The following is a 45,276-nucleotide window of genomic DNA, read 5'->3' on the forward strand; positions in this document are numbered from 1 at the left end:
TTCTTGACTCAAGCATTAATGCAGTACGATCTTCAAAGTTAAGATGATGGTATGACAATTTTATATACTCCATAAACCCTTTAAATTAATTAGGTGGTTTATGTCGCACTTCAAGTTTTACTCTGCCAAGATTTAATAGTCCAATAAAAGCGTTATTTTAAGAGATAGAGATATTCAATAATCATTTTGTTGGGTAGCTGGAAGATAAGATGAAAACGATAAACTTGAAAAATAAAAATTAAAGAGTATTAGCGATGTATGTAATTATTATTTTTAACTAAATAAAGTACTCCGAAGATGCCGCTGCATGTGTCGTTACCCTGAACCCGATGAGTTCTGAGGGAAATCTTGTTTTTGGCGATCGGAGACAATATTAAACAGAGCTTAAATATATGTAAAATTAAAATAAATATTTGTATTTAAACAATAAAATCTATGAAAAAATACCACATTGCTCAGAAGTATAAATAATTTGCCTACCATATGCCTACTTTTTAATGTTTTCAGCCTACCATTTGCCTACTAAATTTACTTGTAAAATTTAATAAAAAAGGCGAAATAAACCGATTTTTGAGATGTAGAGCTTATTCGTTGGCATTTAATTTAGGCAGAAGCATCTGCTTTTTATCAACAGTTTTCGATATTTGAAATTGCAGAAAGTACATCAGGGTAGTTACTTCGATATTAGAAAATTACGTATCAAAACAGCTGAATAGTTTTTTCTTTAAATTATTTATTTACAATAAATAATTTAAAGTTATTTGATAAAAAAATTGACTGGAAAGTAAACAAGAATTATTTTGATAAAAATTCTTATTACTATTTGCAAATTATGAAAAAGCCCTCTTCAATATCTATGTCTAAAAAACTTTTCCCAATATTAGCAACAACAGGTGTAATTTTCATTTCTAATTCGAGTTTTGCAGAAAACTCAGAAAAGGTTTCTCCATCAGAAAATACTGTACAACAGTTAGAAACAATGACATTCACTGCCTCACGTGCTGATGAAGTCCAAGAAAAATCAAAACAAGTGACAAAGTTAGATGAAAAACAAATTGAACTTTTAAAAAATTGTTCTTCATGGAATATTGCAACTGTTTTAGCAAAAGCTGTGCCTGGCTTATCTGATTCAAGTCGTACAATTACAGATTATGGACAAACATTACGTGGGCGAAATGCACTTATCTTAGTTGATGGTGTTCCGATGAATTTAACGCGTGATACTTCTAGAGGTCTTTCTTCTATTGATCCGGAAAGTATTCAAAATATTGAAGTTATTCGAGGAAGCAACGCCATTTACGGTAGTGGTGCAGCAGGCGGGATTATATCTATAACAACTAAAGCTGCTGGTGGAGAACCTACAGCTAAAACTGTTATTGGCTTACAAAGCCCTTTAACTAATTTCCGTACAGATGCATTAAGTGGGGATATTCACCAATATTTTACGGGAAGCTTGGATAATTTTGACTATGCATTGGACTTTGGCTATCAACGTATTGGTAGTCCATATGATGCCAGTGGTGATAGAGTTGCTCCAGAACCCAGTCAAGGTGATCTTTATGATGCTGATGCCTATAGCATAGGGGGTAAAATTGGCTATCATATTGATGACAATCAATACCTACAGCTTGCGGCGAATTACTATAATGCAGAACAAGATTCTGATTATGCAGCTGATACGAGCACAAAAAAATATCCTCTTGGTAGTGTACCTGCTCAAGCAATTAAAGGTTTAAAATTAAAAGATCAAAATAAAAATGAAAATCAAATCTATAATTTGACCTATATCAATAAAGATTTATTAGGAAATAAAGTTGATGCACAACTTTACTATCGAGACTTCTTTACTCGCTTCTCACCATTTGATGCGCGTGGTAATGCAAATCGTGGAAAACAAGTCGATCAAATTTACCAAGAAAATAATGTCCTAGGTAGTCGCTTAACAGTCTCGACTCCACTTGAATTCTTGGGTGATACAACTGTAGTTTGGGGCGGTGACTTTAGTCGTGAAAAGAGCGAGATGCCCTTGGATATTTTTGACCCTCAAATTTATGATCAGTCTGGTGGTCTAGAGTTTGTTAAAATTGGGAATCTTATTTATTTGCCTGAGCTCACAACTCAAAGTCTTGGCGGATTTGTTCAATTTAAGCATCAATTTAATGACCAATGGGCTGCTGAGATTGGAACTCGTTATGAAGATAGTTACGCTGAAATCGATAGTTTCATCCCATTATCTCAGTTAGGTAAACCAAACCCTTATACAGTCCAAGGGGGTAAAGTTAAAGCTGATGCATGGTTATATAATGCAAATCTTACTTTCTCTCCAACTGATCAACACTCGATATACGGCTCTTTTAATCAAGGCTTTCAACTTCCTGATGTTGGTGTAGTTATACGTAATGCTGGAGTCGGTTTTAACCTTGCTTCATCATTTTTAGAACCTGTAAAAGTTGATAATTATGAGCTTGGTTGGAAGGGTGATTTTAAAAATATCTCATCTAGTTTTGCCGTATTCCATTCAACCTCTGACCTTGGAGGTGTCCAATCTTTTAACAATGGATTGGTTCTTGCTAGAACAAAAGAGAAAGTTTCTGGTGTTGAAGCAACTATTGACTACATTGATGATGTTAATGTTTGGGGGACTGGGGGGAGTGTAACGTGGATGAAAGGTCGTGAAACTCCACAAAACACGAATAAAGAACAAGTTATGACGGGCTTCAGAATCCCACCATTAAAATTGACTGGTTACATCTCTTATAGTCCAACTGATACTTGGACGAATAGACTACAGGCAACTTACTTTGGTGCGAAGGACTACAGGTTGAATGGCGTAAACGGTTTTGGTCGTTATGATGTGAAATCTTATACAACGGCCGACTTAATCAGTAGTTTTGCGCTTAACAAAAAAGATATTGTAACTATTGGTTTAGAAAATATGTTTAACCGAAAATATTACCCACTTTATAGCCAATTGCTAAGATCTGGTGACAATACAAGTCACTTAGTAGCGAATGGAGCAACGTTAAAAGTTTCTTATAGTCATAAGTGGTAGTACTTATCTTTATTTGTGGTTAAAAAAACATGGGTCATTAAAGAATGGCCCAAGTTTTAACGTATAACATTCGTTAGCTTTTAAGGCCCTCTACATAGGGCTTTTTTTACTTTATAGCTATTTATGGATTTGCTTTTGGCAATGCAGAAATTAATTTAGACTCATAATCATCAAGTACCCCATCAATGTTTTCTACCCATTTCGTACCATTGGCAATTTGAGCTGATTTTGTCACCTTGCTATAAATGTGGAGAGGGGCTGTATTCAAGTCTTTCGCATTCACGACATTTGTATCTATTTCTGAGTGAATTTTGATTGACGCAAATCCAGGCTGGAACCATGACCAAAATTTATTAATTTTAATGGTGAGGATTAGATCGGCATTTGCTCGATTGGTTTCATTGTCTGTAATGACTTCATAACCTGATTGTTTAAGTGCATGAGTTGTGCGTTTTTGTAATAACTCAGACACGGTCTCTTTTTCTAAAAGAATATCGCCTAACGCTTTTCCGTAGCCATTTCTTTTACGCGCAACAGCTTTTGCTTTTTCTTCAGTAGTTGCTTTGGCTAAACCATCCTTTAAAGACGGAATATCAGGTGTGGTTGGTTTGTCTTGGAATGTTCTATTATCTTCGACCAGCGCGATAATTGCTTTCTTAGAACTCGGCACTTCTTGAGAGGATGCGGAAGTATTAGGCGTTGGAACTTGAATCAATCCGCGTGATGTCGCACAGCCTGAAAGAGTGGTTATTAAGAGCCCCATAGCAAGTAACATGGAAGAGCGTTTCATTTAAGATCCCCGAGATTGGTGGTTATTGTAAAAAAGTGCATAAAGTTAATAAGATACGTTATAAAAAAGCTTAACTATTTCATTTTTAGCAGTAATTCAAAAGATTGGTTTGTAGAAGGCTGGGGGATTTTGATTGAATTTTACCAAAAAGTAAATAATAACCATTGTCAAATGAGAATAAAGACGTTAGATTGCGTTACAAATTTGATGGTTAATATTGATAATTGTAAAAAATGAAAAAGCGTTTCGAAAGTGAGTAAATTTATATTGATGCTTAAATGTCATCGGATTTAAATATCCGAAGTGTATGGTTCAGCCATCTTTAGATGGGTTGATGCAATGCTCGGTTTTCTTGAAAAATTCCAATTAAAAACAATCAGTGTGGCATATATAAGTTTGAATGCTTTATTTCTCTCCGCTTGTCAAAGTAGTGATTTAATGCAAGCTCAACCAACTCATGCAGTACAACTACTCAAACAACAAAAAGTCCAACAACCGAAACGTGTAGTGTTTTTCTTGGGTGATGGAATGGGCATGACTACACTTACCGCTTCCCGCATTTATGCTGTCGGTGAAGATGGTCAGTTAGCAATTGATCGGTTACCTGAGTCTGCCTTTGTTCGTACCTTTTCTGAAGATGCGCAAGTCACTGACAGTGCACCTTCGATGGGTGCGTACATGACCGGTGTGAAGATGAAAAATGAGGTGATCTCGATGCAGACAGGGACAATTGCAGTTGAACCTGATTCAGTAGGGAATAACCAGTGCGGGACTAACCCACAAAACAAAAATAAGCAAAACACACAGACTTTACTCGAATTAGCCAAAGCAAAGGGTTGGGGGACAGGGGTTGTGACCACGACGCGAATCACGCATGCCACACCAGCATCGACTTATGCGCATATTTGCCACCGTGATGCTGAAAATGATATTGCATCACAGCTGGTGCCGAATTCAAAAGGCGATGATTATCAACGCTATAACCTCAAACTTAAAGATGGAGTCGATGTGGTTTTAGGTGGAGGTAAGCGTCAATTTTTGCCTAAAGATGCAGGTGGAGAACGTACTGATGGGCGCAATCTAATTACCGAGATGCAAAAGGCAGGCTACCGCGTGGTTTTTGATGAAAACCAACTGTCCCAAGTGCAACTGGCGAAAAATGAAAAATTATTGGGTTTATTTAATCACAGCCATTTAAATTACGACTTGGATCGCACCAAGAAAAACTTGGCAGAGCCGAGTCTCAAGCAAATGACGCTGTCTGCTTTAGACATCCTGACGCAAAATAAAAAAGGTTTTTTCCTGATGGTGGAGGGCGGGCGTATAGATCATGCGCTGCATGACACCAATGCCAAACGTGCTTTACAAGACACGATTGCCTTAAATGATGCTTTAGAAGCAACCATTCAAAAGCTTAAACAAAGTGATCCTGAACTTAAAAATACACTGATTGTAATCACAGCCGACCATGATCACACCTTGGTTTTAAATGGTTATGCCAAGCGTACAGGAAAATACGTCGAAGGTAAGGAAACCAGTGTGCTTGGATTGGTAAAAAACTATGATCAAGCGGGCTTTGCTCAAGATATTCATGGTCAACCTTATCCGATTATCGGTTTTGGTACGGGCAAAAAACGCCCCACTCAAAACCGTATGGATGACTTGGTACTGAACTTAAAAGACACTGATGTCTGTCATCCTGTACAAGGGCCAAAGGCACCACAAGGTGAAAAATATAGTTTCACCTATCCTTTGGCTGAAACGGGTTGGTGTACGGGCACTGCTGCGGATGATTTCCAACAAGAAGCTGTGATTCAAACGGGCTATAAAGATAAAGAAACGCATGGCGGTGCAGATGTGTTTTTAGGTGCGATTGGTCAGGGAGCCGATCAGTTCTCAGGTAGCCTTGAAAATATTGAGGTCAATCACCTCATTCGTAAGATCACAGGCTTATAGCAGAGGGATATCACATGAAACATACTTTAAAAACCATCCCATACATGATGCTTCTGCTTACAGCGTCGATTTCTTCAAGTGCTTTGTATGCTGCGGACACCACAGTTACACCGACGAAAAGCGTTATATTCTTTTTAGGCGATGGCATGGGACCAACCACAGTGACGGCAAGTCGTATTTATGCTGTGGGGGAAAATGGCAAACTGGCCATGGACAGCATGAAGCACGCAGCAAGGATTAAAACCTATTCTGAGGATGGTCAAACCACAGATAGCGCTCCCTCTATGGGCGCCTATATGACTGGGCAGAAAAATAAAAATGAAGTGATTGCCATGACAACAGGAACGGTTGCGGTCGAACCTGAAGAAGGAAAATTGCCGAATGGCAAAAGCTTAGCGAAAGCCATCAACCGTTGTCCAGAACAGGGCAGTAGTATGGTCGCAGGGATGCCTGCGTTAAGTATTTTAGAACTGGCAAAAAAGCAGGGTAAAGCGGTTGGCGTAGTGACGACGACCGAACTCACCCATGCCACACCTGCGGCAACCTATGCACATATCTGTCACCGTGATGCGCAATACGATATCGCGCTTCAAGCTGTTCCAAAAGGTAAAGCTTATAATCCAAACTTATTGGATGGCATTAATGTCCTTATGGGAGGCGGCTTAAATCATTGGACGCCTTATGATGCAGTCTCTAACCCCAAAGGGCGCTTGGATGGTCGTGATTTATTGGCAGAGTTTAAACAGCAGGGTTATCAAACCGTTTTAAGCCAAAGTGATTTGGCACAGACGGTCAATACTCAGAAAATTTTCGGCGTATTCTCCACACAATCGCATTTAAATTTTGATTTGGACCGACTCAAGAAGAATATAGAGACTGAACCGAGTCTGGCGGCGATGACCAGTAAAGCGATTGATGCACTGCAAGCACAGAGTCATGGGCAAGGCTATTTCTTGATGGTTGAGGGTGGGCGTATTGACCATGCGCTACATGCCAATAATGCCAAAAGGGCATTGCAGGAAACCAAGGCATTTAATGATGCAATTCAAACTGCACTGGATAAAGTGGATTTGAGCAATACCTTGATTGTGGTGACGGCAGACCATGACCATGTGATGACCTTTAATGGTTATGCCGCACGAACGGGCCAAACGACGGAAACTAATCCGGGTATTTTGGGACTGAGCTATGACTATAATATTGCAAAAGAGCAAAATGCTTACAGCAAAGTGCTGGCTGATGGCCAAGTACATAATCCATACCGCGATGTAAATGGGGCAACAGGAACGACGCTTGTTTTTGGAAATGGTACGGGTAAACGTTTAGATATTCGTGACAGTATTAGCAACGAGCAAGCCTTTGCTGACGACTATAAACAAGAAGTCGGGGTACAACTGGCGAAAAGTGAAACGCATGGTGGCGGAGATGTGATGCTGTTTGCTGAAGGAAAGAATTCAAATCTATTCAAAGGCACACAAGAAAATACATGGGTATTTGAGCAATTGAAAAAGGCGTTTGGATTCTAATGGATAAAAGATTTATACGGCCGTTCAAATTCAAAATGAAATTCTTAGCATTGTCTTTCAGTTTGCTCAGTCCATGGGTATGGTCGGCCGATGAATATCGTATTGATTATCAGATTGAACGGTTGAATGCCAATGGGGTCACGACCATTCAAAAATACAGTGAGAAAATAATTCGAGATGAGCAAAATATTTGGATTGAACGTTTAAACACACAAACGCATGCTGACGAAGCCCAGACACATAGCAACACTCATGTGTCTGCCAAAACAGATACCCATGAGCATGTGAGTTTTGACAGTGCAATTCAGTGGATGCAGCGCAAAGATGCAGTCGAGCAAGCAAACGTAAACGTAGCAAGTCCTTTTCAGCGTTTTTATATTTTGCCAGATGAAAAAATGCGGGTGCAATTGCAGGATGTTGATCAAGAAATGCTAGGGCTGAAAAACTGTTGGCGCTGTGAATATAGTTTGATTCATCCTGATATTTTAAAGCGAGCACAATTGATTCAACGTGATTCGAAGTTAGCGCATTATCAAATACGCAGTGCTGAGCAAACGTTGAATATTATATGGAATGAACAGGATCAACTGGTTCAAAAATATGAATTGCTCAAACCAACTTCGGGCTACGCCAAAACCTTTACCGTGCGCAAAATTGGCCAACATGTTGCTACACCTTGGACACAAACAGAAAAATACAGCGAACGTGACTATGCGGACTTTAGTGATTAGCCGATGAGTTTTTGACTTTTAATTTCGACGTTACAATAGAAATACCCGTGATTTTTTTGGGAAAAATAAGCGCTTAGGACTGTGCCGCTTGTACGGTTAAACCACTCCACCGCTTAAACGCACGTCGAAAATTAGTGGCATCGTTAATTTGTAAATATTGAGAAATCTGTTCAGTTTTAAAACCATGTACACGATATAAAATGATGGCAGTATGCAAACGACTTTGATCGAGTTGCGCCTGAAAATGGGTCTGATGCTTTTTCAGTTTACGTTTTAAGGTGGCAGAACTCATTTGAAAATAGTCAGCGGTTTGTTCAAGTTGAATATTATTTTGAATATTCTGCATTAAATATTGGTGCAAACTGAGCAAAAAACTCTGTTGAATATTTTGAGCTGTCATTTCTTTCAGCGCATATTGATAACTGATTGCAGCTAAGGTCGAAGAGGCATTGGGAAGTTTTTCATAAATCAAATCGCGAGGTAGGCTCATCATGTTGATCGGGCGATTAAACTCTAAAGCACTGCCTAAATGTGTCCAATATTGTTCAATATAGTCAGGTTCAGAAAAATTAAACTCGAATTTCCACGCTAACTTGGCTTGGTTCAGTTGACGGCTAAACGCTTGTACTGCACTCATTGCGCTTTCGATTAAAAAGCGATTTTCAAGCTTGTTTTCATCTAACCAATAAATATGAATATGGCTTTGACTGTACATGAGTCGAGGGCATAACCATGGTGAAACGGACGCGGAAAATGTTAAATAACGGCTAAGTGCCTCATCGAAGGTCGATGCATAAAGCATAGATTTAATGGCGTCATTAAAGGGGGTGGTTAGGCTGCGTTGACCAAATAAAAAACTGATGTCCTGATTGCGAAAACACTGTTCAGCATTTTTTAAAACCTGTTGTAACTGTTGTTGACTAATTAGTTTTTGCCCCGAAAAGATATCTTCTAAGAAAATACTGCTGCCACTGAGCAGGACGTGATGTTCGACTTCATGACTCGCTGCCAAATCAATTAAAATAGACAATTGATGATGCGCAGGAATGTAGCTGTAGTCGCATTCAAAGCTCATACCATGACTCGCTTCGGTGAGTAGTACTGCTTCACTTGGAGCAATTGCTGATTTAAGGCACTCAAGAGTTGTTGGGCAGTTTGGTATTGTCCGACTGAACAGCAGGTTGTGAGCGCTTTTAAAGGAATGTGCACGGACAGATCACGTTGATAATAAGCACTGACCATAAGCATGCGCTCAAGCTGAGCTGCCATTTTTTCAGCCTGTTGTAGCTTCGTCTCTGGTAACAACATAATAAAACGATCTCCTGCGAAGCGGCAGAGCAGGTCTTGTGGTCGTAAGTTTAAGCTAATCAATTGTGAAACATGCTGTAAAATAGATGTGCCTTCATCAAAACCATGTGTTTGATTAATCTGATTAAAATTATGCATATCTAACAATATGACGGACATGTTGCTGGGTTCATACAAGTTTTGTTCAATTGCGGCTTTGAGCTGTGTTTTAAAGTAATGAGCATCGGCCAAAGGGGTGAGCGCATCGAATAAACGGTGATCCCGATAAATACGTTCTCGTTTTTGCATGTGTTTAGAAATCGCCAATTCTTCTTGATGCCAAAAATAAATCCCGATGGTAAATAGACACAGTCCAATTGGAAAAGGAATGGATTCAAGCCATGCATCCCACATGATTTCTTTAGGCAGGCGAATAAACTCATCTAAGCTGTCCATCCACATATGGAAAAAAATAAAACACAGTCCATAAAAGATATAGTTGGTTACACGGCCCAAAGGACGGCTTTTAATAATAAAGAAAATCCAAATACCAATAAAAACAGTTGCTCCCCCTTCACCTAAAATATCGACCCAGTTCCATTCAGCAAATGACTTGATCTGCCCAAGTAAGATAAATAACCAAAGGAATAAGCTACAGGCAGTCGCTACACATAACAAAGGCCAGCGGTAGTAAGCAAAGTATTTAGGCATAGCATTTTTTGAAATGATTTATTTTCGCCCAAGCTAAACAGATTTAGATGACAGTTTGATGGCAAAGACTGGAGTCAAAATAGATCAGTGTATTTTTGATTTTTGAGAATAAAAATGCTGAAAAACCCTATCTTTGTGGTGAATATGCATCATTCTGTATGCTCAGTATTTTCTCTATACAGATCAAATTAGCTCACTTTTTGCTGAAAAAGGCCAAAAACAAATAAAAAGGGCAGATCGTAAAAGGCACTGTCACATCATGTTCACATTCAATTTCTATTGTGCGTTCAAACCATGCCACTTTGGCTTGAGGGGAAGAACATAATGCAAAATAATCAGAGCCGTTTCATGAAACATAAGCGTGCGGGTTTTCAGCTCAGTACACTGGTCCTATCAATGCTGAGCATGACGCATCTACATGCCGAAGATAACACGGTGGAATATGTACAGGTCATTGGTCAAGCTGCAAGTATGGATAAAGCACTCAAAGAACAAAAACGTGCTGACCAAATCAGTAGTGTGGTACATGCCGATGGCATCGGACAATTACCCGATGACAATGCCGCAGAAGCTTTGCAACGGATACCGGGTGTATCTACAGAGCGTGACCAAGGCGAAGGACGTTTTGTTTCGGTTCGTGGTTTAGGCGCTGACTTAAATGCAGTGACCATCAATGGTACTTTGGTTCCCGCGCCTGAAAGCGATCGCCGTGGTGTGGCATTGGATGTCTTACCATCAGAGCTGGTGCAGTCTTTGGCTGTGGTGAAAACGCTGACACCAGATATGGATGCCAACTCATTAGGCGGTACGGTGCAAGTCGAAAGTTTATCGGCCTTTGACCATGACGGTTTGTTTTATACGGGAACGGTTGAAGGTGGTTATGATGAAAAACGGGAAAAATATAGCCCTAAAGCATCAGGTGCCATCAGTAACCGTTTCAGTGTTGGTGAGGGGCAAGACAACCTTGGGGTGGCACTGGCACTGAGTTATCAAAACCGAAAATTTGGCTCGGACAATGTTGAAACGGGTGGGGCTTGGGATGGTGACGCACTTGAAGAAACCGCAATGCGTCAATATGACATCGAGCGTGAGCGCATTGGTGCGGGTTTAAACTTTGACTACCGTCCGAATGACACAGGCGAATACTATTTAAGAACTTTATATAGTCGCTTTAAAGACACTGAATCACGTCAGGAAGTGGCGGCTGAATTTTCTGATCCACAACTTGCAGGCCAGCGCGGTGATGCAGAAGTGACTCGTTCATTGAAGAGCCGTGAAGAAACACAAGAAATACAGTCTTTTGTCCTCGGTGGTAAGCAAGGCTTTGGCACGTGGACGGTGGAAGGTCAGCTCGGTTATAGCGAAGCATCGGAGGAAAACCCTGGCGGAATTTCGGGGGCAAAATACCAAGGTGATTTTAGTAACGTTGGATTTAATAGTACGCAAAAACCGGTGATTACGGCAGACCAAGATTTTTATGATACTGCTAACTATGAGCTGGATTCAGTTTCTTGGGAAAAATCCAAAACCACAGATAAAGAATACAACGGTAAATTAGACTTTTTGAAAGACTATATGCTGGGGAATTATGCTGCTGCATTAAAGTTCGGTGGCAAAATCAGTCAACGTGAAAAAAACAACAATACCGATGAGTGGGAGTATGAAGATCTCAGTACTTCAAGCTCAGACTTCAACTCTAATAGTCACTATGAACTGGGTCATTTTGGTCCAAGCATTAATGAAAGTGCCATTAAGGACAAAATTAGTGGACTAAACGCTGCTGACTATGTAGTTGCTGATGGTTCAATCATTAATGACTTTAAGTCGAATGAAGACATACAAGCGGCTTATGTCATGAATACCGTTGATTTGGATCAACTGCGAGTGATTGCAGGCTTACGTTATGAAAATACCAACTTTGAAGCACGTGGTTTTGAGTTCAACGATGATGTGATCACTGCGACTAAATATAAAAATGACTATGATCATTGGTTGCCGAGTTTACATTTACGTTATCAATTGGCCGATAACGCTTACCTCCGTGCCGCTTGGACCAATACTGTGGTTCGTCCAAACTTTGCGCAAAGTGCACCGGGTGTTTATATTGATGGTGATGAAGCTGAATTTGGTAATCCAATGCTGAAACCGTTGGAGTCCTCAAACTTTGACTTAGGCGTAGAAAAATATTTTGGCAAAGCCAGTATGGTGGGCTTCTACGCATTTTATAAAGATATCGACAATTTTATTTACAACACCAATATTGCAGGAACGGGCCAGTGGGCTGACTTTGATGAAGCCATTACTTATAAAAATGGCAATGAAGCGAAACTGTACGGAATGGAATTTGCTTATTCACAAAAGTTTGACCATCTAGGAGCACCTTGGAATGGTTTCTTATTGGGTTTGAATACCACCTTTAGTAAGTCAGAAGCAGATATTGATTCGATGAAAGATGGCGAGCTTCTGAGCCGTCGTATTCATTTACCAAACCAGTCGGATGTGGTAGGCAATGCCATGATTGGTTGGGAAAATGAGCGTTTCGGCGTACGTTTGTCTGCAAACTATAAGTCTAGCTATTTATATGAGTTAGGTGATATTGATACGCCTGAAAAAGATACTTATACCGATGAGCAAGTCTTTCTCGACTTTAGTAGTCATCTGAATTTGTCAAAAAATTTACAATTAAAGTTTGATGTGCAAAACATCACCGATGAGCACTATTACAACTACGCAGGTGCGAAGGCTTACAACGCGCAGTATGAAGAATATGGCCCAGCCTATAAGCTTGCTCTGACTTACACCCATTTTTAAATTTCACTAAATAAACGCTCAGGTTTTCTTTGTTGAGAAGAAAACCTCGAGATATGGTTGCCCAAATTTGAGTAATTTTATGAATTTTTCAAGCTTTAAATTGTCTGTTTTAACAAGTTGCATAGTGTTACTGACAGCATGTAGTCAGCATGGTGTTTCTCCATCTCCTGTAAGCTCACAACCATTAACGGTGGATCAGCCAACAGCAGAAAAGCTCCAATTACGCGAAGTTGATACAAATGAAGCTAAAACTGAAGATGTGCAATGGTTGAGCTTAAGTACATGGCCAGAAGTGACAGCTCTATTGAGCAGTAAGAATAAAGGTCTTCAGTTTTTAGATGATGAACAAAATGTATTGCATCACATTCAAGGGCAGTTTGGACGTTTTGATTACCGGATTGGTTCGGAGCGTTTATTGATTGCTGCATCGAATTTGCAACAACAGCAAATTCAACTGATGAGCATGAACTTAAAAAATAAAGTATGGGACAAAGCCAGCTTTATTCCAAAGCGTTCATTTAAGTCCGAAGATGTTTGTCTATACACCGATGCTCAAGGCTTGAGTTTTGCCTTTTTAGTCGGTGAAGAAGGGATAGGTGAGCAGTGGCTTGTGGCGAATCGTGAAAAAGCATTGGCCCTGCCGCAGTTGGTACGTCGTTTAAGTTTTCCACCTGCCAGCAGTGTATGCAAAGTGAATGATAGCACCGCAGAGCTGTTCATTAATGAAGAGAATGTTGGGGTCTGGGCATATCCAGCTCATTCTGAAGCTGACATGGTGCGTCAACCGGTGGATCTCGTGCAACCTTTTGGTTCGATTCAAGGTTCACCCTCTGCAATTGCGATTGTAGATGATCATGTCGCTGTACTCGATGCAGAAAAACCTTTGCTTTATCGTTATCAAAAGCAAGATAAGCAATGGAAAGCACTGCCATCCTTACAATTAGACACGGTGAAAGAAGCAGAGGCTTTGAGTGTTCAAGGTAATTTAACTGATAAATCCTTGCTGATTTTAGATGATAAAACCGTAAAAGTGACAGATGTGGAATGGGAAACTCAGACCCAGACCAAAGCTCAAAATATCATCACCATTCCAGCAGAAGTGCAGACCGAGGGTGTGCCAAGTACAGGTGACGCGGCTGATGATCCTGCTATTTGGCACAATGCCACACAGCCGAGTCAATCCCGTATTTTAGCGACAGATAAACAAGGCGGCTTACAAGTCAATGACCTACAAGGTAAAGCTGTACAGTATTTGCCAGTCGGGAGACTCAATAATGTCGATGTACGCCATGGCTTTAAGTGGGGTAATCAAACGGTTGATTTGGCTGTGGCATCGAACCGAGACCACAACAGCTTACATGTATTTGCGATTCAACCAAAAACAGGCAGGGTTTCTGTGCTTGGCGAGCTAGCAACTACATTGGATGATATTTATGGCATTTGTATGTACCGCGATGCTCAAGGGGAAATCTATGCCATTCCTAACGATAAAAACGGGACTTTCGTTCAATACCATATTACGGCTGCACAGCAAAAATTACGGGCTGAAGAAGTACAACGTTTTTCAGTTCAAACCCAACCTGAAGGCTGTGTCGTAGACGACGCCACAGGACGTATTTTCTTGGGTGAAGAAGATGTCGCGGTGTGGGTAAAAGATCTCAACCCAAAAACTCAGCTTCCTATGCAGCAGGTGATTGGCGTAGGAGAGGTGATGCATGATGACATTGAGGGAATGGGACTTTATCACGGCAGAAACCAAAGTTATTTGGTGGTTTCAAGCCAAGGCAATGACAGCTTTGTGGTGCTTGATGCCGCAGCACCTTATACGGTTCGTGGCGCATTTCGTGTAGGCATCAATATCGACAAAGGCATTGACGCTGTGTCTGAAACAGATGGACTAGATGTGAGTTCCCTAAATTTTGGTGGCAAATGGAAGCAAGGCATGTTGGTGGTGCAAGATGGACGTAAACGTATGCCTGAAACCAATCAGAACTTTAAATATGTGCCGTGGGAAAAAATCGCTCAAGCCCTGCATTTGGACTAAATAGCGCTTTAGTACCTGAGTGAGTACATGAGCTGCTAAAGAATCACAGCCCATTTTAAAAATATATATGTACTGCACCATGCAGTAAAAAAATTGGAGTGCGTTATGCAAGCAACAATGGATCAAATGTCGGTTTGGATGTTGATTAGCCATGCCAGTGTGTTGGTAAAAGTAGTGATGTTGATTTTGGTTTTATCCTCAGTCGTAAGTTGGTATTTAATCGTGCGTCACGGCATGTTACTTCGTGGACAAGAGCAGCTTTGGAATCGTTTTTTAAAGAATTTTAGACAGCAAAAAGATCTCAATCTTTTACAGCAAGATTACCAACAGCCTGAACAACAAAAAGGCGTTGTCAGCATTTTTCAACATGGGGTGGATGAATACCATCAATTGATAAAAGATGAGCAACTCACTACAAGTGATGTGATTGATGGGGTAGAACGTCGTTTACTCAGCAGCATCAGTGAAGAAGAAGAAAAGCTTCAGCAAAATCTCACCTTTCTTGCAACAGTCGGTTCAGTCAGCCCTTATATAGGCTTATTTGGAACGGTCTGGGGCATTATGAATGCGTTTATTGGACTGTCTGCCGTTGAACAGGCAACCCTCAATACAGTTGCACCTGGGATTGCAGAAGCGCTGATTGCAACAGCTATTGGTTTATTTGCCGCTATTCCTGCGGTAGTGGCGTATAACCGCTTTTCGGCACGTGCTGACAAGCTTTCCAGTCGTTATTACGGTTTTGCCAATGAGTTGCAAACGCGTATTTATCGGTTGTTGGGGCACACTGAGCGCGCTTCGCGTTAAGGAGCAACAGCCATGATTAAGCGTCCTCAAAAATTAAAACTCAATGCTGAAATGAATGTGGTTCCTTATATTGATGTCATGTTGGTGTTATTGGTGATTTTTATGGTGACTGCACCAATGTTGACGCAAGGCATTCAAATTGATTTGCCTAAAGTGGATGCCAATGTCATGCCCGCGTCACAACAGCAGCGTATTGTCACTCTATCTATTCAAGCCAATGGTCAGTATTACTGGAATATTGGTTCGGACGTGAATACCGAGAAAGTCACGGATCAGGCCATTGATTTAGCCACTATGCAACAAAAGCTCGTTCCGATTATTCAAAAAGATAAAAGCCTACAGTTTTATGTGCGTGCCGATCAGGATGCTGATTATCAACTGGTTGCACAGGCCATAGCATCCTTGCAAAAAAGTGGGGTAACGAACTTGGGGCTAGTGACAGAGGAACCACAATCATGATGACAACCGTTTCCAAAATTAGGTTTCGTGATCAAGGCCTAGCACTTTCGGTCACGGCTGGATTGCATATTGCGCTAATTGCATGGTTCTGTACGGTTGAGATGCATGAAACATTGGCGGAACCCAAGCCGAAAACCATTCAATTACAATTTGTGCAAATACCCCCTCCAGCCAAACAACAACCAGAACCTAAAAAGCCTGAACCGATAGTCGAAGAAAAGCCGCTACATGAGCCTGTCAAAAAACAGGTTGAGAAACCTGCTGAAGCCCAACCGAAAACCACCAAGAAGTTTGTAGAGTCGCAGAGCAACAAAATTGTACCTACAGTGGTTAAACCGACCCAGCAAGTCGTGAAGGAAAAGCAAACGGCAACAGAGGAATCTCAGAAAACAGTAGATACGCAGTCTAAGGCGGATATACCAACTCAGACGAAGACCCAGAAATCAGTAGAACCTAAAGCACAAACTCATCCTGAAACATTTGATGTTAAAAATTATCAACCTGTTGCAAAAATAGCACCAGCCTATCCTGAACAAGCTTTGGATCGTAAACTTGAGGGGGATTGCACAGTGATGTATAGCGTAAATGAAAAAGGACGGGTAGAAAATCCTAAAGCACAAGGCGATTGTCATCCGATGTTTGTACGACCTTCGATACAGGCTGCACTCACTTTTAAATATCAGCCTCGTCTCGTCGATGGCAAACCGACCAGTGTGTCGAATGTTAAAAATACCTTCCAATATCGTATTGAAAGTTAATTTTATGTACTAACTCAAACCAGAGCTGGCAGTCCATTCTTTCATATGTCTGTCTAGTTAAATTTGAACTAAATTCTTTTTAGCCTAAATCTTCTTTCTATCAAGAAACGTTTCAAATAGTGTCAGTCTACAGCACATTTTTCCTTGAAACGTTTTATGGAAACGTTCACAACCTACATATATTTAAGGGTTACTGCTTTTGTTTTTATGTGATTAATATTCTTAATGGCTAAATATAGGTCTTCATCATGTTGTTCTACTTGACTGAAAAACTTCGTGTCGATATCTATCAGAAGTCGGAGTATAGGTACGTTTTACGATTGATAGAACCGGTTTATTCAACTTAATGTCATCTCGTGCCATTTTAGCTTCCAAGCATTTAGTTGCTTCTTAAATAAAGTTCTTAAGATCATGTCGAGGTGATATGAAGTGAACAACACTTTTTGAATCAACTACACTATTCTTGCAAAATTCATTACTGATACGATGTTGACCTACTGGATTACAAAATCGTTGATGACCTTTGATGAGTAGTGAGGAATATTTTTTGGGTTATAAGCGTCATCTAAACTCGGGATTAATTCATCTATTTTCTTTGCTTGTATGAAATTAGGTTTCAATGGCTCTTTTTGAGTAACAGGTCCAATATCTTGATCGAAATAATAAATGTTTAGCATTTGTATGTGCTTGTTCTAGGGTGGTACACACCATGGTTACCAATAGTTTTCCTTTTATTTTGGCCATTCGGCATGAGTGTTTCAATAAAGTAGATTTTAGATTGGGTAACAACAACACCAAAGCCAATGGTTAGAGAGTCACGATAAAAAACTTTTTCCCTGATATCTCTAGAGGGAGACTATCAATAAATGGTTTTATTAGCTTATGTCTTTGCCCCATTGCACTTTTTAACTGATTGAAACAATACATAGAAATATAGCACAATAATTTTAGAGCCTACCGTAATGCCTACTTTTGATGATTTATGCGGATTGAAGTGAACAGAGCGAGGGAGGAGTTCAGTTATAAGCTTATTGTTATTAAAATAAATAAAGTACTCCGAAGATGCCGCTGCATGTGTCGTTACCCTGAACCCGATGAGTTCAAGGTGGACGCGACGTATACTTGCTGGGTTTCCCACATGAAAGTGGGCATACACTCTAAATATACAGAACACATCCATAAGTTTAAGTATCGGCAGGGGAATAGACCCGCTGGCGAACACCTCAGAGTTGCCTTAAGTATAACGAATCTCACGCTGATGGCAACTCATACACCGCTACGAACTGTAAACAACTGGAGTAAGTGTTGATACTTTATTCAATTAAGTCGAGTTTAAACAAGTTCCGCAACGTCATCGATAATATTTGCCAGTAATCGTTCTGCGTGCGCATACTCTTGTAGTGTTTTATTCATCGACAACACTTCTTGCATTAACTCTAGTGCCACCATAATGATAATTTTACTGGGTTCTACACGCGGTGCTTTACGACGAAACTCATCATATTTATCATTTAAAAGCAGAGCTGCACGTTCAAGGTCGGCTTTTTCTTTTTCCGTTGTGACTAAACGAAAGCTATGACCTAAGACACGTAATTCAACGGTAATTGGTTCGCTCATGATTAAACTTCCTCGCTAGCTTCAGTAGGGTGGGCAAGTTGTTGAATTTCTTGCGCGTGATGATCTTGCTCTGTACCTAAAATAGCCAAACGTTGGATGATGGCTTCGACTTTAGCTTTGGCATGCTCATTTTTTTGTAACAATCTTTCACGTTCTTGCTGAAGTGCTTGGATTTCTTGCTGAGCTTGACGCTGATCATTGTTCATTTTTTCTTTAATTGCACGTAATTCATTACGTTCAGCCAAGATTTCCTGAAAGCGATTTTTTAAATCCGTACAACTTTTTTCCAAACGACTATACCGATCGGCCAAAGCAGTCGCATCAGTGTTCAAGTGTTGATATTGGGTCTGAGCGCTGCTTAATTGCTCAGTTAAATCATCAATTTGTTCTTGCTTCTGGGTAATTAAGCCATTTTTTTGCACAACTTGAGAACGGTGCTGTTCTTCAGCATCCAGTTTAGCTGCATTTAAAGTGCTATTTTCACTTTCAAAATGAGCAAGTCGCGTTTTTAAAACGCCAATATGCGCCTGTAGACGCTGTAATTCTTCTAACATATCGTGGTCGCACAGTGCTGCAAACAAAGGTAATATATAAGAAGTATAGAGATTGGATAAACGAATGCAAGACGATATTTCAGGTTGGTCAGAATGGCAGCCAAATTTTTCTAAAATTGAAGAGATTTCTAGCCCAAGTGAGTTACATGGTTTACTCACAGGTATCATTTGTGTAACTCAGGCACCGAGCCGTGAAGAGTGGCAACACATCCTCACGACTTTGGAAATTCCAGAGTTAAGCGAAGAAGCTTTGGCGTTGTTAGCCGATGAAGCAGAAGATGTCGCACATGCACTTTCTGACGATGAATTGGACTATTTACCATTACTTCCCGATGACACTCATACGCTGGCAGACCGTGTACAAGCTTTGGCGGATTGGTGCGCAGGCGTAGTGCTGGGCTTTGGTTTGGCGTCGGGTCATATTCGTCCAGATGAAATGGAACTGATCGAACATTTACAAGATGTGGCGGCAGTTGAGTTTGAAGAAACCGATGATGATGAAGAGGGTGAGGAGAGCTATCAAGAGTTATACGAGTTTGTACGTTTAATTCCTGTGAGCTTATCTGTAGGCCGTAAAAAGATTGCGGTTGAGGAAAGTTCTCTGCTTAAACACTTTCATAACAAGCAACAAATCGATCGTTCTGTAACAGAAGCGAACAATGTTGTAGAAATGTTTACGCCGCATCACCCAAGCTGATTGGCATAAGACTTGCTACGCGTACATGATAGGGTGCGCGTGGCACTTATATTCTCTGGTATAGAAAAGACAGATCAAACATGAAACTAACGCAAGTGGATTTTCAGGAACGCCGTGACCGTTTGGCTGCACAAATGGGTCCGAACAGTATTGCCATTATTGCAACCAGTCCAGTGGCGATGCGTAATCGTGATGCAGACTATAAATACCGTACCGATAGCAGCTTCTTTTATCTGACTGGTTTTGCTGAGCCCGAAGCCGTAGCGGTTATTGAAACCTTTGCCGAAGACGATGAAGACGGGTACAGCTACAGTTTGTTCTGCCGTGAACGTGACCGCGAGATGGAAATCTGGAATGGTTACCGCGCAGGTGTGGATGGTGCGGTAGACGACTATGAAGCTGACGAAGCCTATGCGATAGATTTGTTAGATGAAGAAATCATTGAAAAACTCTTAAGCAAAGAAAAATTATTTTATCGTATTGGGCAACAGCCCGAATTTGATGCGCGTGTAGCAAAATGGATCACGACGGCCAATGGTGAGTCACGTCGTGGGACTGCTGCACCTGCACAAGTGATACAGCTCGATCGTATTTTAGATGAAATGCGTTTGTTTAAGTCAGAACAAGAAATTGCATTGATGCAAACAGCTTCAGATATTTCCGCACAAGCTCATACTCGTGCTATGCAAACCGTTAAGCCGGGCATGATGGAATATGCTCTAGAAGCAGAGCTTAATTATGTATTTGGTCAAAATGGTTGTGTGCCGTCGTATAACAGCATTGTCGGTGGTGGTGAAAATGCCTGCATTTTGCACTATGTAGAGAACAACAAAGAACTGAAAGATGGCGATTTGGTGCTGATCGATGCAGCGTGTGAATATGAATACTATGCTTCCGACATCACCCGTACTTTCCCCGTCAATGGAAAGTTCAGCCCTGAGCAAAAAGCACTTTATAATGTCGTTCTCGATGCACAAATTGCTGCAATTGACGCAGTGCGTATAGGGAACTCGTATAAAGAACCACATAATGTTGCTGTGCGTATTTTAGTCCAAGGCCTACTTGATCTGGGGATTATGCAAGGTGATATTGAGGAGATTATCCAAAAGGAAAGTTTCCGTCAGTTTTATATGCATGGTACAGGGCACTGGCTCGGTATGGATGTGCACGATGTCGGTTCATATAAGCAAGAAGGTGTGTGGCGTATCTATGAAGAAGGCATGGTGGTGACGGTTGAACCAGGCTTGTACATTGCACCTCATGATGAAACGGTCGATGCGAAATGGCGTGGTATTGGTATTCGTATTGAAGATGACATCGTAGCAACCAAAAACGGTCCACTGAATTTGACTGCGAAAGTGGTGAAGTCGGTAGAAGAGATTGAAGCGTTAATGGCGCGATAAATATAATTTACTGTATAAAAGCCGATCATGAGATCGGCTTTTATTTTTTATAAGGTGTTTATGTTGAATAGAGACTTATTATATTTATGAATAAAAAACCTTAATTATTTCATCATTATTTTTATTAACAACAGAAATTGGGCAGTATGAAAGATTTATTTGATTTAAAGCGTAGGATTCAGGCAAAGACGTTAGATTTAGTTACACAGAGAAATGGGGCTTCAGTGTATCAAGGGCAATCCTCTCAAGGAGAAGTCTTTATCAAAATAGCAAATATTCAAACGGCTAATGATCGTTACTGTGAAATCTTAGAAGCTCTCAAAGAATTTCCACTAACACCAAAGGTATTAAATAAGTTTGAATGGGAAGGTTCTTCTATCCTTGTCATGAGTGCCATAGAAGGTAGGCAAGTCGATCAAGTATTAAAAAATTGTACGCGGGTACAGAAAATCTCTTTGCTTGGGAATGCAGGACGAGCTTTGGGCGAACTTCATCGTGCGCTTCCACAAACGCGCATATTGAATATGAGGTTCTGGCAAGATCGTGATGGCTTATCAACACATTGGGTATTGTGGAAGCAACAATTAGAATTAATGATCTCAAAATGGATGTCACGTATAAATCCATTGTCATCTGATTATCATGAGTTTTGCGACCAATTGAATGAGTTACGAAAATACGCTAAAGCGATATGTGAGCCGACACAGCTTCATTTACTGCATTGTGACTATATAGGTCGAAATATCCTTGTAGACAGTGAAAATCGAATTTCGGGTATTATAGACTTCGACGCTGCTCGTATTGGAGATGCGGTCTATGATTTAGCTAAAATTATTTGGGTGGATATAGATTTCTCTGATTTAGAATTACGAAATGCTTTTTTAGAGGGTTGGGTATGTACGTATAAGCAGACTGTGCCTAAAATGAAATTTCTATTCTATGTTGGCATTCAATGTCTTGCAGCAATCGCTTGGACAGATAAAAATCCTTCTGCTGATGGGACAAATGCTGTTTTTCGTGCTTCCGCAATTCGAACGTTGAGAATTGTGCTAAAGGAGCTAGAAGCACTTTGATTGAATTCTAATACTGTTTGTTATTCCCAAGTAGAAATGTCCTACCTAATAACCAAATAGAAATGTCCTATATGGACATTTCCAAGTCAAGCACAGGATTTAGATTTCGTTCTTGAATTGCTGTTTTCTGTGCACGTCTGCTTGGCATCTTTTGAGAACGATTACGTTTGTTTTGCTGTTCCAGTTCTTCATGCTGTTGTTGAATATGATTCAGAACAGCACCCAACCGTTTATTCTCAACAATCTCTCGCTGATTCAGCTGACTTAATTTATCGAAGAGGCTGTAATTGATCTTTCGGCTATTATGCATGATGGCTACAGTACCATCCGGGTATTCAAGGAACTCAAGATACTTACCGATCAACCTTTGATTTTCTTCGGTGTTTTCCAGGAGATATACGCATTTATCATAAGTAATCGTCAGGCTATTCGTGACTCTGCGGGGTTCACGCCAAGTAAAAATATCATCTAATTCTTCGGCTGTTTCAGTGATAGACCGATGTAGATTCTTAGGATTAAAAGCCATCTTGGCGAACTTCTGATTGAACTGCTCAATGAAGCAGGGTAGCCAGACATTCGCTTGCTCAATCGAACAGATGCCTTTCAGGCGCATCTCCTTGATCAGACGGTCCTGAAGGGTTCTGTTGGCCCGTTCCACACGGCCTTTGGCCTGCGGTGAATTAGCGAAGATGATATCGATATTCAGGGTGCTGAGTACACGTCCAAACTGGGTAATCTTGGTGTCTTTCTTGCTGCTTTGATTCACTCTAAAGACTGAATGTTTGTCGCTGTAAAACGCTAAAGGCTTACCGTGCTGTTCGACATATAAGCGTGTTGAAATCATATAGTCAAAGGTTGATTCTGACTCACAGAAGCGTAAATGCTGCAATTTTCCTGTAGCATCATCGATAAACACCAGCAGACAGCATTTAGCAGCGCGTCCTTCAAACCAGTCATGGTGTGAGCCATCAATTTGGATCAGTTCACCAAAGCAATCCCGGTTGTAACGAGGCTGATACGGGCGTTTCAGGCGCTTGGATCGAGGCATCCATAAGTCAGCTGCAATCATTCAAGAACGCAGGGTTTCTACTGAAAGATCGAATCCATGTACGGTGGTGAGCTTTTCATGCGCTAAAGTGGGTCCGAAACCATGCAGTTGGTCAGAAACAATATTGAGGCACTTGAGTCTGAGTTCTTCAGGAAGTTTAGAATTGCTGATTTGGCCACGACCGGCATGGGCTAATGCAGATGGACCTTGAGCTTTGTATTTCTGCAGTAAGCGTCTGATCTGACGTTCTGAAATATGAAGTAGCTGAGCAGCCTGGGATTGAGTTATGCGTTGATCGCAGATTTCCTGCAAGACCGACAATCGTTTAAGTTCTTTATCCGACATAGACACCAACATATCAAACCGTCCGCTAAGGAAATTGCAGAAGTGCATATTCTAAAAGCGGACATTTTTACTTTGGAGAAACCGGACATTTCTATTTTGGAGTTACAACTGTTGTTGCGTATAAGCGCCATTATGTTAAATAGGGGAGAAACTAAGCTAAAATTAGGGTTTTAATTTAGAGAAAGTAATGTCTCAGATAAAAATTTATGCTTTAAATGAAACAATAGAATTTCATCGTGATAATTTAAGTAAAGCTATCCATCAGGCTTTAGTTAAAGAATTAAAATACCCTGAAGAGAAAAGGTTTCAACGTTTTATCGCACTAGAATCCAAGAATTTTGTATATCCAGTAGATCGCAGTAAATCTTATATAATTATTGAAATTTCTATGTTCGATGGACGAACAAAAGAGACTAAAAAAGCATTTATTAGGTCTCTATTCGAAAATATAAACAATCTATGCGGTATTGATTCAAATGATGTTGAGATAACTATATTTGAAACTCCTAAAGAAAACTGGGGCATTAGAGGGAGAAATGCGGATGAACTACAGTTGAATTATAAGGTAAATGTTTAAATTTGCTAAAAATAACATAATACACCTTATACGTAATCCTTTGAATTACATTTTAAATTCAATTGCTTATGTTTTGTTGAAGAGCTCAATCTGAAGTGGTTGGGCTTTTTTATGTATTATTCATTTTTCATGATCATTATTTGTTTAAAGTTGCACATTTCTTATAAGTCTATTTAAACAGTGTCCTGAAGAAGTTTTGATGAAAATCGAAAAGATTGTCTTTTCAGAAATCATGACATGACACTTTACGCTGAAAGTATGCAAAAACATCCATTTCATTATAAAAAAGAAAATCTTTGATGTAATATAAATCCATTAAAACTTATAGGTATTTGAAGTTTTTTACTTTAGGTACGCCATAAAAAGGATAGAAGCATGCAACAAGAAGTCATCATAGTCGGTGGTGGTATGGTCGGACTCAGCCTGGCGTTGATGTTAGCCAAGCAAAACATTGCGGTGAAGCTTTTAGAGGCGATCAAATACCCAAATTATGATGATGTAAACCTTGCGCCATACCATTCTAGTTTTGATGCACGAAACAGCGCACTGTCTCGTCGTACAGTTCAAATTTACCAAGAACTGGGTTTATGGAGCGCTTTACAAGAACATGCAACGCCTATTTTAGAAGTAAATATCACCGAGCAAGGTAGCTTTGGTAAGGCTCGTCTCAAAGCAGAACAAGAAAAAGTCGAAAGCTTCGGGCAGGTCATAGAAAATGCATGGCTCGGCCGTGTACTACTGACAGAAGTTCAAAAACAACCATTCATTGAGCTGATTGATGGTGTACAAGTCACCCAACTGACCCAAGATGCCGATATGGCTTACATAGACGCGAGTCGTGGAGAAGAACAACTGTCATTGCAAGCAAAACTCGTCATTGCTGCAGATGGACGTGATTCATTCTGCCGTAAAGCCTTAGGAATTGGTGCTTCAGAACATGATTATGATCAGGTCGCTATCGTCACTACAGTACAAACTTCAAAACCGCACAACCATGTGGGTTTCGAGCGCTTTAGTAGTTTAGGACCATTGGCACTGTTGCCGCTTCCAGGTGAATACCGTCGCTCCGTGGTTTGGCCTGTGAAAAAAGGTACTGAAGGTGAATGGTTGGGCGATGAAAATGACCAACATTTCTTAGATGCCTTACAAGACACTTATGGCGACCGTGCAGGAAAGTTTCAAAAAACAGGTAAGCGTTTTAGTTTTCCATTGTCACAAGTGTTAGCTGAAAAGCAGGCCGTAGGACGGGTGGTCTTAATGGGTAATGCTGCGCATACCATTCACCCTGTTGCGGGGCAAGGTTTTAACTTGTGTATGCGAGATGCGCACGTTTTGGTACGTTTTTTAACGGAGCAAATTGCGCAAAATGCCGACTTGGGCGATGCTGCAATGTTACAAGCCTATGAGGCTTCACGTTTGACCGATCAACAACGTGTAATTAAGTTCTGTGATTCGGTGGTGCGAGGCTTTAGCAATAGCAATCCAATCTTAAAGTTTATTCGTAATACTGGTTTGGTCGCGTTTGATACGATTCCAGGCATTAAACCACTCGTTGCCAACTATGCCATGGGGCTAAAAGCATGAGTCATGTTCAAACTGATGTTTTAGATGTGGTGATTATTGGCGGTGGTTTGGTGGGTGGACTGACCGCCTTGCTTTTGGCACAAGGCGGTGTGCAAGCTACCGTACTGGATGCTGCACCTATTTTAGATGAGCAAAAAACCTTAAGTGTTGCAAACCCACGTGTTTTGGCACTCAGTCAAGCGACGATACACCTACTTAAAACCGTTGATGTTTGGGATAAAATTGCCCGCCAGATGCCGTATAGCGGCATGCAGGTGTGGAATAAAAATGGCTATGGTGAAATTAACTTTGGTCATGCGTCCACGCAGGAACCGCAACGCGAACAAGCACTCGGTTCTATGGTTGAGCCAAGTTTACTTAATTTAGCGATTCAACAGCAGATGCTTGCTGTACTCAAGGATTACCGAACTCAGGTTAAAGTTGCCCGTGTCGAAGAAGGTGTGGGGCTCTGGTATATCCATTTGGCCGATGCTACGGTGCTGAAAACCAAACTGGTGATTGGTGCAGATGGTGCAAACTCTTTTGTACGGGAACAAGCGTTTATCGATATTGATGTGCTGGACTACAAACAGGCTGGTTTAAGCTGTGCCATTCGTACAGCTCAGCCTCATCAACACGTTGCACGTCAGATTTTTTTAGAAACGGGGCCTTTGGCATTTTTACCAATGGCGAGTTTAAAACCAGAGCAAGCAGGGCATTGGCAGTCTATCGTATGGACGCTCCCCGATGATTATGCAGAAGAATATGCTGCACTTTCAGATGCTGAATTTACCCAGCTGTTAACGCGAGAAAGTCATCACATGTTAGGCGAAGTGTTGGAAGCGACACCTCGTGCCACTTTCCCACTCAAAGCACGTGCTGCACAGCAATATGTTAAAGCAGGCTTGGCTTTAATTGGTGATGCGGCTCATGTGATTCATCCCTTAGCAGGACAGGGGGTGAATATTGGTTGTCTTGATGCGGCTGTACTGTGTGATGTATTACTACATGATCTAGCACGTGGCGTGTGGGCACATGAGCAAACACTGAAGCGTTATGAACACCGCCGTAAAGGACAAAATGATGCCATGATGCATAGCATGTCTGCCATCGATTGGATGGAAACCACACAACTCTTTCCTGTGGTGTGGGCGCGAAACTTTGGTTTGAAACAGGTTGAAAAATTGCCTGTATTAAAAGATGCTTTTATGGCACAGGCCAATGGTCTAGGCTTGCTCAAAGAGACGCGTTATGCTGTCTAAGAAAGGAAGTGTTATTTTTTAGCCAGTCGTAAAATAAGATTACGATTTTGATTAAAAAAGATACGATTTTCCGTTGAATAAGACTATGCGAAAGGCTGAGAGCTTGTTAAATTTCAACATAATTGGAAACCAGTAATTCATGGGAACCTAAAATGTCATTTGTGGGGAGATTAAGATGACTGATTCAAATGATTATGATGATGTAGAAGACTCAGCAGTCGACGAAGACGAAGCTCAAGCAGCGGAAAAAGGCGCATCAGATTCTTCTGATAATGCTGCAAGCGATGGTGATGTTGCCGAAGCTGAAACACTGACGGTGACTGCAAAATTAAAACAACGCCAAGCACTTGAAGACGAAGTTGCGGCATTCCTTGCTCGCGGTGGCCGAATTACTGAAGTGCCAACAGATGAGTCTGCGAAAGACTAAGAGTTAAAAACACCACGCCTGACGTGGTGTTTTTTATTGTATTTTTAAAGCTGATGCACAAATCACTTATACTTGAATGAGTCCTGTCGTTATTTTTTATGGTAGACAAAATGACTACTTTTTCAATAGACAGGCTATGCCTGTGATGATTGCACCAACTGTGGCTAAAAGCATGTCTTGATGCGCGTCCCAAATATCACCTTGTTGCCCATTGTAGTTTTCAGCATCTTCAGGTGATAAGCCCATCGCAATAAACCATTCAATCCATTCGTAAATGAGGCTACTTGCCATCACAAATTGAATGACCAGCAAGAATAGGGTGAGTTTAGAAAGTTGGGGTAACCACACTTGAAACAGACGATAGAAAAATGGGTAGAGCAGTAGACCGTACGCTAAATGTACAAAACGATCATACATATTACGTGTCCAACCTAAACTCTGGTTGAGGTCTAGGTTTAAATATTGGATTGACCATTCATTATAGGGCACATAAGAATATAGATAATGCGCACCGAGTATATGAATCAGCAAAAACCCAATATAAAGCATAAAGCTGATTAAGCTGAGCCCCATTTTATAAAGACAAATGATCAGCGTCACCAACATGAATACAGTTCCGACTTGATGCAAAATATAAGAGCTGAGTTCAAGGGGGTGGATCGATGCGAAAGCAATGGCGACAGCAAGTACAATGAGCGCAATCCAATGCGGTTTTTTCAGTTGATAGTCAATGTGAGCTTGCGTTGTTGTACTTTTCAGGATTGTCATCATTTTTATTGGTTTTTCAATTATGCATATAGGAGATTCTTGTTTGCATTATAGATAAAAAAGCGAAGCCGAAGCTCCGCTTTTTTTTCAGTTTCTAAAAATTAGATTTTAGAAATTAAGTCAGCAACTTGTTTTGCTTGTTCAGCTGCATTACCTGTATAGGTTGCAGGTGTCATTTCCGCTAAACGTGCACGGTCAGCAGCAGGAACAGCTTCAAGTTCATTACCATTGACGAAGTCCACCATCATGTCACGTGTCATGGCTTGACCACGAGTTAATGCTTTTAGTTTTTCGTATGGTTTTTCAACGTTGTAACGACGCATGACGGTTTGAATTGGTTCAGCTAGAACTTCTTGCGCATTGTTCAAGTCTTCATCAATACGTGCAGCATTGAGTTCAAGTTTACCAATGCCTTTTGAACAAGCTTCAAAAGCAATCAAGCTTTGTGCAAAACCAACACCCATGTTACGTAGTACAGTTGAGTCCGTTAGGTCACGCTGCCAGCGCGAAATTGGAAGTTTTTCGCCAAGGTGTGCCAGTACAGCATTGGCTAAGCCTAAGTTGCCTTCTGAGTTTTCGAAGTCAATAGGGTTTACTTTGTGTGGCATCGTTGAAGAACCCACTTCGCCATCTTTGAGTTTTTGTTTGAAGAAACCTAAAGAGATGTAGCCCCAAACGTCACGGTTAAAGTCGATCAAAATCGTATTGAAACGACGTAAAGCATCAAATAGTTCCGCCATGTAGTCATGCGGCTCGATTTGAGTGGTGTATGGGTTAAAGCTTAGGCCTAAAGACTCAACGAAAGCTTGTGAGTGTGCAGGCCAGTTGATGTCTGGGTAAGCAGAAAGGTGAGCGTTATAGTTACCTACTGCACCGTTAATTTTGCCTAAAAGCTCAACTTGTTTGAATTGTTTGATTTGGCGCGCAAGACGATAAGCTACGTTTGCCATTTCTTTACCCAAAGTGGTTGGGCTTGCCGTCTGACCATGTGTACGAGACAACATAGGTTGGTCAGCATGCTTTTCAGACAATGCCACGATTGAGTCAATGATTTGCTGCATAGATGCAACCAATACATCACGACCACTTTTCAGCATTAATGCATGAGACAAGTTGTTGATGTCTTCAGAGGTACACGCAAAATGGATGAATTCACCCGCATTTTTAAGCTCTTCGATGCCTTCAATTTTTTCTTTCAGGAAGTACTCAACCGCTTTGACGTCATGGTTTGTAGTGCGTTCGATGTCTTTAATACGGTTGGCGTCGTTCTCAGAAAAGTCAGCAACAATTGCATCAAGTGCAGCATTGGTCTCAGCACTGAAAGCAGGCACTTCAGTGATTTCTGGACGGTTTGCAAGCGCTTGTAACCAACGCACTTCAACAGTCACACGAGCATGGATTAAACCAAACTCAGAGAGGAAAGGACGAAGCGCATCACATTTGCTAGCGTAGCGTCCATCTAATGGAGAAAGTGCGGTTAAAGCGTTCATAGCGATTCCTTAAACTTTGGAATTAAACGTAAAACTAAAAAGCCCGTCGATCATGTGTTAAATCACCTGATACTGTAAACGAGCGAGATCTTGAATATCTTTGAGCAATTTGCGTTTACTAAACACCATGCCCCATGAACTTCCACCGAGCTGACGCCATAAATGTGCCATTTGTAAGCCAGTGAAGAGGGAAGCTCGAATGCGGTTGGTATGCGATGAGTCTTTAAATGCTTCTGCATTACCTCGCACCATAATGCGTGGGTCAATTTGCCCAGCAGTGTCGACATAGGTTTGTGCGAGGTTGGCAATGATGCTTGGATGTAAATAGTTATTATCGAAAAAAGAAAGCTGTCTTAAGATTTTTTGTTGGGACTGTTCAATAATTTCAACGAATTTGGGGTTGCTATACACTTTCTTTTCTAGTTGTAAGAGTGCCATGGCATAGGTCATGGGAAGTTTAGCAGTAGATAATTTTGGAATTCGAGTTTTGGGTGAGGTATTAAAGGGTTGGGTAATGCTACTTTCTAAGGTTTTCAGTCCTAAGGAGATGTCCGCCAGCTGATGAAAGAAGTCTAAAGTTTGCCCGCTTTGGTTGCCCTTTGGTCGGATATTTAAACTGGCTTTAATCAACTGCTCTAAATAGAAGTTACCGCTTTCCCCAATACTTTGTTGACCGCTCAAGGCGGTCATATGCGTCAGTTGCGCGGACTGAAAAACAGCCGCCAACGCCAAAGCTCGGTTTTGGCGTTCGTTCAAAGTTTGAGGCTGTTGAAACGGTAACTCAGCCATGTCTTAAAATCCTTTAAATAAAATCAGGTTTAGGAGCATTGGTATGATGAATCACACCACCGCCTAAACAAACTTCACCTGAGTAGAATACAACACTCTGACCCGGAGTCACGGCACGTTGGGGTTCATCGAACTCAACACGTACGCCACCTGGGGTAGTCGGATCATTAAAGATCACACAATCTTGGTCATCTTGGCGATAGCGCGTCCGTGAGGTACAACGGAAACCTGTTTTAGGAATCTGCATTTCACCTGCGACCCAGTCAATCGTTTCACTCCAAAGCGCAGTGCTTTGCATCAGTGGATGTTCATGACCTTGACCAATCACTAAACGGTTGTTTTCAATATCTTTATGTAGAACGAACCATGCGCCTTCAGCTACACCTTTCAAACCACCAATACCAATACCACCGCGTTGACCGAGCGTATAGTACATTAAGCCGTGATGTTCACCAACCTCTTTGCCATCATCTAAGACGATTTTTCCAGCTTGTGCAGGTAAGTATTGTTTTAAGAAGTCATTAAAACGACGTTCACCAATAAAACAGATGCCTGTTGAGTCTTTTTTCTTCGCTGTGACTAAGTCATATTGTTCCGCAATTTTACGCACTTCAGGCTTTTCAATTTCACCGACAGGGAACAACGTCTTATTAATTTCACGGCCATGCACAGCATGTAAGAAATAGGTCTGGTCTTTGTTTTTATCTAAACCACGCAGTAAAGGTGCGTATTCCTCACCTTTAGAGTTGGTCATAGTTTCGCCGCGACGTGCATAGTGACCAGTCGCAATAAAGTCTGCGCCCAGTTGCATGGCATGATCTAAGAACGCACGGAATTTGATTTCTTTATTACATAAAATATCTGGGTTTGGTGTACGGCCCGCAGCATACTCCGCTAAGAAATGCTCAAATACCCGATCCCAATATTCCATAGCAAAGTTAGCGGTGTGTAACTTAATCCCTAGTTTGTCACAGACGGCTTGAGCATCGGCTAAGTCTTCCATAGCCGTGCAGTATTCCGTACCGTCATCTTCTTCCCAGTTCTTCATGAAAAGACCTTCAACTTGATAACCTTGTTGAAGAAGAAGAGCAGCAGAAACAGATGAATCTACACCACCCGACATACCGACGATGACACGTTGTTGCATAGGACTAGACATCCAAACTTGAAATAAGGGGAGAATTTTGGTGCTCATAAACGAGCGATAAAGGATATTTTTGACCCGCGAGTGCGTCTTGAACCGCTTTAATCACCAATGGACTGCGTGCACGGGCCGTTTCGAGTAGTTCATCCAAAGTCATCCATACTGCACCCACGATACCTGTATCGAGTTCAGCGCTTGGACTGTGATGAAGTGACTGCGCTAAAAAGCAGAAACGATAATACGTGCGGTCTGGAAACATGGGTGGTGTATAGGTATAAATGCCCAATAACGCATCTATAGACACTTCATGTCCAGTTTCTTCCATAGTTTCACGAATGGCCGCTTCGATGAGTGTTTCACCTGATTCAACATGGCCTGCAGGCTGGTTAAATACAGTGTGTGTCACACCCGCAGTATGCTCTTCTACAAATAGAAATTTTCCGTCTTTTTCAACAACAGTTGCGACGGTGACGTGAGCTGTCCAAGCGGTCATATAAAAGCACCATGGGGTAAAAGGGCTATTCTACAAAATTTAGCCGTGCGTGGCTATGGAGATTTGCTTTGGTTTGAGAAGTGTTAGGAAGCGGTTAAGAAAATAAAAAATGACAAAAGGGCGCTTGTAAGGTAACACCACATAGACATTATACAGCATCGACAAAATATCATGAGGCAGAATGCAAGCCAAGCGAGTGCTGAAATTGGGTTGGTCTGGGGGAAATTTATCGTTTAAATATTTGTCTAACCCAATTTGCCAATTAACTCCACCAATATCTAAGTATATGAAAGAAAATAGGTGCAGAAAAGCAAATAGAATCAATGCGGTCTAGCATTCCGCCATGGCCATGAATGAGTTGTCCCCAATCCTTAACACCACGATCACGTTTAATCGCAGACATAACGAGGCCGCCAAAAAAGCCAAAGATACAAACAACCAATCCAATACAAGCAGCTTGAACATAGCTAAACGGTGTTAACCAAGCCATTGCAGTCCCTAAAGCTGTGGCTAAGAAAATACCACCGAGTAGGCCTTCGACTGTTTTTGATGGGGATAAAACGGGTGCAACTTTGTGTTTGCCAAATAATTTTCCACACACATACTGTAACACGTCAGAGGCTTGAACCACCATAATTAACCAAATGGCTAGCCAAATCGGTTCACCTTTAAACTCTGGGAGTTTCAAATTCAACAATGCTGGAACATGTGAAATACAGAATACGCTGACCATGAGCCCCCATTGAATTTTTGAACTACGTTCTAGAAAATGGGTGGTGTCTTCTTGTTTTAAGCTGGCAATAGGAATTAATAAAAATACATAGAGTGGAATAAAGATTGAATACAGCCCATACCAGTCGGTATAAATCAAATAATATTGATAGGGAATAACAAAATAGAATGCAATCAGTAATGGAAAATAATCGCCCCGTCTGGTCGGCAGTAAGCTAATGAACTCACGTAGGGCAAACAAAGAGATAATTCCAAATAATACAATAAATGCGGTTTTTCCCAGTAAAACTGCAGCAGCAATCACGATGAGCATGACCCACCATGCATTGATTCGTGCATTTAAGTTATCGATAACTGGTGAAGATTGAGAGCCTGCTTTTTGTTTGAGAATAAAACCAACAGTTGAAGCAAAAACTAAAATGCCTGCAAAAATAGCAAATAGGACATAGGTTTTATTAAGGTTGTCTAACATCATTGATTTTCAACCTCTTTTAATTTTAATAATTGTTTTTGCGCATAATCTATAAAGATGTCCTTATCCATGTCTAAATGTTGTTCTAAAGGGCAACCAAAACAAACTGTAGAAAGTAACGGTAGAGGGATAAATGCACCTTTGGGCATAACCCGTCTTAAATTTGAAATCCAAACGGGAACAATTTCAATGTCTGGAAACTGTTTGTGCAAATTATATAAGCCACTTTTGAAGGGGAGTAATTCAATATCATCATTTAGATTGCGCGTACCTTCAGGGAAAAAGATAATCGAGTAGCCTTGTTCAAGTGCATCTTTAACGGGTTGTAATGGATCAGTATGATCATCTCGGTTACGCTGAATCGTTATACCATTGAAGGTATCTTTAATAAGGAATTGGCGAAAGCCATCTTTCAGCCAATAATCAGAAGCAGCCACAGGCTTGGTTTTCCGTCGCATGATTGTCGGCAAAGATGACCACAGCAGTATAAAGTCGATATGGCTATTGTGGTTGGCGTAATAAATACGCTGTTTGGGCACAGGCTGACAACCGATCCATAAACTACGTGTACCCGTTAGAAGACGCGCTCCACGCCGTGTAAAAAATGCAATTAAACGGGCAATAGAATGAGTCGCAAAATGACTTTGAGTTTGCTCTAAAGCTATTTTTTTCTCGTTTTGAAGCGGAGTTTTATTCATTGCATAAACCAATTTTATCAACAATTTCAATGGACTTTTAGCCAGTAGAAAGAGGTTTATTGTGCCAATAATTTATAAATTAGAATCATTAGAACTATATATTGTATAAACAATACAGTTATTTGCAGTTTAAACAAACGGAAACAGCCTGCAAAGCGCAAAGACCAATCTCGACCCACTTTCGATTTTGGTATGAGCTTAAATTGCAGTAATGATTGATCAAACTGTTGCGTTAAGTCTTCGATGGCCACTGTATCAGATTGTTGCGCAATCACTTCAATGAGTTCAGCATCAAATTTCAACCTGAGTGCTAGGTAATGCTGTATCGCCATCAAACCGAAACATATAAAAATTAATATCCAAAACTCAAGAGATTGCCAGCTTTTAAGTAGTATAGCCAAAATGGTTAAGACAAACGCGACATAGCCTGAAAATAACAAACCATACGTTGTAGATAAAAGTTTTGCCGCCACATAAAATTGCATTTTCATGGGGCTGATCCTTTGAGTTTTAACTGATAAGTATTGAGATTTTTGATTTGTACGTCGTTCAGTCTAACCCATGGTCTAGCGGATTGAACTATTTGAATGGCCTCATTTACCTGTGTTGCATGCTGCTGTTGCATAAGCCAAGCGCAGAGAATAGCACTACTTCTGGAATAACCCAGCGCACAGTAAATTAATACATGCTGTTGTGTGCTCTGGCTTGAAGCTGCTGCCATTAATTGGTTGAACACTTCAACCGCACGTTGAAGTTGGTCGGCCTGTAAAGGAATTAAGTCTAAACTTGAGTATTGAAAATATGAATTTTTTGAATTCACTGGCAACTCTGCAACACAATCAAAAACGGCCTGATATTTTTGTATTGTAGAACGTGTTGGGATGCGCCCTAAAAAAATGGTTGTGTTTTCAATTTTTAAAATTTGGGAGTCTTCAGGATGTTTCTTTGTCCAGATTCGACTGTTCAACCACGCAAAGATTAGGTAAGGGGCAAATAATATTGTAGCGGCAATGCTCAAACTTCCATCTGCTTGCTTTTGGAAGAAATGAGGGCGAACTAAATAGTAGCTTAAAGCAACGCCAAATAGACTGATTGCTGGATAAAGTAACCATAATCCCCAAGGTTGGAACAGATAGGCCAAGATTAGAAAAAGTAATGCGGCGCATAGGTAATAACTGCCTAACTTTAAATGCTTTGGTGTTAAAGTCTGCAAACCATCTTTTTTAAAGGGTGATTTTGCCGTAATTGGAAATAACCACAAACATAATGCACCTGCCAATAAACCTGTTGGAATATCTATAAAATGATGTTGCCATGTGGTGAGTACCGATATGCCAATTAAAAATGACCAAAGGTCGACAAAGTATTTCCACTGACCTGAGCTGTGTCTGCGGAAGAAGTCCCAAAGGATGACCAATAAAACGATATGGAGAGAAGGTGCTTGGTTAAAAGGTTTATCAAAACCCATCAAAACATCAAACCATAGGCCAAAAAAGCCATCTAAAGGTGGTCGTTCAAAACTAAATTTGAGTGGAAAAAGAAGAAAGCAACTGATCGAAATCAGCTGTGCGCTAAATAGCCGAACTGCATGCTGTTTCAGCTCAAATTTATTCCAACATAACAGCAAAGATAGACCGTAAAAAAGATCAATGGACCAATATGGCACGATGCTCCATGACCAAAGTGGAATGTGTTTTTCCCAGTCATAGACAATACTCGGCACATTGGGCAGTTGTGATGCATAGTGATTTGCAAATCCATAAGTGAGAAAGAAAAACGGTGCAAGGAAAATCAAACACAGGATTCCCCATTTCCAAGTGCCTGTTTCTTTGTTCAGTATTTGCATAAAACGTCCACAGATTATTATTTTAAAGTTTTGCATAGATGACATGATCCAAAGACTGATCATGTCATCCTGTGATTTTAAAGCTTTTGGGCAACGGACACGGTAAATATTCCAAACTCATCAATACATTGATCTACTTTTTTAAAGCCTGCTGCTTCTACAAGGGCATCCATTTCAGCCTGAGAACGTAAACGCATGACCCATGCATCACCTTCACGATGTGAGGTTAGGGCACGTGCAATAAATTCTTGCTGAGGATGCCAAATTTGACCTGTGTAAATTAAATAACCATCTTTGAGGATGGCTTTGCTTAAGCCTTCCAGTGATTGTCGCAGCAGGTCATTATCACTAAACAATTCATATAAACCAGAAACGACAGCCAACGTCGGTTTCGGTTTAACAGATGCAAGGGATTGTGTATCAAATGCATCGGCTTGAACAAATTCAGCGACATCACTTAATCCTCGCTCTGCAATCATTTGTTGCCCAGCTTGGACATTAATATCACTATAATCGCGCAATAAAATCGAGTCTGGACGTTTCGGAAGTTGTGTAACCGCATCTAAAATATAACGACCGTGTCCTGATGCAATATCCATAATTCTGAGTGGTTTACGTTTTTTGATAAGAATGTCAGCGTATTTCTGCACCAGATGTTCAATGTTCTGTTTTCGGACACGAATACCACGCCAACCAATCGCATTGAGATATTGTCGGTCAATGATTTTACCAATTGGGTTGCTACTTTCAGTTTGATTGCGATAAACGAAGTCTAAAGTGCTACCTGAGTCATAGCCTGTATCTTCGCCAATTTTTAAGCCTTTAGACAATTGGCTACCGATTTTCAAATTCTTTTTGGTGATTTCCCAAAATGCATTCTTCATGGATTTCACAGGCAATGGAGAACTTAAGTTTTCAGCAATGGCACAACTTGAACCAATTTTATCTGCATTTAAAAGATCAGGTGCTTGATATTCCACAGCAAAACATTGCTGAATAAAACGACGGATTTTTTCAGTCGCTATATGACGGTCTTTTTCACCCAAAGTATCGTGAAAGAAGCCATCTAATATATGAAATTCTTTTTTGGGATGCGGTAGTTTTTGATAAAACTGTTGCTGCGGTTTTTGGAAGACCACAAAATCTGAGCCTGAACATAAAACTTGTGTTGGAACAAAGATATTTTGTGCATCCGCGACAATACGTTTTGAAGCATCATATAGCCCCAATAACATTCTGACTGAAATCGCTTTGGCAATTCTAGGGTCGGTATCATAGCTTTGAGCACGTTGTTTATCATGCGTGAGCATATTGGCTTTGACATAACTTTGTATAAAGAAATTGCCACGCAACTTTGCCATCACCCTTAAGCTTGGTTCAGCAAAGGGCACATATAATTTAATATCAAAAGCAGGAGAGGCTAAGCAGAGCGCACGAATTCTAGGTGCATAATCATGCACCCAAGTTGCAGCTAAAACAGCACCAACACTTTGAGCGACTACGGCAATATTTTCCGCAGAAATGGCATATTGCTGTTCAATATGTTGTACGAAAGCTTGAATGTCTTTGACGCATGCAGAAAAGCTTGGCGCATCACCACGCTCACCGGGCGAATGACCATGGCCGCGTGCATCCCATGCAAAGAAATCGAAATCTGGTAGATTAAGTTCGTTAACTAAATGCGCCATACGCCCCGAGTGTTCATGGCCACGGTGAAAGAGAATAATGGTTTTTTTTGTTGTAGATGGTGTAGCCGTTGCCCAGTGTTGGTAAAACAGTTCGGTCCCATCATGACTGGTAAAAGTGTGTTGACTATTGTTATACATCTATTTTTACTCTGAATAATAAAATTATGAAGAAGTTGTCTTTAAACAATTTTTAATTCGGTTAAATATGGTGAGCAGAAGCAGTAGAGCAATGAGAATAAGAATGCCATTACAAATTCTACTGAGAAGTTGTAGATTTGTACTGATATACGGAAATATCACAATAATAACAGCAATTAAACTGAGCCAAAAAGCGCGATCACTTTTACCCATTGGGCCATCGTAACGCCGTTCTTTGCCAATAAGTGGCGCCATTACACCTGCATATTCGCTGAGCAGGGCAAGAAAAACGACAAGCAATAATAGTTTTGCATTAATAAAACCAAAGGCAATAAAACAAAGATAGAGTGCAGTATCGGAAATAATGTCACACAATTCATTATAAAAAGCGCCCAAGTTGGACTGCTGTTTAAACTCACGCGCTAACATGCCATCAATTGCATTGAAGGCCATACGAATGAGCATCCACAATGGAAATAACAACAATAACCATGAAATAGGATGAGTTAGATAATAGCAATATAAGAAATAGCCTAAGCAAGTCGAAATCAACATCGCCAATAAAGTGACTTGATTTGCTGTAATTCCAGATTTATATAACAGTTGTACAAAAGGTCGTAATAGATTTTGAAATGCTGGTTTTAATTGATAGATAGATGGCATCGTTTTAATAATTAATAATGGTTGTTGAAATTTTAGTCAGATTGCACAAGGTTTATCAAGTGCTATTAAGAGGCTAAAAATTAAATGATTTCCTTGTATGAGTTTTCGGTGTTTATATTCACAGCATCGTCAGGCAATATGATATGCGAACAAAAAAGCTCAAAGGCTTTGCAGCAGATTCTAAGAACATTATTGTATCTACCAAATGCAGGGGAAATACCCCCAATGATTATGACTCTAAATAATGCCCTGAAACTTTGACATAGTTTTGTGCTGAATACGGCAAAAATGCCAACTCTTTTTCTGTTAGGGGACGAACTTTTTTGGCAGGACTACCGACATATAAGTAGCCACTCTCAAGCACTTTCCCTGGTGGAACCAGTGTTCCTGCGCCAATCATGACGTCGTCAGGAATGATGACATCGTCCAAAACAATGCTATTGATACCAATTAAAACCCGATTGCCGATGGTACAGCCGTGTAAGGTGACATGGTGACCAATGGTGACATCATCACCAATGATTAAAGGCGAGCCATTTGGCTTATCTGATTTTTTATGACTAACATGCAGCATTGCATGGTCTTGTACATTCGAGTTTTTACCAATCCGAATATGATTTACATCACCACGAATCACGGCAAAAGGCCACACAGAGACATTTTCGGCCAAGATGACATCACCAATCACTACCGACATTTCATCGATATAGCAGTTGTTGCCAAGCTGTGGAGTGCTGTTCAAATAGGGGCGAATATTTTTAGCCATGTTGGTGTTCTGCCTTTGCGTAGGTACGTACCCATTATAAAATAAAAAAGCACCCAGACCGCGGTGTGGATGCTTTAACTTAAGTCTAAATATTACTTAGAATAAGTTTGAGAAGAATTGTTTGATGTGGTCAAGCATACGTGCAAAGAAACCTGCTTCTTCAACATCTTTTAGCGCCACAAGTGGTTTTTCAGCAATTACTTTACCATCAAGGCTTGCTACATATTTACCAACCACTTGACCTTTTTTCAACGGTGCAGTCAGTTTCGGTTGAACCACGAGTTGTGTTTTGATCGCGTTGGCTTGGCCTTTAGGCATAGTCACATTAAAGGTTTCAGCTAAACCAATTTGTACGTCGCTTTCTTTACCAAACCATACTTTTGATTTCGCTAAAACTTGGTTCGCAGCTTGAACATTTTTAGTTTCAAAGTTTGCATAACCCCACGCTAAAATTTCACGTGTTTGCGATGCGCGTTCTTGCATGCTTGGCGCACCAAAAATCACAGATATCAAACGCATTGGGCCACGTTTAGCCGAAGTTGTTAAGCAATAACCCGCTTCGTCAGTATGACCAGTTTTTAAACCATCGACACTTGGGTCAGTATAAAGCAGGGCATTACGGTTGCCTTGTTTGATACCGTTAAAAGTAAATTCTTTTTCAGAATAAATCGGATAATATTTTGAACTGTCGTGAATGATGTGCTGTGCAAGCGTTGCCATGTCTTTAGCGGTCGAGTAGTGACCTTCAGCAGGCATGCCTGTTGAGTTCATGAAGCTTGTATTGGTCATGCCGATACGTTTTGCTTCAGTGTTCATCATGTGAACGAAAGTGCCTTCGTTCCCAGCAATGTGCTCAGCCATAGCCTTAGATGCGTCATTACCCGATTGGATGATAATGCCGCGTAACATCTCTAATGCAGTCGCAGTACCATTTAATGGCACATACATACATGATTCCGAACTACTACCACGACACCAAGCAGACTCGTTCATCCGAACTTTTTCATCTTCGGTTAGCTCGCCCGCCAACAACTTTTGCTCAATAATGAAACTCGTCATCATTTTTGTCATTGACGCTGGTGCTAATTTTTCATTTTCATTTTTAGATGCGAGGATTTGCCCAGTCTCATAATCCATCAGCACATATGATTTATTATTTAATTCTGGTGGTGAGGATAAGACAGTTGCTGCAAATGAAATGCTTGGTACGAGTAATGCCGCAGCAAGGGCGCTTTTTTGAATCATTCTAAGGGGTTCCGATTTCTTTAGTATAAGCACGAGAGCTTTGCATTTTAGGACAAAGTTCTGCCGACTTCTACGGGAGAAATCGGCTTATTTCAAAGATATTGTAACCAATTGGTATTATTTGCTGTAAGTACTCAATTCTTTACAAATTTCTTGGTTTTTCGCTTTACCTGCTTTTTTCGCATCGGCTTGAGCTTCGGCTAAAATAGGCTTAAATTTTTTCTCTTTGCTGAGGTTTTTAAGGTATTCAGTCGGGTTTTTCTGTTGCGGTAGATACTCTTTGGCCAAAGTGTTGTAGCCATTTTCAAACTGACTCTGGTCTGAAACGAGACTTGGACAAACTTCTGATAGGACATAAATTGCAGCCAACTCTTGCTGCGTCACTTGTTGCAGTGGAGTCACTTCAATATTTTCGTCTTTATTGGCCGCATGAGCTGAACCGATAGCAATCAAAGAAGAACCACAAACTGCCAAAATCACTTTTTTCATTACATTTAAATTCATTCTAAACCCTAAGTGCATACATGTTGTTGCCATAATAGGATGAGCTTAAACAAATTTTAAGTAAATGTAAGCGCAAAAATGTATAGAAGCTGTTGAAGTCGCTTCATCGTTTTTACATTTTTCAGTCCAATAAAAAAGGATGAATAACCCCATTATTCATCCTTTCTTTGCGATATAGATGTATAACTTGAATTAACCTTCAAAGTTTACAACGTCATCACATACTGACTTTTGTTCTGCTTTGTCAGTACCCTTTGCATCTGTACGAGCTTCTTTCAGAATCGACTGGTATTCGCTGTCTGACTGTAATTTTGCATAGGTCATCGACTTATCTGAGTAGTCTTGTAAATAGGTTTGAATTAAAGTTTGAATGTTGCTTTCAATTTTAGGGCCTTGACCCACCAAAGCAGGGCAAAATTCGGTCATGACTTGCGCTGCTGCAATATCTTCTTTTACGATAGTGTTGGCTTCTTCTGTGCTTAATCCCTCTAGTGCAAAAGCAGATTGAGAAATCATGATAGCCATGCCTAATCCGAAGAAATTACGTAATGTTAAGCTTTTAATCATTTTTAAAATCACATATTTATGGTGGATGCGGAGACTCAATATATATATTTTCAATTAGAATTCAATGAAAAGTTCTGACCAGTCATTTTTTAATAAAGTTTTTTGTTTTGGACCTTTTAATCACCAATGATCATCCTAACTCTTCTAATCTTCAGTTTTAGCGGTCTTTAGGATGATCTGCTTGTTGGTGCAGGAATAATATTTAGGGATAAAAAATGCTTACGATAGGTAAGCAGTGAACTCAATAGCCCTTAGATGAGAACTATTGGGTTTGATTTTCAAATGTTCAAATATTGAGAGCTAAAAATTACTATAAACTTCGAATAGCCGTAATCTCATCTTGTGTCATGTCGAGTGACTTTAAGAATTTTTGATGCTCCTCAGGTTCCATCTCTTCAAATTTTTGATGCCACTTCATCATATCTTCTTTTGATAAACCTGCTGCGATCATAATCTCTACCCATTTGGCTTTATTCACGAACTTTTCCTTTAATAAAATGGACTTTTTCAATAACTCAATGATGGCTTTTTGATGAGCTCTTAAGTTATTGATCTCTTGTTCCAATGCACGAAAATGATTTTCCAAGATCTGCCCTTGGGATATGCTAAGTGGTTCTAAAAGCAAACGAATATCTGAAATGGATAGTCCGTAAGAACCGTAAGAGATGATGCTTTTAAGATGCTCAATTTCACTTTCACCGTACCACCGGTATCCATTTTCAGCGATTAAGCTTGGTTTTAATAAACCCTGTTTCTCATAATAGAGAATAGTCGTTCTGGATAAGCCGAGTTTTTTCGCTAAGCGAGATACAGTAAGCATAGTTTCCATCATTCGTTCATTGTTCCATTAAGCTAAACCCTTTACTTATAGATGGGTCAATCAGGAAGATATCAAAAATATCGCAAATTAAATTGATGCGAACAGAACATTTGCTATGGCTTATTTTACAGCTGTCTTTACAGGTAGCGAGCGACAACATGAGCTTAGCTGTTTAACGCAACTCAGCTTGGTTTTAAGTCGATTTAGAAAGCGAATGAAAAGTCTATAGATGTTGTGGTGTTGAAAGCCATAAACAGCCTCTATGGGCGAGGTCTTTGAAATTTAAGATTGATTTCAGTTGTGAGCACTATTATTCAGCATAGACAAAAGAATAAGGTTTGGGTGCGTATCATGACTGAAGAAAAAACACTGCATGAAGTGCTGAGCAAGGTGCCTGAAGTCACTTTGCTGTTTTGGATCATTAAAATTGCGGCAACAACACTGGGTGAAACAGCGGGGGATGGCTTATCCATGTCGCTTAATCTGGGGTATATCGTAAGTACGGGCATCTTCGCCATTATTTTTGCAATATTCGTTGCAGCACAGATTAAGGCCAAAAAATATAATGCATTTTTTTATTGGTCTACAATTATTGCAACAACAACTCTAGGGACAACTATAGCGGACTATGTTGATCGTACCTTAGGGCTGGGCTATTTAGGTGGCAGTCTAATCTTATTTGGTTTGCTTATTTTATCTTTATTGGCGTGGTACTACAGCAGTGGGTCAATTGCGGTACAGAGTATTCAATCTTCTAAAAGTGAAGCGTTTTATTGGCTGACTATCATGTTTTCCCAAACATTGGGCACAGCGCTAGGGGATTGGACAGCAGATACGCAAGGGCTGGGCTATACCAGTGCAGCACTTATCTTTGGCGGTTTACTTTTATTGCTGACCATGCTTTATATGTGGACCAAAATCTCTAGAACTTTCTTATTTTGGGCTGCATTTGTACTCACGCGGCCATTAGGTGCCGTACTGGGGGATTTCCTAGATAAGCCCATTAGTCACGGAGGGTTGGATCTGAGTTGATTTGGCGCATCTTTTGTTCTATGTGGTTTTATTGTCTTTTGTTTGGTGGCTTTTAAACCCAAAGCAGCAGCGACCGCTCACTAAATAAGATATCAAGTTGAACATCTGCTCAATTCATGATGATCCATACAAAAATCGCTATTCTTCATTGTGTTTTTTAGTACAGAACATTTTTAAATTTTATGATCTGAATAGAGTTAGCTTTCATTTGAGGGCTATTTCAAGTTTTAGTCATAGAAGTGTCATTTTATAGCTAGAAACTTAAACCTTATTCACCCTCAGATATTTTATACTGCCGTTTAATGTTTTGCGTTTTCACTCCCCAAATGGACGAGGCCGTTCTACTTTGGTGATGCTTAAAACTTTTCATGCTATCAAACACTTCCTGCACCTCCCAGATAAAAGGGTCGTGGCTTTGCTTGACCTCAAAAGAAATGCAGCCTTCTTCTTGATGAGTTAATTCAATATGTGCTGGAAGGAGTTCTATCACCATACGGACTTCTTCTTTAGACACACAGATTAATAGGCCATTGAGTTTAACCATAGGACTCCTTATTGATCTTCGACATTGTTAGCGTTGGTTTGTTTAGCCGAATTCATATCATGTCTGACGCGACTAATCTGGTCATATATGACTTTGCGCATTCGGTTTATTGCACCCAGCGGTTTATGTTCAGCTAATGCATGCCATGGTGTAAAGGATAGATTTTCACAAAACTTATTTTGCTCTGGGGTATCAAAAACTTGCTGAGGAATACGAATTGTGGCCACCTTATAGAAAGGAGCTTGGTCTTCTTTCCATTCAGTCATTGAGTCTTCAACAGACATTGAGCTGGATGTCCGAGGTTGTACTAGAAACTCCATGCAGGCATCACGATCTTGTAAGGTCGTTCGAAGTGCCTCTTTTAAAAAGTTCTTTTGAGGAGTAACTGGAATCGGGCTAACAACGCTTGAACATGCACGAGCAGAGTACTTTACCGCTTGACGATGATCGCCGACTCCTAACTGATAGGGCACCATAGACCAGTATCTGGTTTGCAGTGGATTTGAAATTTTATTTCTAGTGTTTAAGGCAGTCCAAGTTCCTTTAGCTCCTAAAGCAAAAGGGACATGCAGTTTTTTTAGAAATCGATCGCTATTGATATCTTGCATAAATGATAGATAACGAGCAGGGTCATTGGCAAAGAATACAGGGTGATTGATCATAATGAAATCTTGCGTAGACGCAGGTTCATCTAGAAGATTTTTCTCTGGCACGGCTAAAAGTTTGATCGCCATGCCGCGAGCATCTTTTTTTATATCCGCCTGTTTTGCATTACTCGATCCATTCGAAAAACGAATCCATGCTTGATAAGTTTTTCCCGGAATAAAAACACCATAAGCCATGTTTTGAGGCAATGTTTCGTTTATCTTAAATTCTGCACGTACGCAACCATGTGCTTTAGGGTGCGCATCACGTAGCGCGATATCTGTGGAATATTGTTTTCGGATCGTCATTTCAATGATGTTCGCGATTTCTTTAGCAGTGGCGGCCTCATTTGGATAAAGACTTTCACTTAGAGCATGATCTACATCTGGGTATATAAAATCTTTAGGATAAGTCAACATTACAGGTGGTGTATTCGCTTCTACGTTAGCGGCGATACCTGTGAGTAATATGGCATGAAAAAGTAGACCTAAACGCATAGGCCTTGCGGAGTTAGGCATTGATTGTCTCCTTGCTCTAAAGCTGGATTTTTTTAATTTTTAGCCTGATGATATGGACTTGTTTAGTCTTATTTAAGACACAGAATAATGATTAGATCTCCTGCGAAAGTCATTATTGCAAGTTTATCCGGTTTACGAGTGCAGCAATTAAGTTAATGCGTAAGCCGAATCTTTTCCGTCTATTTCGATAGCGTTCACTTAATATTCTAAATGTTTTCA

The 45,276-nt window shown here is 40.4% G+C and carries 39 protein-coding genes, 1 other RNA gene and 3 pseudogenes; 17 read left to right on the forward strand and 26 right to left on the reverse strand.

The window, feature by feature from the left end; all coding sequences use genetic code 11:
* The first annotated feature begins 832 nt into the window (after window positions 1-832).
* Window positions 833-3,052 carry a TonB-dependent receptor gene (locus MF4640_RS11295; RefSeq protein WP_171263877.1) on the forward strand — a complete coding sequence of 740 codons (2,220 nt, stop codon included), beginning with the start codon at window positions 833-835 and terminating at the stop codon, window positions 3,050-3,052.
* 121 nt (window positions 3,053-3,173) lie between these two features.
* Here MF4640_RS11295 and MF4640_RS11300 read toward each other — a convergent pair whose 3' ends face one another.
* Window positions 3,174-3,827 (reverse strand): flagellar biosynthesis protein, encoded by a 654-nt coding sequence (locus MF4640_RS11300; RefSeq protein WP_078389624.1) that lies wholly within the window; start codon window positions 3,825-3,827, stop codon window positions 3,174-3,176.
* Window positions 3,828-4,181: 354 nt separating this feature from the next.
* Between MF4640_RS11300 and MF4640_RS11310 the strand changes: the two genes are divergently transcribed.
* The 3 genes from MF4640_RS11310 to MF4640_RS11320 are packed head-to-tail and all read left to right on the forward strand — an operon-like array spanning window position 4,182 to window position 8,055.
* Window positions 4,182-5,798, forward strand: coding sequence for an alkaline phosphatase (locus tag MF4640_RS11310; RefSeq protein WP_078389625.1), 1,617 nt, complete (start codon window positions 4,182-4,184; stop codon window positions 5,796-5,798).
* 14 nt (window positions 5,799-5,812) lie between these two features.
* Window positions 5,813-7,324 carry an alkaline phosphatase gene (locus MF4640_RS11315; RefSeq protein ID WP_078389626.1) on the forward strand — a complete coding sequence of 504 codons (1,512 nt, stop codon included), beginning with the start codon at window positions 5,813-5,815 and terminating at the stop codon, window positions 7,322-7,324.
* Between the two features lie 35 nt (window positions 7,325-7,359).
* The gene (locus tag MF4640_RS11320) at window positions 7,360-8,055 is read left to right on the forward strand and encodes a hypothetical protein (RefSeq protein ID WP_227518651.1); all 696 of its coding nucleotides are present in this window, start codon (window positions 7,360-7,362) and stop codon (window positions 8,053-8,055) included.
* Between the two features lie 73 nt (window positions 8,056-8,128).
* Here MF4640_RS11320 and MF4640_RS11325 read toward each other — a convergent pair whose 3' ends face one another.
* Both MF4640_RS11325 and MF4640_RS11330 read right to left on the reverse strand, forming a co-directional pair.
* Window positions 8,129-9,130: a helix-turn-helix transcriptional regulator gene (locus tag MF4640_RS11325; RefSeq protein ID WP_078389628.1), complete on the reverse strand. Its 1,002-nt coding sequence runs from the start codon at window positions 9,128-9,130 to the stop codon at window positions 8,129-8,131.
* The gene (locus MF4640_RS11330; protein WP_078389629.1) at window positions 9,127-10,053 is read right to left on the reverse strand and encodes a diguanylate cyclase domain-containing protein; all 927 of its coding nucleotides are present in this window, start codon (window positions 10,051-10,053) and stop codon (window positions 9,127-9,129) included. Before MF4640_RS11330 ends, MF4640_RS11325 begins: the two co-directional genes overlap by 4 nt.
* Before the next feature lie 324 nt (window positions 10,054-10,377).
* Between MF4640_RS11330 and MF4640_RS11335 the strand changes: the two genes are divergently transcribed.
* The 5 genes from MF4640_RS11335 to MF4640_RS11355 all read left to right on the forward strand — a co-directional run bounded on the left by MF4640_RS11335 (window position 10,378) and on the right by MF4640_RS11355 (window position 16,929).
* Window positions 10,378-12,864, forward strand: coding sequence for a TonB-dependent receptor (locus tag MF4640_RS11335; protein WP_078389630.1), 2,487 nt, complete (start codon window positions 10,378-10,380; stop codon window positions 12,862-12,864).
* A gap of 79 nt (window positions 12,865-12,943) precedes the next feature.
* The gene (locus MF4640_RS11340) at window positions 12,944-14,908 is read left to right on the forward strand and encodes a phytase (protein WP_078389631.1); all 1,965 of its coding nucleotides are present in this window, start codon (window positions 12,944-12,946) and stop codon (window positions 14,906-14,908) included.
* A 105-nt stretch (window positions 14,909-15,013) separates the two neighbouring features.
* A complete protein-coding gene (gene tolQ, locus MF4640_RS11345; RefSeq protein WP_004694253.1) occupies window positions 15,014-15,712 on the forward strand; it encodes a protein TolQ in 699 nt (232 codons plus the stop codon).
* Between the two features lie 12 nt (window positions 15,713-15,724).
* Window positions 15,725-16,171 (forward strand): protein TolR, encoded by a 447-nt coding sequence (gene tolR / locus MF4640_RS11350; RefSeq protein WP_005399812.1) that lies wholly within the window; start codon window positions 15,725-15,727, stop codon window positions 16,169-16,171.
* Entirely contained in the window at window positions 16,168-16,929 is a 762-nt protein-coding gene (locus MF4640_RS11355; RefSeq protein WP_171263878.1) for an energy transducer TonB, read from the forward strand. The genes tolR and MF4640_RS11355 overlap by 4 nt, the downstream gene beginning before the upstream one ends.
* 1,049 nt (window positions 16,930-17,978) lie before the next feature.
* Here MF4640_RS11355 and ssrS read toward each other — a convergent pair.
* The 3 genes from ssrS to MF4640_RS11375 form a co-directional block, all read right to left on the reverse strand.
* Window positions 17,979-18,162: non-coding RNA, 6S RNA (ssrS, locus tag MF4640_RS11365), on the reverse strand.
* A 99-nt stretch (window positions 18,163-18,261) separates the two neighbouring features.
* Window positions 18,262-18,546, reverse strand: coding sequence for a cell division protein ZapA (locus MF4640_RS11370; RefSeq protein WP_004694243.1), 285 nt, complete (start codon window positions 18,544-18,546; stop codon window positions 18,262-18,264).
* Window positions 18,547-18,548: 2 nt separating this feature from the next.
* Entirely contained in the window at window positions 18,549-19,100 is a 552-nt protein-coding gene (locus MF4640_RS11375; protein WP_078389632.1) for a hypothetical protein, read from the reverse strand.
* A 64-nt stretch (window positions 19,101-19,164) separates the two neighbouring features.
* Between MF4640_RS11375 and MF4640_RS11380 the strand changes: the two genes are divergently transcribed.
* The 3 genes from MF4640_RS11380 to MF4640_RS11390 all read left to right on the forward strand — a co-directional run bounded on the left by MF4640_RS11380 (window position 19,165) and on the right by MF4640_RS11390 (window position 22,273).
* Entirely contained in the window at window positions 19,165-19,797 is a 633-nt protein-coding gene (locus tag MF4640_RS11380) for a UPF0149 family protein (protein WP_078389633.1), read from the forward strand.
* Window positions 19,798-19,877: 80 nt separating this feature from the next.
* Window positions 19,878-21,200 (forward strand): Xaa-Pro aminopeptidase, encoded by a 1,323-nt coding sequence (gene pepP, locus MF4640_RS11385; RefSeq protein WP_078389634.1) that lies wholly within the window; start codon window positions 19,878-19,880, stop codon window positions 21,198-21,200.
* A gap of 146 nt (window positions 21,201-21,346) precedes the next feature.
* Window positions 21,347-22,273 carry a phosphotransferase family protein gene (locus MF4640_RS11390; RefSeq protein WP_078389635.1) on the forward strand — a complete coding sequence of 309 codons (927 nt, stop codon included), beginning with the start codon at window positions 21,347-21,349 and terminating at the stop codon, window positions 22,271-22,273.
* A gap of 67 nt (window positions 22,274-22,340) precedes the next feature.
* On the opposite strand, the pseudogene MF4640_RS11395 reads toward MF4640_RS11390, so the two are convergent.
* A pseudogene (locus MF4640_RS11395) lies at window positions 22,341-23,666 on the reverse strand (ISNCY family transposase).
* A 187-nt stretch (window positions 23,667-23,853) separates the two neighbouring features.
* On the opposite strand from MF4640_RS11395, the gene MF4640_RS11405 reads away from it, so the two are divergent.
* From MF4640_RS11405 to MF4640_RS11420, 4 genes are all read left to right on the forward strand, one after another.
* Window positions 23,854-24,243, forward strand: coding sequence for a tautomerase family protein (locus tag MF4640_RS11405; protein WP_078389637.1), 390 nt, complete (start codon window positions 23,854-23,856; stop codon window positions 24,241-24,243).
* Window positions 24,244-24,618: 375 nt separating this feature from the next.
* Window positions 24,619-25,827 carry a 2-octaprenyl-6-methoxyphenyl hydroxylase gene (gene ubiH / locus MF4640_RS11410; protein WP_078389638.1) on the forward strand — a complete coding sequence of 403 codons (1,209 nt, stop codon included), beginning with the start codon at window positions 24,619-24,621 and terminating at the stop codon, window positions 25,825-25,827.
* Window positions 25,824-27,068, forward strand: coding sequence for an FAD-dependent monooxygenase (locus tag MF4640_RS11415; protein ID WP_078389639.1), 1,245 nt, complete (start codon window positions 25,824-25,826; stop codon window positions 27,066-27,068). Before ubiH ends, MF4640_RS11415 begins: the two co-directional genes overlap by 4 nt.
* Window positions 27,069-27,243: 175 nt before the next feature.
* Window positions 27,244-27,495 (forward strand): hypothetical protein, encoded by a 252-nt coding sequence (locus MF4640_RS11420; protein WP_004694228.1) that lies wholly within the window; start codon window positions 27,244-27,246, stop codon window positions 27,493-27,495.
* 114 nt (window positions 27,496-27,609) lie between these two features.
* On the opposite strand, the gene MF4640_RS11425 is transcribed toward MF4640_RS11420, so the two are convergent.
* From MF4640_RS11425 to MF4640_RS11500, 16 genes are all read right to left on the reverse strand, one after another.
* Window positions 27,610-28,266 (reverse strand): DUF2238 domain-containing protein, encoded by a 657-nt coding sequence (locus MF4640_RS11425; RefSeq protein ID WP_078389640.1) that lies wholly within the window; start codon window positions 28,264-28,266, stop codon window positions 27,610-27,612.
* Between the two features lie 98 nt (window positions 28,267-28,364).
* Window positions 28,365-29,753, reverse strand: coding sequence for an adenylosuccinate lyase (gene purB / locus MF4640_RS11430; RefSeq protein ID WP_078389641.1), 1,389 nt, complete (start codon window positions 29,751-29,753; stop codon window positions 28,365-28,367).
* 57 nt (window positions 29,754-29,810) lie between these two features.
* Window positions 29,811-30,542: a high frequency lysogenization protein HflD gene (gene hflD, locus MF4640_RS11435; RefSeq protein ID WP_078389642.1), complete on the reverse strand. Its 732-nt coding sequence runs from the start codon at window positions 30,540-30,542 to the stop codon at window positions 29,811-29,813.
* Window positions 30,543-30,555: 13 nt separating this feature from the next.
* A complete protein-coding gene (gene mnmA, locus MF4640_RS11440) occupies window positions 30,556-31,689 on the reverse strand; it encodes a tRNA 2-thiouridine(34) synthase MnmA (protein ID WP_078389643.1) in 1,134 nt (377 codons plus the stop codon).
* A gap of 4 nt (window positions 31,690-31,693) precedes the next feature.
* On the reverse strand, window positions 31,694-32,179 hold the full coding sequence (locus MF4640_RS11445; RefSeq protein WP_078389644.1) for an NUDIX hydrolase: 486 nt from the start codon (window positions 32,177-32,179) through the stop codon (window positions 31,694-31,696).
* A 262-nt stretch (window positions 32,180-32,441) separates the two neighbouring features.
* Window positions 32,442-33,386 (reverse strand): phosphatidate cytidylyltransferase, encoded by a 945-nt coding sequence (locus MF4640_RS11450; RefSeq protein ID WP_078389645.1) that lies wholly within the window; start codon window positions 33,384-33,386, stop codon window positions 32,442-32,444.
* Window positions 33,383-34,081 carry a lysophospholipid acyltransferase family protein gene (locus MF4640_RS11455; protein WP_078389646.1) on the reverse strand — a complete coding sequence of 233 codons (699 nt, stop codon included), beginning with the start codon at window positions 34,079-34,081 and terminating at the stop codon, window positions 33,383-33,385. The genes MF4640_RS11450 and MF4640_RS11455 overlap by 4 nt, the downstream gene beginning before the upstream one ends.
* Window positions 34,082-34,137: 56 nt before the next feature.
* Complete coding sequence (locus MF4640_RS11460; RefSeq protein WP_078389647.1) at window positions 34,138-34,572, reverse strand: hypothetical protein; 435 nt, start codon at window positions 34,570-34,572, stop codon at window positions 34,138-34,140.
* Complete coding sequence (locus MF4640_RS11465; RefSeq protein WP_078389648.1) at window positions 34,569-35,927, reverse strand: phosphatase PAP2/dual specificity phosphatase family protein; 1,359 nt, start codon at window positions 35,925-35,927, stop codon at window positions 34,569-34,571. The genes MF4640_RS11460 and MF4640_RS11465 overlap by 4 nt, the downstream gene beginning before the upstream one ends.
* Before the next feature lie 77 nt (window positions 35,928-36,004).
* Window positions 36,005-37,753 (reverse strand): bifunctional alpha/beta hydrolase/class I SAM-dependent methyltransferase, encoded by a 1,749-nt coding sequence (locus tag MF4640_RS11470; protein WP_078389649.1) that lies wholly within the window; start codon window positions 37,751-37,753, stop codon window positions 36,005-36,007.
* A gap of 24 nt (window positions 37,754-37,777) precedes the next feature.
* Complete coding sequence (locus MF4640_RS11475) at window positions 37,778-38,416, reverse strand: CDP-alcohol phosphatidyltransferase family protein (RefSeq protein WP_078389650.1); 639 nt, start codon at window positions 38,414-38,416, stop codon at window positions 37,778-37,780.
* A 229-nt stretch (window positions 38,417-38,645) separates the two neighbouring features.
* Entirely contained in the window at window positions 38,646-39,182 is a 537-nt protein-coding gene (locus tag MF4640_RS11480; RefSeq protein ID WP_078389651.1) for a gamma carbonic anhydrase family protein, read from the reverse strand.
* A 96-nt stretch (window positions 39,183-39,278) separates the two neighbouring features.
* Entirely contained in the window at window positions 39,279-40,427 is a 1,149-nt protein-coding gene (gene dacC, locus MF4640_RS11485) for a D-alanyl-D-alanine carboxypeptidase PBP5/6 (protein WP_078389652.1), read from the reverse strand.
* A gap of 117 nt (window positions 40,428-40,544) precedes the next feature.
* Window positions 40,545-40,931 (reverse strand): MCR_0457 family protein, encoded by a 387-nt coding sequence (locus MF4640_RS11490; protein WP_039889732.1) that lies wholly within the window; start codon window positions 40,929-40,931, stop codon window positions 40,545-40,547.
* A 192-nt stretch (window positions 40,932-41,123) separates the two neighbouring features.
* Window positions 41,124-41,498, reverse strand: coding sequence for an MCR_0457 family protein (locus tag MF4640_RS11495; RefSeq protein ID WP_010326344.1), 375 nt, complete (start codon window positions 41,496-41,498; stop codon window positions 41,124-41,126).
* Between the two features lie 310 nt (window positions 41,499-41,808).
* Window positions 41,809-42,330 carry a MerR family transcriptional regulator gene (locus tag MF4640_RS11500; RefSeq protein WP_005399789.1) on the reverse strand — a complete coding sequence of 174 codons (522 nt, stop codon included), beginning with the start codon at window positions 42,328-42,330 and terminating at the stop codon, window positions 41,809-41,811.
* 339 nt (window positions 42,331-42,669) lie between these two features.
* On the opposite strand from MF4640_RS11500, the pseudogene MF4640_RS11505 reads away from it, so the two are divergent.
* Window positions 42,670-43,434 (forward strand): annotated as a pseudogene (locus MF4640_RS11505) (hypothetical protein).
* 184 nt (window positions 43,435-43,618) lie between these two features.
* On the opposite strand, the gene MF4640_RS11510 reads toward MF4640_RS11505, so the two are convergent.
* The 3 genes and pseudogenes from MF4640_RS11510 to MF4640_RS19020 all read right to left on the reverse strand — a co-directional run.
* The gene (locus MF4640_RS11510) at window positions 43,619-43,894 is read right to left on the reverse strand and encodes a putative quinol monooxygenase (RefSeq protein ID WP_004694195.1); all 276 of its coding nucleotides are present in this window, start codon (window positions 43,892-43,894) and stop codon (window positions 43,619-43,621) included.
* Window positions 43,895-43,902: 8 nt separating this feature from the next.
* Complete coding sequence (locus MF4640_RS11515; protein ID WP_078389653.1) at window positions 43,903-45,057, reverse strand: catalase family protein; 1,155 nt, start codon at window positions 45,055-45,057, stop codon at window positions 43,903-43,905.
* Between the two features lie 112 nt (window positions 45,058-45,169).
* Window positions 45,170-45,276: pseudogene (locus MF4640_RS19020) on the reverse strand (IS5/IS1182 family transposase); the annotation flags it as partial.

It is taken from the genome of Acinetobacter sp. MF4640, from assembly GCF_002018895.1.
GTDB classification, from domain to species: Bacteria; Pseudomonadota; Gammaproteobacteria; order Pseudomonadales; family Moraxellaceae; genus Acinetobacter; species Acinetobacter johnsonii.

Bases quoted from the DNA above. Each gene is read 5' to 3' on its own strand.
- MF4640_RS11295 (WP_171263877.1), top strand. From the start codon at position 833: ATGAAAAAGCCCTCTTCAATATCTATGTCTAAAAAACTTTTCCCAATA.
- MF4640_RS11300 (WP_078389624.1), bottom strand. From the start codon at position 3,827: ATGTTACTTGCTATGGGGCTCTTAATAACCACTCTTTCAGGCTGTGCG.
- MF4640_RS11310 (WP_078389625.1), top strand. From the start codon at position 4,182: ATGCTCGGTTTTCTTGAAAAATTCCAATTAAAAACAATCAGTGTGGCA.
- MF4640_RS11315 (WP_078389626.1), top strand. From the start codon at position 5,813: ATGAAACATACTTTAAAAACCATCCCATACATGATGCTTCTGCTTACA.
- MF4640_RS11320 (WP_227518651.1), top strand. From the start codon at position 7,360: ATGAAATTCTTAGCATTGTCTTTCAGTTTGCTCAGTCCATGGGTATGG.
- MF4640_RS11325 (WP_078389628.1), bottom strand. From the start codon at position 9,130: ATGAGCTTTGAATGCGACTACAGCTACATTCCTGCGCATCATCAATTG.
- MF4640_RS11330 (WP_078389629.1), bottom strand. From the start codon at position 10,053: ATGCCTAAATACTTTGCTTACTACCGCTGGCCTTTGTTATGTGTAGCG.
- MF4640_RS11335 (WP_078389630.1), top strand. From the start codon at position 10,378: ATGCAAAATAATCAGAGCCGTTTCATGAAACATAAGCGTGCGGGTTTT.
- MF4640_RS11340 (WP_078389631.1), top strand. From the start codon at position 12,944: ATGAATTTTTCAAGCTTTAAATTGTCTGTTTTAACAAGTTGCATAGTG.
- tolQ (WP_004694253.1), top strand. From the start codon at position 15,014: ATGCAAGCAACAATGGATCAAATGTCGGTTTGGATGTTGATTAGCCAT.
- tolR (WP_005399812.1), top strand. From the start codon at position 15,725: ATGATTAAGCGTCCTCAAAAATTAAAACTCAATGCTGAAATGAATGTG.
- MF4640_RS11355 (WP_171263878.1), top strand. From the start codon at position 16,168: ATGATGACAACCGTTTCCAAAATTAGGTTTCGTGATCAAGGCCTAGCA.
- MF4640_RS11370 (WP_004694243.1), bottom strand. From the start codon at position 18,546: ATGAGCGAACCAATTACCGTTGAATTACGTGTCTTAGGTCATAGCTTT.
- MF4640_RS11375 (WP_078389632.1), bottom strand. From the start codon at position 19,100: ATGTTAGAAGAATTACAGCGTCTACAGGCGCATATTGGCGTTTTAAAA.
- MF4640_RS11380 (WP_078389633.1), top strand. From the start codon at position 19,165: ATGCAAGACGATATTTCAGGTTGGTCAGAATGGCAGCCAAATTTTTCT.
- pepP (WP_078389634.1), top strand. From the start codon at position 19,878: ATGAAACTAACGCAAGTGGATTTTCAGGAACGCCGTGACCGTTTGGCT.
- MF4640_RS11390 (WP_078389635.1), top strand. From the start codon at position 21,347: ATGAAAGATTTATTTGATTTAAAGCGTAGGATTCAGGCAAAGACGTTA.
- MF4640_RS11405 (WP_078389637.1), top strand. From the start codon at position 23,854: ATGTCTCAGATAAAAATTTATGCTTTAAATGAAACAATAGAATTTCAT.
- ubiH (WP_078389638.1), top strand. From the start codon at position 24,619: ATGCAACAAGAAGTCATCATAGTCGGTGGTGGTATGGTCGGACTCAGC.
- MF4640_RS11415 (WP_078389639.1), top strand. From the start codon at position 25,824: ATGAGTCATGTTCAAACTGATGTTTTAGATGTGGTGATTATTGGCGGT.
- MF4640_RS11420 (WP_004694228.1), top strand. From the start codon at position 27,244: ATGACTGATTCAAATGATTATGATGATGTAGAAGACTCAGCAGTCGAC.
- MF4640_RS11425 (WP_078389640.1), bottom strand. From the start codon at position 28,266: ATGATGACAATCCTGAAAAGTACAACAACGCAAGCTCACATTGACTAT.
- purB (WP_078389641.1), bottom strand. From the start codon at position 29,753: ATGAACGCTTTAACCGCACTTTCTCCATTAGATGGACGCTACGCTAGC.
- hflD (WP_078389642.1), bottom strand. From the start codon at position 30,542: ATGGCTGAGTTACCGTTTCAACAGCCTCAAACTTTGAACGAACGCCAA.
- mnmA (WP_078389643.1), bottom strand. From the start codon at position 31,689: ATGCAACAACGTGTCATCGTCGGTATGTCGGGTGGTGTAGATTCATCT.
- MF4640_RS11445 (WP_078389644.1), bottom strand. From the start codon at position 32,179: ATGACCGCTTGGACAGCTCACGTCACCGTCGCAACTGTTGTTGAAAAA.
- MF4640_RS11450 (WP_078389645.1), bottom strand. From the start codon at position 33,386: ATGATGTTAGACAACCTTAATAAAACCTATGTCCTATTTGCTATTTTT.
- MF4640_RS11455 (WP_078389646.1), bottom strand. From the start codon at position 34,081: ATGAATAAAACTCCGCTTCAAAACGAGAAAAAAATAGCTTTAGAGCAA.
- MF4640_RS11460 (WP_078389647.1), bottom strand. From the start codon at position 34,572: ATGAAAATGCAATTTTATGTGGCGGCAAAACTTTTATCTACAACGTAT.
- MF4640_RS11465 (WP_078389648.1), bottom strand. From the start codon at position 35,927: ATGCAAATACTGAACAAAGAAACAGGCACTTGGAAATGGGGAATCCTG.
- MF4640_RS11470 (WP_078389649.1), bottom strand. From the start codon at position 37,753: ATGTATAACAATAGTCAACACACTTTTACCAGTCATGATGGGACCGAA.
- MF4640_RS11475 (WP_078389650.1), bottom strand. From the start codon at position 38,416: ATGCCATCTATCTATCAATTAAAACCAGCATTTCAAAATCTATTACGA.
- MF4640_RS11480 (WP_078389651.1), bottom strand. From the start codon at position 39,182: ATGGCTAAAAATATTCGCCCCTATTTGAACAGCACTCCACAGCTTGGC.
- dacC (WP_078389652.1), bottom strand. From the start codon at position 40,427: ATGATTCAAAAAAGCGCCCTTGCTGCGGCATTACTCGTACCAAGCATT.
- MF4640_RS11490 (WP_039889732.1), bottom strand. From the start codon at position 40,931: ATGAATTTAAATGTAATGAAAAAAGTGATTTTGGCAGTTTGTGGTTCT.
- MF4640_RS11495 (WP_010326344.1), bottom strand. From the start codon at position 41,498: ATGATTAAAAGCTTAACATTACGTAATTTCTTCGGATTAGGCATGGCT.
- MF4640_RS11500 (WP_005399789.1), bottom strand. From the start codon at position 42,330: ATGATGGAAACTATGCTTACTGTATCTCGCTTAGCGAAAAAACTCGGC.
- MF4640_RS11510 (WP_004694195.1), bottom strand. From the start codon at position 43,894: ATGGTTAAACTCAATGGCCTATTAATCTGTGTGTCTAAAGAAGAAGTC.
- MF4640_RS11515 (WP_078389653.1), bottom strand. From the start codon at position 45,057: ATGCCTAACTCCGCAAGGCCTATGCGTTTAGGTCTACTTTTTCATGCC.